Consider the following 55,449-nt stretch of genomic DNA (forward strand, 5'->3'; position numbering starts at 1 on the left):
CAATCAATTCCAGCAAAAGTGTTCAGCGGTTTTGCGTTCGGAATTGCGTAGAATAAAGAGTCACTCAGCTTGCAATATAAGCCTTGATCTCTTCGGCTTCTCGCTCGACCTCGGCGATGCGCGACTTCACGACGTCACCGATCGAAATGATGCCGGCAAGCTTGCCGTTGGCTTCCACGGGAACGTGGCGGAAACGCTTGCTGGTCATCAGCTGCATAAGCTCGTTGACCGAGGTCTGCTCGTTGCAGCGGAGGACCTTCGAGGTCATGACGGAAGAAAGCGTCTGATCGAGCCCGTCCTTGCCGGCCTTGGCGATGACATGCACGAGATCGCGCTCAGTGAACATGCCCGAAATCTTGTTTTCCATGCCGACGACGACGATCGCGCCGATCTTCTTTTTGCTCAGAATCGCAGCCGCTTCCGCAACCGTGGTATTCGGTCCGGTGGTGACGACGTCACGACCCTTCAGATCGAGTATTGCCTTGACGGAACTGGCCATTTGTACCTCCCATGGCGAAAGTGAAACACTTGTCGGGAACACAGGCTCCGCGGTGGTTTCTCCTCCCATCGCGGATTGATCAATGGTGCACTGCTTGGGTCAGGATTGCAACTCGTCGTCAGGGTGGGGCACGGGTTCTTCAGGCAGTTTCCGGTCGAAGAGCGCGAAAAGGAAGAAGCCGAAGACGAAACCGCCGATATGCGCATCCCAGGCAATCTCCTGGCTGCCGTCGCCGACGAGCGGGATGCCGACGGCGATCAGCGCGTTGCCGACCAGCCATAACAGCGTGAAGATGATCACCGTACGGCTCTGCATCGCCTGCAGCACCGACAGTCGCGGATTGAGGTGCGCGGGGCGGACCATCTGCCGCCCGGAGGGGAAGGCAAAGCGGCAGGCGGCGCCCATGAGGCCCGAGACCACACCCGATGCACCGATGAGCAGCCCTTCGCTGCCCCAGTTCAGGGCCGCATGCAGGGCCGCCGAGGCGACAGAGGAAAGAATCCAGAAGATGATGAAGCGGAACGTGCCGATGCGGCGCACGACCGGCGCGCCGAAGGCCATCAGCCACAGGCCGTTGAAGACGATATGCTCGATGCTTCCGTGCAGCAGCGAATAGGTGACCGGCGTCCAGTAGAGCTGCGGCCCCTGCTCTGCAAGCGAAACGGCATAGCGCAGCGGAATGAAGCCGAAGTTGAACAGGAACCAGGAAAGCCCGTCGGGAGACAGTACCGACTGCCCGGCGTAGATCAGGATCAGAAGCAGGAGCGTGGCAAACAGCGCGGGCGGAAGATTGAAAACCGGCTGGCGTGGCGGCCTGGCCGGCGGTTCGGGCTGCATAGGCTGGAATGCCTGGTCAGGCCCGGACGTCTGTTCGTTCATGCTCATCTCGCCTCGTTGGAGGTCACAGCCATACAGGAGCCAGCTTCAAAAAAAAAGCCGTCCGGAACTGGCCGGACGGCTCGCCTGGGTTCCCCGAAGGATGCCCCTCCCCCTGGCAGTCTTGTGCAGAACTTCACTGTTCGAAGTGATGGAGAGACGGTCTCATGACAGGCCTCGGCGCTCAAGCGAAACCCTTTCTTAACCTTAACTCGCCGGATTTGGCATGAAATCCGCAAGGTAGAAGGTGAAGGGGCGAAAACCGCGCCCCAATGAACCGAAATGAGACACTGCCATGCGCCTTCAGATCACGATCGACATATTCGACTACTGGAATGCACTGCGCGGCGGGCGGGATGCACCGCTGAAATCGCAGATCGAGCCCGGCGCGATCCCTCATCTCCTGTCGAGCCTCTTCATCTTGGAGACGGCGGCAGACCGGCATATCCGCTTCCGCCTCGCCGGCACCAAGATCTGCGATCTCTTCGGTCGCGATCTGCGCGGCGAGCGTTTCTCCGCCCTTTGGGCCAACGGCCAACACGAGGATATCGAAAGGACGGCACAGGGCGTCATGGCTCACGCCATTCCAACGCTTTTCAACGCGACGGGCTACAGCACCGCCGGCCATCATGCGGCCTTTGAGATCATCATGATGCCGCTGCGTTCGCCCGAAGGCGGCTGCGACCGGCTGCTCGGCGCCATCGCGCCTGCCGCTGCTGCGAGCTGGCTGGAGATAGTGCCGCTGGAGCTCCTCGCCCTCGATCGCAGCCGGTTGCTGCATGACAAGTTTGGCCGCACGGCCGAGGCCGAACCGCGTCGCCCTGTCGAGGTCGCCGCCGAAAAACAGGCCACGTTCGGCCGGGCCATGCTGCGCGCCATGTCGCATTTCCTGCATGGGGCAGCCGCTCGCTGACCGTTCCATTTTGGGTCGCCGCCTATAGTACTTTAGGGTTATGCGGCGGCTCGTTCCACAACCTTCTGTTAAGGGATTGCAGGTAAGGATTGGGCTCAGCGATTTCATAAAGAAGCCCTTTGATGCACTCGTTCCAGCCCGCTCAGACGCACCGACCTGCGCCGCGCCCAGAACAGGGAGTGTTCCAGCGCGTGCCCATCAATATGCAGGGCCGGCTGATGCTTGCGAACTACGAGGAATTCGAGTGCATGGTGATCGATATGTCGCCCGGCGACATGTATGTCACCTGCGCCGGCCGCCCGCGCGCCAATGAACGCATCGTCGCCTACATCGACCATCTCGGCCGCGTCGAAGGTCATGTACAGACCGTCGATATGCGCGGCTTCACCATGTCGATCAACGCCACCGAGCGCAAGCGCGAGAAGCTCGCGGCCCAGCTCACCTGGCTTGCCAACAAACACGAGCTCGGCCTGCCGGAAGATCGCCGTCATGATCGTCTGACCCCGCGCGAGACGAAGACCGACTTCACGCTCGAAGACGGCACGCGCTACACCTGCCGCATCATGGACCTTTCGCTCTCGGGCGCCGCCGTCGATTGCGAAGTGCGCCCGCCACTCGGCACGCCTGTTCGCCTCGGCAACATGCGCGGCCGCGTCGTTCGCCACTTCTCGGAGGGTGTTGCGATCGAATTCCTGTCGGTCCAGTCGCGCGAGACGTTGCGCGAATTTCTCTAAAGCAATTCCAGCAAAAGTGCGCTGCGGTTTTACGCCCGTTTTTCTGTCCTAAACTGCGAGAGGTAGGACTGACAATTTCCGTGTTGGGTTGAATAATCTCCTGCATCTTGTGTGGCAGATGCCATAGAATGCCGCCACTCTTGTCATTTATCCGTCACAGACTTGAAGGATACAGCGCACCTCAACAAGCGGTACGGTCATGTCGGTCCTGTTTCCGGAAATCGAACCCTATGAACACGGCCTGCTCGATACAGGCGACGGCAACCTGATCTATTGGGAGGCCTGCGGCAATCCGGCAGGCAAGCCGGCGCTTGTCCTGCACGGCGGACCAGGCTCCGGCTGTTCCACCGCTGCGCGCCGCTATTTCGACCCGTCCGTGTACCGCATCATCCTTTTCGATCAGCGCAATTGCGGGCGCAGCCTGCCGAATGCCGCCGACGCCGCGACCGACCTCTCCCGCAACACGACCGCTCATCTCATCGAGGATATAGAGAGGCTGCGCAGCCTCTTTAGCGTGGAAAAGTGGATCATCTTTGGCAATTCCTGGGGTTCGACGCTGGCGCTCGCCTATGCGCAATCCCATCCGGATCATGTCAGCGGCATAGTTATTGCAGGAGTCACCACGACACGGCGTTCCGAAATCGACTGGCTCTATCGCGGCATGGCGCCGCTCTTTCCCGAGGAATGGCACCGTTTCGGCAAGGCGCTGCCACCGGAGCTCCGTGGCATCGACAGGGTGAGCGCCTATCATCAACTCCTCAACGATCCCGAAGAGCAGGTACGGCTGAAAGCGGCGCGCGACTGGCATGAATGGGAAGCGGCGACAATCCTTCTTGCCGATCCCGCCGGTCTGCCCGGGCGCTGGTCCGATCCGCGCTACTTTCTGACGCGCGCCCGCATCATCACCCACTATTTCCGCGAGGGCGCGTGGCTCGAAGACGGCATCCTACTGAAGAATGCTGATCGCCTCGCCGGCATCCCCGGCTTTCTCATCCACGGACGCTTCGACATAGAAGCACCGCTTGTCACCGCCTGGGAACTTGCCCGCGCATGGCCGGGCGCCGAGTTCATCGTGCTGCCAAAGGCGGCCCATTCGACTGCAAATGCGGATATTGCCGCCGCAATCGTCGCTGCGACGAACAGATTCCGCGATCTCTGACGAAATTATTTTTACGGCGGAAAATCGGGACGTAAGGCGAAATCGGCTTTCTGCACGGCGATCCCGCCTGTTTGTACGCTTCAATCGGATCTCCGCCGGCCGCCATCCCCACTGCAGCTTGTTGCAGAAATTTATCCGGCTTATCGAAAATCGTTAACAGCCTGTCCGTTTTTCGGCCATTTCCGGCCCGAAAGCCTTTTTCCCAATCCTTCAATTTTAATCGAATTCGAGACGAATGCGCTTTTAATTTTAAGCGTATTCGATGTGGATTTGAATCAAGTTCGATGCGCTTTTGAATCAACTAAGCCATTAATTTGATTGCGTAATTTTGCGTGAGATAAAAACGTCCGTGTCATTGTCGTCCTCATAACGGGGAGACGATAATGTCAATTCGAAATCTACTGAAGAGCGGCCTTCTGGCCGTTAGCGTAACGGTGGCAATGGCGGGCGCAGGACAGGCATCACCCGCCAGCATGACACTTGCAGGCAATGCGAGCCCGCCGATCGGGCACTATGAATTCTGTCAGGCCAATCCGAGTGAATGCGCTTATGCCGGCGGTGATGCCGGCCCGGCGATCCTGACCGAGGATCGCTGGAAGGAGATCCTCAAGGTCAACTACACCGTCAACTCGACCATCCAGCCGATGACGGACATGGAGATCTATGGTGTCGAGGAGCGCTGGGCCTATCCGCGCACTGTCGGCGACTGCGAGGATTTCGCGCTGCTGAAGCGCAAGATGCTGATCGATGCCGGCTTCTCTCCATCAGATACGCTGATGACTGTCGTGCTGCAGCCGAATGGCGAGGGCCATGCGGTGCTGACCGTGCGTACGGATCACGGCGACTTCATTCTCGACAATATGCGCAACAAGGTGCTGCTGTGGTCGGATACCGAATACACCTACCTGAAGCGCCAGTCCGCCGATGATCCGGCCCGCTGGACGAAGCTGCAGGACGGCCGCGCCGTCGCTGTCGGTAGCGTGAAGTAACAGGCATACCGGCCCCGGTCAGTCCCCGCATCCCCGTCCCGACCGGCGCCCAGAGCCGTTCCCGCTGTCCCGGGAACGGCTCGCTTCTTTTGTGGCACTTCCTTTTGGTTGAGTTAACGGCCCATTAACTCCCGCCGCTCCATCCTCATCAGGAGATTCTTCACCGGCACCGACGACTCGCGTTTTTCTTACGGCGGCCCGATATCCGAGGACGACGATGAGCAATTCCGCCGTGGGCCACCCTGGTGAGCAGCCCCTTCTTTCGACCCGCTTCCTGGTTCGCGTCACGGCGACGATTGCGGTCTTGGCGCTGCTGACGGTTGCGATCAGCGTTGCCGGCCGCTGGTTCGGCCGTCACATCTCGCTTGCGGGCAATACTGAAAGCAATGCCGGGATCACGCTCACCATCGGCCTCGACACGGTCGGCCTGCCTGCCAACACGATTCGCTTCCCCAGCGAACGTCATGACGGCACGGCCGAACGGGTCGATCTCTATCTCACCTGGCCGGAAATGCAGGGCTACAGCAAGGAAACGCGCCAGCGTTTCGACGACGTTGCCCAATCGTCAGGCCTGATTTTCCTGCAGATCACCCAAGGCACGATGTCGCGGGACATGTCGGGCCGGCTGGAGCCGATCTATTCGCACCTGATGGATGGTGCCTCGGAAACCTCCCATGGCCTGACGCTGCACCGCCTGCGAGCCGATGCCGGCTACAACGGCGAGGTGCTGCTGACCGCGCCGCGCGAAGGAAGCGCCGATTACGTCGTGCGCTGCGTCCTGCCCTCGTCTGCGGAAATGGCAACCAGCGGCGATTGCCAGCGCGATATCAAGGTCGGCAAGGATTTAAGTGTGCTCTACCGGTTCTCGAGCCGTCATTTGGCCGACTGGGACCATATTGATGCCGCGATCAGGACTTTTGTGGAAAGCCGGCTTGTGAGCCGGTCTGCAACACTCCGCTAAAATCCCCGCAAATGTCTGAAGAAACGATTCATCATAAACGGATTGGTAACGCTGAACCGGTAGTTTTCCAAGACAGCCGGTTACGCAGTAGGGGGCGCGTGACCCGCCGGACATCCAAAATGCAAGCGAAGAGTGGAATAGTGTCAAGGTCAATTTCCTCCGTATCATCGCCGCGGTCTGCCGGTTTCCTCACAAAGGTGCTGACGATCCTTTCGATGGCTATCGCGATCGTCGCGGTCGACTCGGTCAATGCCGAAGCGGAAGCTGCAAATCCGAAATATGCCGGTATCGTCGTTGATGCCCGGACGGGGAATGTTCTCTACAGCGAGAATGCCGACCGTCTGCAATATCCGGCGTCGCTCACGAAGATGATGACGCTTTACATGACATTCGAGGCGCTCGAGCAGGGTCGCATCCGCCTCGATACGCCTGTCCCCTTCTCCGCTCACGCCGCCGCCCAGGCGCCGACCAAGCTTGGTGTGCGCGCCGGCGGCACGATCACCGTTGAACAGGGTATTCTCGGCCTTGTGACGCTGTCTGCCAATGATGCTGCGACCGCCCTCGGCGAAATGCTCGGCGGTTCGGAAGATCGTTTCGCCCAGATGATGACAGCCAAGGCCCACGCGCTCGGCATGACACGCACGACCTATCGCAATGCCAACGGCCTGCCGAACACCGCGCAGATGACGACGGCCCGCGATCAGGCCCGCCTCGGCATCGCCCTTCGCCAGCATTTCCCGCAATATTACGGCTATTTCAACACGCGCGCCTTCAAGTTCGGCAATCGCGTGATCCGCAGCCATAACCGCCTCGTCGGCTCCGTGCGTGGCGTCGATGGCATCAAGACCGGCTACACCCGCGCCGCCGGCTTCAATCTTGTCAGTTCCCTGCAGGCTGATGGCAAGTCGATCGTCGGTGTGGTTCTCGGCGGTGCATCCACCCCTGCCCGCGACTCGCAGATGCGCAATCTGCTCGCGACCTACATGCCGAAGGCTTCCAGCAGCGGCGGCGCGCTTGTCGCCCAGTCGAAGCCGATGCCCGAGATGATCGAAACACCCGCTCCGGTTTCCCCTGCCAAGGTTGCCCAGGTGGCTGAAAAGAAAGCGATCACGGCCAATCAGCCGCCGGTCACGGCAGCCGCTGCCGATCTCGGCCTGCCGCACAAGGGTCCGCTTCCGGACAGCCGTTATCAGACGGCAAGCACCGAAGTTGCGTACGCGGAAACCGCCGCACCCAAGACAGATAATCCCCTGCTGACGCAGCCGATGCCGTCTCCGACCAAGGTCAAGACCGTGCCGATCAAGCAGCAGCAGGAACAGGCTTCCGTCGCCGTGCCGACGCCGGCACCTGCCTATATACCGCCGGAACAGGGCGACACTTCCGTCGACGAGTTGACGACAGCCTCCACCAAGGTTGCCCCGGCAAAGGAAGTTGCCGCCAAGGAAGTGCCGCAGCCATCCGGCTGGGTCGTCCAGATCGGCGTCTCCTCTAGCCGTGAAATGGCGATGGATCTTCTGGCAAACGCCAAGGCCAAGGGCGGTAAGGCGCTGAGTTCCGCCAAGCCCTTCGCCGTCGCCTATGCCAATGACGGCGATCAAATCTACCGCGCCCGCTTCGGCGGCTTTGATGGCCAGCGTGATGCGGTCAACGCCTGCAAGGCCCTCAAGAAGGCCGGCGTCAAGTGCTGGGCGGCTGCTCAATGAGATATCCGGCGCCGCCTATGACTGATTTGGCGGCGCTCCTGCCTGCCGGCTGCGGTGTTCGCGCCGCCGGCAGTCGATCCTAGTTCGATTTGTATTGCGTACGAGGAAGATGATGTCGATCAACGAGAATATTCCAAATGCGCCTGCGGGGCGCCGGGCGGTCAACAAGGGCCGTTCCGGCCTGCATCCGCTGCACGAAGCAGCGCTGCGTCTTGCCGAAATCGGCCTGCAGCGCCCAAGAGCGAAGTCGCCGAAGACCCGTGATCTCATCAACCTGCTGCTGTGCCACGGTGCGCGCGCCTGGCGCTACTCGCAGCCGGAGGCGCATATCCACCTGCACATCACGTCGCCCGATGGCAATTCGCCGGTCGTGCTGCGTTTGCGCTGAGGCGTCAAAGCAATTCCAGCAGTGCGCAGCGGTTTTGCGTAAAAACAAACGGCTTTAAAGCAGTCCGAGTTCCGACAGCTCGCGGCGAAGATCTGCTGGCATTTCGGCAATACCGGCGCCGAGACTGTGGAGATCGCGCGGCACATCCTCATCAGGATAATAACGCCAGCCCTGGAAGGCCCGCTTTGGCTGCACCGAGGTTTCGATCACCTCAGGACCGAGCACCAGATGGCAGCGGCCGATCCCCTCACCGTCGGTGAATGTCTGGATATCGAGGATCTTCTGGCGGGCTTGTACCTGCCCCTTGATCACCCAATAGAGCGAGCCACCGTCGAGCAGTTCTTCCACCCGCTTCGGTACCATGCGGGTCGTATGGACCGAATGCGGTTCCAGTCCAGCGGCGATGGCGCGCAACGACCGTTCGGCCACCCATTCGCGCAGGTCTTCGATCGAGTCGCAGCCGACGCAGAGCTTGATGAGATTTAGTGCCATGCTGCCGTTGAAATCCTTTTGACCGGCAGCGTCAAGAAGGAAGCAACGGGCGTCCACAAACTCAGCATTCTACGACGTTGACGGCAAGGCCCCCAGTCGAGGTTTCCTTGTACTTCTCGCTCATATCGTAACCCGTCTGGCGCATCGTCTCGATGCAGGCGTCGAGCGGCACGAAATGCTGGCCATCGCCCTTCACTGCGAGGGATGCGGCCGTGACCGCCTTCACCGCACCCAGCGCATTGCGCTCGATGCAGGGAACCTGCACCAGACCGGCAATCGGATCGCAGGTCATGCCGAGATGGTGTTCGAGCGCGATTTCCGCGGCATTTTCGATCTGGGCCGGCGTGCCGCCCATGACAGCTGCGAGGCCGGCTGCTGCCATGGCGGCAGCCGAGCCGACCTCGCCCTGACAGCCCACTTCCGCGCCCGAGATCGACGCATTGTGCTTGATGATGCCGCCGATCGCCGCTGCGGTCAGCAGATAGTCGTGGATGCCGTTCCGGTCCCAGTCCTCATGGAAATGCTCGTAGTAGCGGATCGTCGCGGGAATGACGCCTGCCGCGCCATTGGTCGGCGCGGTCACGACGCGTCCGCCGGCAGCATTCTCCTCGTTGACCGCCATCGCGTACACGCTCAGCCAGTCGTTGGCGAGCAGCGGGTTGACGCGGTTGCTGCGCCATTCTTCCTGCAGCTTGTCGTGAATATGCTTGGCCCGGCGTTTGACGTTCAGGCCGCCGGGCATAATACCCTCGACCTTGAGCCCGCGCTCGATACAGGAGCGCATTGCTTCCCAGATGCGGTCGAGGCCGGAATCCAGCTCCTCGCGGCTGCGCTGGCTTTCCTCATTGGCGCGCTTCATCTGCGCAATCGACAGGCCGGAACGTTCTGCCATTTCCAGCATCTGCTTGGCACTGGCGAAGGGGTAAGGCACCTTGTAATTGCCTTGCGAGGCCTTCTTGCGCGCCCGCATCTGCTCCAGCTCCGTATCAGTAACGACGAAGCCGCCGCCGACGGAATAATAGATGCGCTTGACGAGAAGCCGACCGTCTTTGTCATAGGCGGAGAAGCTCATGCCGTTGGCGTGACCTGGCAGCGGCTGCTTCTTGTCGAAGATCAGGTCCGTTTTCGGCTGGAACTGGTAGGCTGGATGCCCCTCGGGCGTGATCCGGCCACTCTTTTCCACCCCATTGATGATCGCATCCATGCGGTCGGGGTCAACCTTGTCGGGCGCCTCGCCCATCAGGCCCAAAATGACCGCCCTGCCCGTTCCATGGCCGATCCCTGTGTGGGCGAGCGAACCGTGCAGGCTCACCTTGATGGCGGCCACCTGCGCGCCGGTGGAAGGGCGCGGCCATTCGTTGGACAGGATGAGCTCAAGGAACCGGTTGGCAGCCGTCATCGGCCCCATCGTATGCGAGCTCGACGGCCCGACACCGATCTTGAACACATCGAATACCGAAAGAAACATGGAAGCGCCTTTTAAATTTCACGATGCAGACTATGCGAGCCCGGTTCCGCATCCGCGTGGCGGACCGACATCGCCTTGAACCGGTGCGACATCCGGCCGGACACTAGAGCTTTTCCCGGTCAGATTGAAGCATTCTGTTGGCTCAAACGGAGTCGGATGATCGACCGGCCGGCGCGCGTCGTAGCCCAGATCTACGGCCAAGCCGGCCGGTCGATCAGGCGGCCCGTTTCAGCCAACCCGAAGGGCCGGGCATCTTTCCGCCAGGATCAGAAGCGATCGGCTCGGACATACCCCAGAGGTATGCCCTTCGCCAATCGCTTCTGCCCTGACGAAAACCTGCTCCGGCAGCATGCTTCAAGCTGACCGGGAAAGGCTCTCGTTCGAAGCGGCCCATCTTGCTAGTCATTCTCATCTTTGCCGGTCATTGCAGCAATCGCATGCATATGTAGAGTGGCCACGTTTGATGCGGGAAATGAATCACTGATGATGACGACGGCGGATTATATCGCGCTTGCCTTCTTTATCTTTATCTGGATGGGCTATTCGTGGCTGTTGCACGGCCAGACCTTCTTCGGGCGCACCAGCCTGACCCATGCCATGGCAGAGCGGCGGCGTGAATGGATATATAATTCCCTGCGCCGCGATTTGAAGATGATCGACACCCAGATCATGGCCGGGCTGCAAAATGGCACTGCCTTTTTTGCTTCCACATCCATTTTCGCGATCGGCAGCTGCTTCGCCTTGCTCGGCGCCACGGAAAAGGTGGATGCGGTCTTCGCCGACCTGCCTTTCGTCTTCCACAGCGGCCACGCCGTCTTCGAAATGAAGGTCGGCGGCCTTGCAGCCCTTTTCGGCTACGCTTTCTTCAAGTTCGGCTGGTCCTACCGCCTCTTCAACTATTGCACCATTCTCTTCGGCGGCATTCCGATGGTGCATGATACGGAGAAGGATATCATTGCCGCCGAGCGGGCGGCGGAGCGTGTCATCCGCATGAACGTCATCGCCGGCAGCCATTTCAACGAGGGTCTCAGGGCGATCTTCCTGTCGATCGGCTATCTCGGCTGGTTCATTAATCCCTATGTTTTTATGGGTACGACATCAATGGTGGTTTTCGTCCTCACCCGCCGGCAATTCTTTTCGGAAGCGCGCCTCGCCATCATGGACGCAAACTCGCCACCAAATCTCCACCTTTCTCCTGTTCAGCGCACGAAGCCGTCAGCGAGTGACGGTGATGAGCTGTCCGAGGGATTGTGAATGATAGTGCCGGCAACGGAGGCAGCGGCTGACGCAAAACCGCCACGTATAGGCCTTGTGGATACAGCGCGGGGCGCGGCGCTCATTGCCATGGCCACTTACCATTTCAGCTGGGATCTGGAGTTCATGGGCTACCTTACGCCCGGAACGGCCGAGAGCGGCTGGCTGAAGATCTATGCCCGGGCGATCGCCACCACCTTCCTCTTCATTGTCGGTGTCAGCCTTGTGCTTTCCAGCCGGCCGGACATCCGCTGGCCTTCCTTCTGGAAACGTTTCGCCATGATCGCCGGCGCGGCCGTGGTGATATCGGCAGCGACAGCCTATTTCGTGCCCGGCGGATGGATCTATTTCGGCATCCTGCATTCCATCGCGGTTTTGAGCCTGATCGGCGTGGTCTTCCTGCGCCTGCCCTTGCCCGTGACCCTGCTCGTCTCGCTGGCGCTGTTCGTCGCCTGGATCGCCGATGCCTTCGTCATGCCCGGCGTGCTGGATTCGCACCTGTTCGACCCGAAATATCTGGCCTGGATCGGCTTTGCGGCCACGCCAGACCGGTCGAACGATTTTGTGCCACTCTTCCCCTGGGCAACGCCCTTCTTCCTCGGCATGGGCCTCGTGCGTCTTTCCTTCCGTACGAACCTGCCGCAGAAGCTGGCATCATTGGGCACGGGTGGAACATGGCTCGCGCGCCTCGGTCGCCACAGCCTCGCCTTCTACCTCATCCACCAACCGGTGCTGATCGCCATCGCCTATGGCCTGACCTTCATCGTCGCGCCGCCAAAGCCCGATCCGGCCGCGACCTATCTGCGCCAATGCAACACGTCCTGCACGGTCGAGCAGGGCGAAGCGCTCTGCCGCGGCTTCTGCCAGTGCACGCTCGATCAGCTGCAGGCGCATCAACTCTTCGCGCCGTTCCAGGCCGGCGAGGTCAAGGCGGATGATGAGCGGATTATGGCGCTTGCAAGCCAGTGCAGCGCCGAAATAGAGCCTGCGCCGCAGTCACAGCCCGAGCCTCAACAGTGATCAAGCCCCAGGCATGATCAGGCAATGATCAGGTGGTAACGCCGATCTCGGCGAGACGGCCGAGGCAGGCCTCCTCGATATTGTCGAGCTCGGTAATCGTCTCGTCGATATCCTTGCGCTTCTGGCGCAGGTCCTCGCGCTTTTCGTCGACGCGCTTCATGAGCAGCTTGATCTGGCCAAGTTCGCCCGGCGGCTCCTTGTAGACCTGAATGATTTCGCGGATTTCAGCAATGGTGAAGCCGATGCGCCGGCCGCGCAGGATTTCCTGAATGAGGCGCCGGTCGGCAGGCCGGAACAACCGCGTGCGTCCGCGGCGCTCAGGATGGATCAAACCTTCGTCTTCATAGAAGCGAAGCGTGCGCGTCGACACTCCGAATTCGCGCGTCAGTTCCGTTATGGTATAATACTTGTTCACTAACATCTCATCCCCGTCATCGACCCGGCATAATATTGACTTTTACGTAATAGTCAATTTCGGCATCTGCTCAGATACCGAACCACCATGTCGCGAGGCCGAGAAAGGCGAAGAAGCCGGTGCAGTCGGTGACGGTCGTGACGAACACGGACGAGGCGATCGCAGGGTCCGCTCCCATCTTGTCCAGCAGCAGCGGCAGCAGGATGCCGGCAAGCGCCGCTGCAATCAGATTGATGATCATTGCCGCTCCGATGACGGCGCCGAGCTGGTAATTGTGGAACCATGTGCCGGCGATCACGCCCAGCAGCAAGGCGAAGAGCATTCCGTTCAGGATGCCGACCCCCGCCTCTCTGCGGATGATGCGGCCGGCATTGTAGATATCGAGGTCGCGGGTCGCGAGCGCACGCACCGTCACAGTCATGGTCTGCGTGCCCGCATTGCCGCCCATGGAGGCGACGATCGGCATCAGCACCGCAAGCGCGATCATCTTCTCGATCGAGCCGTCGAACAGGCCGATGACGCTGGCAGACAGCATCGCTGTGCCGAGATTGATCAGCAGCCACAGGAAGCGCGAACGCACGGTCGAGATGACGTTGTCTGACAGTTCTTCGTCGCCGACACCGCCGAGGCGCTTGATGTCTTCGTCCGCCTCTTCGTGGATCACGTCGACCACGTCGTCGATGGTGAGCACGCCGACGAGCCGTTCGTTTTCGTCGACGACGGCTGCGGAAAGAAGGTCATACTGCTCGAAGAGCTGGGCAGCCTCTTCCTGGTCCATCTCGGCGGGGATCGGATGGTTCGTTTCCCGCATGATGGTTTCGATCTTCATCTGCCGCTTGGTGCGCAGGATCTGGTCGAGATCGACCGCGCCGAGCAGCTTGAAGGTCGGATCGATGACGAAGATCTGCGAGAAGGAGTAAGGCAGATCCTCTTCGTCGCGCATGTAATCGATCGTCTGGCCGACCGTCCAGAATGGCGGCACGGCGACGAATTCCGTCTGCATGCGGCGGCCGGCGGAGCTTTCGGGATAATCGAGCGCGCGGCGAAGGCGGACCCGCTCCGTGAACGGCAGCTGTGCGAGAATCTCTTCCCGGTCTTCCTGGTCGAGATCTTCGAGAATGTAGACGGCGTCGTCCGAATCCAGTTCGCCGATGGCAGCCGCAATCTGCTCGTTCGGCAACTGGTCGACGATCTCGCGGCGGATCGTCTCGTCCACTTCGGTCAGCGCCGTCATGTCGAAATCGTCGCCGAGCAGGCGCACCAGCGCCAGGCGCTGATCCGGCTGCAGCGATTCCAACAGATCGCCTATTTCCGATTCGTGCAGGCGCGCGACATTCTGGCGAAGAAACAGCGTGTCGCGGTCGGCGATGGCCGCACCCAGGCGCGCCAGGAAGTCGCTGCGCACATTGCCGTCTTCGTTATAGATGTCGACGTCTTCGTCGGCCGGACGTTTGCGATTGCGGTCTTCCGTGTCGGTCGTCGTCATGTGCCGCCCTCGCATCTCAATTTGATTTCAAAGACTAACGAGCCGCATTCGAGAATGTCGGCTGAAAATGCATGGTCAACAAGCGGATAAGCGAATTCCGCCCTGCCCTTGCGCCGCCGGAATTCGTGATCAATCTGCTAACCGAAAGCATTTCTGGCGTAAAGCGCAAACCCGTGCTTTCTGATGACAATGCCCGTGGTCGGCTATAGTTTCCGCCGCCATTTGTCGAAAGGAAGTCTGACCGTGCCGATCCGCCCGATTCTCCGCTATCCGCATCCCGGCCTGAAGACCGTCTGTGCGCCCGTGACGGTGTTCGATGCGGCCCTGTCGCAGCTGGCCGACGATCTGCTGCTGACGATGCGCGCAGCCCCCGGCGTCGGCATCACTGCCGCCCATATCGGCGTCTTCCAGCGGCTGACGGTGCTGGAGCTCGACAAGGCGGACCGCGTGCGCATCTACGCCAATCCCGAGATCATGTGGTTTACGGATGAGACGATGGCTCATATGGAAGGCAGCGTCTCCATGCCCGGCGCGACGGACGAGGTCACGCGCCCGAAGGCAATAAGGTTCCGCTATCAGGATCTGGATGGCCATCAGCACGAAGAAGAGGCATCGGACTTCCTCGCCATCTGTATCCAGCATGAAGTCGACCAGCTCGACGGCATTTTCTGGCTGCAGCGCCTGTCACGGCTGAAGCGTGATCGGCTGATCAGGAAATGGGAAAAGACGAAAAGCTGAGGGCCGCGCCACTATCGGGCGAACCAATGGCACCCTTCCGGCGTTTGCCTTGCAGAATCAAAACCGGAAGGAGACGGAAATGCCTGGTATCAATGACAAGTCCTCGCTTTCCCGCGAAGAGGATTACCGTGACTTCGAAGAGCGAAATCTGGACGACGGCTGGCCCTATGCCGACGGCAGTGGCGCCAAGGCTGCCGGCAGCGAAAACCGCGCCTATGGCGAAACCTCGGCCAATTTCGACCGTGACCGCAACAGCGGCTTCCGCATCGATGGCGCGGACGAGGACGGCAATGAAAACCGCCTGAAAGATTCGCTCGAGCCTGATACAATCGACCGCGACGAGAGTGATGACCTCGAAGCCCGCGTGACCGAGACTCTGGAGAACATCCCTGACGTGGATATCGACAGCGTGGAAGTTCACGCCGACGGCCATACCGTGACGCTGGAGGGTTCCGTCGAAACAATCGGCATCGCCCGCAAGGTTGAGCTCGGCGCCCTGTCGGTGGATGGTGTTCGCCGCGTGCGCAACCGGCTGCAGATGACAGGTGTCGATGCCCACATCCCGAACGAGGATTAAGGCCGAAAAACACAAAGTTGCCGCATTTCAGAACCGGAAAGCGACCTGCTTTCCGGTTCTTATGTCTCTAAAATTACAAATAGTTAATCAATTAAAGATTGCAGGATTGTCATGTTGGCGAAAGCGCTGACATCTCAGGCTATTAACTGTGCCGACTAAGGTAACGCGACCCTCAAGAACATTGACAAATATGTGATTTCATTTGGACAAAAGGTCGCAAGATGGCTGTCATCTTTCCCACAAAATTGCCCGAATTGGGGAGCGGACTCGACCTTGCCGAGGGTTGGTTTTGCGTTGTTGAATTCAACAACAGATTGAGGAGATAGACCCATGCGCATGAAATTCGCCGTCGCCGCCACCCTGTTTGCCGTCAGCATGGCAAGTGCCGCTTTCGCGCAGCCGAAATACATGGATGATTATTCCAACGATGGTGATGGCCTCTACCCGACGCCGGTCGCGCCGGCAAAGCCCGTGCACTACCCGACGCATGTGGCGCCCCCGGCCTATTCCAGCGACTATACGAATGACAGCGACGGCTTCGCACCTGCCGCGATGTCCAAGCCCGCGAAAGTCGACAACACCGCGACGGCCAGCATCAAGCCGCTTCCGGATTGCCACAGCATGATCGGCCCGAAAGGCTCGCACCAGAAAGGTGCCGATAGCGGTGCAAGCCGCACAGAGGCATGCCGCGCAATGCATTGACATGATCTAAGAAAGGGCCGGTTTCCGGCCCTTTTCTCTTGTAAATTCAATGTCCCGCGCGGCACAATCCACACCTCCGACAAGCTTTTTAAAAAAACTGTCACATCGCGCTTGTGTCCGTCTGAGGCTTTTGCTACATGCTGCCTCGCCGACGCAAATCGGCTCTACCACGATGCGGTCGTGGCGGAATTGGTAGACGCGCAGCGTTGAGGTCGCTGTGGGGCAACCCGTGGAAGTTCGAGTCTTCTCGACCGCACCAAAGAAACCCGCTTCGGCGGGTTTTTCTTTTTTGGCCATAGGCTTAGTTCTCCGGTGCTGATGTCCTTGCCGCAAGACGAGCGCGCGGCAGCCCTTTCCCGCCGATACCGCCCCTCGTGGATATCACAGCAACGCCTGCTGGCACCGGCTGATTGCATCTGTGAGACGGCTGCCCGCCGCAAAGAGCGATTGAATCGCTCTGCGCCTGCGTCCATATAGAAGCCGCGCCCGCCCTCTTCTTTTGCGGATAGCGTCAAGGACTGCCATGCTACGCACCGATCTCGACTTCTCCATGCTCCCGAAACTTGGTTCGCGCCCCGTTCGCTGGCGCATCGCCGATGGGCTCGTTCCCTATCAGGAGGCGGTGGAGACGATGGAACGGGAAGTGGCTGATATTGCAGATGGCGGCGACGAGCTTGTCTGGCTGCTGGAACATCCGCCGCTCTATACGGCGGGTACCAGCGCCGATGCTAAAGATCTCGTCCAACCGGATCGTTTTCCGGTCTTCGCCACCGGACGCGGCGGTGAATACACCTATCATGGCCCCGGCCAGCGCGTCGCCTATGTCATGCTCGATCTCAAGCGCCGCAGGCAGGATGTGCGTGCCTTCGTCGCTGCACTGGAAGAGGTCATTATCCGCACGCTCGATTCGATGAATGTGCGCGGTGAACGCCGCGAAGATCGCGTCGGCGTCTGGGTCCGCCGGCCGGAGAGACCCCTGCTGCCCGACGGCACCATGGCGGAGGACAAGATTGCGGCACTCGGCATCCGCCTGCGCAAATGGGTGACCTTCCACGGCCTGTCGCTCAACGTCGATCCCGATCTCGATCATTTCAGTGGCATCGTACCGTGCGGTATCTCGGCCTACGGCGTCACCAGCCTCGTCGATCTTGGCTTGCCGCTCATGATGACCGATGCCGATATCCGCTTGCGCGCCGCCTTCGAAGAAATCTTCGGCGAAACCGTCAACGATACCGCACACTGTCCCTGATTGCCGTCCTTGATTGCCCAGGCTTCCTGTGGTTCATGACACCATCCGCAAGAAGCAGCCATCATGTCCGAATCTCCCTCCGCACAGAATCCGCTCCAGGGCATGGCCATCATGGCCGGTGCCATGGCCATCCTGCCGACGATGGATGCGATCGCCAAATATATGGCGACCTTCGAGGGCATGTCTCCTGGACAGGTAACTTTCTACCGCTTCTTCTTCCAACTCATCTGCACCCTGCCGATCCTGTTTGCCATGTTCGGCATGCGGGCCCTGTCGGCCAAACGCCCGTGGATGAACCTGCTGCGTGGCGCGCTGCATGGTGCGGCGAGCCTGCTCTTCTTCGTCGCGGTCAAATACATGCCGCTCGCAGATGTCTTCGCCATCTATTTCGTCGAGCCTTTCATGCTGACGGCGCTTTCCGCGCTCTTCCTGGGAGATAAGGTCGGCTGGCGGCGCTGGATGGCAATTGTCGTCGGTTTCGGCGGCGCCATGATCGTCATCCAGCCGAGCTATGAGATCTTCGGCCTGAAGGCATTGCTGCCGGTCTTCTGCGCCTTTCTCTTCTCGCTCTATCTCTTCCTCAACCGCGCCATCGGCGAGGCGGATTCGCCGCTGACGATGCAGACCATGTCCGGCATCGGCGGCACGATCTTCATGGCCACGGCACTTTTCGTCGGAAACAGCATCGGCAATGCCGACTTCACGCCCTCCCTGCCCGCCTCTTGGCTCGGCCTCGTGCTGCTGCTTATTCTCGGCACGATCTCGGGCTACGCGCACATGCTGGTTGTTAAGGCTTTCCGGCTGGCGCCGCTCTCGCTGCTCGCTCCGTTCCAGTATTTCGAGATCATTTCGGCGACCGTGCTCGGCTACGCCATCTTCGGCGATTTTCCGAATGTTTCCAAATGGATAGGCATCGCCATCATCGTTGCATCGGGGCTTTTTATCATCTGGCGCGAGCGTCTCCAGGCGCGATCACTAAAATCCGCACGAAATGCGACATCGAAGGTTAACCCTGCTTCTTGAGGGATCTTCAATTCGAGATCGCTAAAACCATTTCCGACTTCATGATGAAGTCTGGAGATAAAACATGAGTGAGTTCCGTCTCGCTTTTCCGGCGTGTGTCATCGCCGGGAAGCATCGGCTGACGGCCGAAGACATAGTGCTGCTGCGCAAACACACCTTTCCGGAGGGAATCCGGACATCAGATCATGTCGTGGTGATGTTGGCGCTCAATAATTCCTGCCCCGAAAAATGCGCCGAATGGAACACGTTCTTCGTTGAACAGCTGGCAGGCTTCATCGTCGATTATACCTATCCGCAGGGCTCGCTGGACGAGATCAACGTCGCATGGATCATGCGCATGTTCACGACCGACGGCGTCGTGAATTCCGCGCTCGAGCTTGAGCTCATCCTGCACGTCATGGAACTCAGCGCTCACGTGCCCGATGAGCTGCGCGCCCTGGCGCTGGACCAGCTCCGCCTGGCGCTCGGCGAGGATATCGGCGGTTACAAGCTGACCCGTGCCACCGACCGCAGGAGCATCACACGGCAGGACGTGGATTACGTCATGCGCGTTTTGCGAAGCGTCAGCGAAGGCGGCGTCATCGGCGTTTCGTCGATCGAATATGGCGTCCTGCAGCGCATCGAGACGACAACGCTATCAGGCGCCAATCATCAGCGCTGGGGCGAGATCATGGCTTCGGTCGAACTCAGGGATTATGCCCAGCCGAGACGCAGCCGCTGGCTGCGCATCATCGACGAAGAGCCTGTCGCCGCTGCCGCAGTTGCCTGATCTCCCAAATCTTCAGACTGCCTCTGATTCTTCAGCCCAATTGTGCGTTCCGGCTTTTTATGCGTAAAACTCCGGAACGCATTTCCTGGGTGGAGACTCGATGTTCAAGAAAATCCTGATCGCGAATCGCGGCGAGATTGCCTGCCGCGTGATCAAAACCGCGCGCCGTATGGGCATTGCCACCGTTGCGGTCTATTCGGATGCGGATCGGGATGCCCTGCATGTCGAAATGGCCGATGAGGCCGTCCATATCGGCCCTGCCCCGGCAGCCGAAAGCTATCTCGTCGCAGACAAGATCATCGCCGCCTGCAAGGAGACGGGTGCTGAAGCCGTGCATCCCGGCTACGGCTTCCTGTCGGAACGCGCCTCCTTCTGCGAGGCGCTGGAAAAACAAGGCATCATCTTCATCGGCCCGAAGCCTAAGGCCATCATGGCGATGGGCGACAAGATCGAATCGAAGAAATTCGCCAATGCCGCCAAGGTCTCGACCGTGCCGGGCTATCTCGGCGTCATCGAGGATGCACCTCACGCCGAAAAGATCGCGGCCGAGATCGGTTATCCCGTGATGATCAAGGCGTCGGCAGGCGGCGGCGGCAAGGGCATGCGCATTGCCTGGAACGAAGCGGAAGTGCGCGACGGTTTCGACCGCGCCCGCTCCGAAGCCAAAAGCTCCTTTGGCGACGACCGCGTCTTCATCGAGAAATACGTCGTCGATCCGCGCCATATCGAAATCCAGGTTCTGGCGGATGCCCACGGCAATGTCGTCTATCTCGGCGAGCGCGAATGCTCCATCCAGCGCCGGAACCAGAAAGTCGCCGAAGAAGCGCCCTCGCCTTTCCTTGATGAAAAAACGCGAGCAGCCATGGGCGCACAGTCGGTGGCGCTGGCAAAGGCCGTCGACTACCAGAGCGCCGGCACGGTGGAATTCATCGTTGATCGCGACCGCAATTTCTATTTCCTCGAAATGAACACTCGCCTGCAGGTCGAGCACCCGGTGACGGAACTGGTGACCGGCATCGATCTCGTCGAGCAGATGATCCGCGTAGCCGCCGGCGAAAAGCTGCCCTTCGCCCAGAAGGATATCAAGCTGAAGGGCTGGGCGGTCGAAAGCCGCCTCTATGCGGAAGATCCCTACCGCAACTTCCTGCCCTCGATCGGCCGCCTGACGCGCTACCGCCCGCCGGCCGAAGGCCGCAACGGCGATGTGATCATCCGCAACGATACCGGCGTCTTCGAAGGCGCTGAAATCTCCATGTATTACGACCCGATGATTGCCAAGCTCTGCACATGGGCGCCGAGCCGTCTGCAGGCGGTGGAAGCGATGGGACAGGCACTCGACGCCTTCGTGGTCGATGGCATCGAGCACAACGTTCCCTTCCTCTCGGCGCTGATGAAACATCCGCGCTGGCGCGAAGGGCGTCTTTCCACCGGCTTCATATCAGAGGAATATCCTGAGGGCTTTGCGCCGATCGCGCCGGATGCTTCGGAGGAGGCAGCCCTTGCCGCCATCGCGCTGTCGGCGACCCTGGTCGACGCCATCAGGCGCGAAGGCTTCGCCGATCGCCTGCGCCACCCGAGCGGCCCGCTGCGCGAAGAATGGGTCGTCAAGCTCGGCGGCAATTATGTGCCGATAAGACTGGTCGATGGCCTCGTCACCATCCCTTTCGAAATGGAAATGGAAGTCGGCGGCCACACCGAAACCGTTGTCACCGATTGGAGACCGGGCAATCCGGTCTGGCACGGCAGGGTCGCCAGCCGGCAGGTGACGGCGCAGATCCGCCCGATTCTCAACGGCCTGCGCATCGACTGGCAGGGCCTGTCGGTCAAGGCGCGTGTCTTTACGCCCCGCCATGCCGAGCTTGACCGTCTGATGCCCGTCAAGCTGCCGCCGGATACGTCCAAGCTTCTGCTTTGCCCCATGCCCGGCCTCGTCGTTTCCATTGCCGTTTCCGAAGGCCAGGAGATCAAGGCGGGCGAAACGCTTGCCGTGGTGGAAGCCATGAAGATGGAAAACGTGCTGCGTGCCGAGCGCGACCTCGTTGTCGGCAAGATCAAGGCCGCTCCCGGCGAGAGCCTCGCGGTCGATGCCGTCATCATGGAATTCGCCTAAAGCCTGATGCATAAATTCAAAGAGGAGGAGCGGCCGGCATCCGGATGGATCCACGGCTCTCTCGATCTTTTTCCGCTTGAGCCGTCCTTGCCGGGCGTGCAAGAGTCCGACACGCAAATCACGAGGAGATCGAAGATGGATGTTCGCGCCGCCGTTGCCGTTCAGGCAGGAAAACCGCTTGAGGTAATGACCGTTCAGCTGGAAGGTCCGAAGGCCGGCGAAGTGCTGGTCGAGGTCAAGGCGACGGGCATCTGCCACACCGACGATTTCACGCTGTCGGGCGCCGATCCCGAAGGTCTGTTTCCGGCGATTCTCGGCCACGAAGGTGCCGGCATCGTCGTCGATGTCGGCCCGGGTGTCACCTCCGTGAAAAAGGGCGACCACGTGATTCCGCTCTACACGCCGGAATGCCGCGAGTGCTATTCCTGCACCTCGCGCAAGACCAATCTCTGCACCTCGATCCGCGCGACCCAGGGCCAGGGCGTGATGCCTGATGGCACCTCCCGCTTCTCGATCGGCAAGGACAAGATCCACCACTATATGGGCTGCTCGACCTTCTCCAACTTCACGGTTCTGCCGGAGATCGCCGTTGCCAAGGTCAATCCGGACGCGCCCTTCGACAAAATCTGCTACATCGGCTGCGGTGTGACGACCGGCATCGGTGCCGTCATCAACACGGCCAAGGTCGAGATGGGCGCGACGGCCATCGTCTTCGGTCTCGGCGGTATCGGCCTCAACGTTCTGCAGGGTCTGCGTCTTGCCGGTGCCGATATGATCATCGGTGTCGATATCAACCCGGACCGCAAGGCATGGGGCGAGAAGTTCGGCATGACGCATTTCGTCAACCCGAAGGAAGTCGGTGACGACATCGTGCCCTATCTCGTCAACATGACGAAGCGCCACGGCGACCTGATCGGCGGCGCCGATTACACGTTCGATTGCACCGGCAACACCAAGGTCATGCGCCAAGCGCTGGAAGCGAGCCACCGCGGCTGGGGCAAGTCCATCATCATCGGCGTCGCAGGCGCCGGCCAGGAGATTTCAACGCGCCCCTTCCAACTCGTCACCGGCCGCAACTGGATGGGTACGGCCTTCGGCGGTGCCCGCGGCCGCACGGACGTCCCGAAGATCGTCGACTGGTACATGGAAGGCAAGATCCAGATCGACCCGATGATCACCCACACAATGCCGCTCGAAGACATCAACAAGGGCTTCGATCTCATGCATAAGGGTGAAAGCATCCGCGGCGTCGTGGTCTATTGATGGCCGCTATTGCCTACAAGGTCGATCTCAAGGGTCTCGATGAGCTTTCCGCGCGGGAGCTCTACGATCTCTTGAGGATGCGCGTCGACGTCTTCGTCGTCGAGCAGAGCTGCCCCTATCCGGAACTGGACGGCAAGGATATCGACGCCCTGCATCTGCGACTGCTGGATGACGGCGAACTGCTCGGCTCGACGCGGCTACTGAAGCCACACGGTGCGCAGGATCTCGTGAAGATCGGCCGCGTCGTCGTCTCGCCCGGCCATCGCGGCAAGCGGCTTGGCGATGCGCTGATGACCGAATCGATCGCTGCCTGCGAGCGGCTTTATCCGGAAAATCCCATCGCGCTTTCGGCGCAGGCGCATCTGCGCCGCTTCTACGAATCCTTCGGCTTCGTGAAAACCTCGGAGGAATATCTGGAAGACGGAATTCCCCATCTCGACATGGTCCGCGAGCCGGCCACCCAGCCGGCGTGAGGATATCGCCATGATCTATGTCGATGCGGATGCCTGCCCCGTTAAACCCGAAATCCTGAAAGTGGCCGAACGCCTCGGCATGGAAGTGACCTTCGTCGCCAATTCGGGCCTCCGCCCATCGCGCGATCCGATGGTGCGCAACGTCATCGTCTCCAACGCCTTCGACGCTGCCGACAACTGGATTGCCGACAATACCGGCCCGACAGATGTGGTGGTCACCGCCGATGTGCCGCTTGCGGTCCGTTGCGTTGCCAAGGGCTCCTTTGTCACAGGCCCGACCGGTCGCGTCTTTGATGAAACCAATATCGGCATGGCAAGTGCCATGCGCGATCTCGGCGCGCATCTGCGTGAAACCGGCGAGAGCAAGGGCTACAACGCTTCCTTCAGCCCGAAGGACCGTTCGCGTTTCCTGGAAACCTTCGACCGTCTCTGCCGCCGGGCAAAGAATGCATGATCATCGCCTTGCGCGCTGAAATCGGGTGGCATGGCAGCTATGCCAATTCCTAGCTTGAACTCGGCCGTTCCCTCGCACATATGGGATGTGACGCAGACGACTGCGGCGCTTGGATCAGTCCGGGCGCAAAGTCGCGGGGACGGCCTCGCTCTTGACAAGGAGAGTATGATGGCTTGGTTCCTACTTTTTCTCGCTGGCCTTTTTGAATGCGGTTGGGCAATCGGTCTGAAATATACCGATGGCTTCACCCGTCCGATGCCGACGATCCTCACGGTCATTTCCATGGTGGTGAGTATCATCCTGCTCGGTCTTGCCGTCAAAAGCCTGCCCATTGGCACCGCGTATGCGATCTGGACTGGTATCGGCACGGTCGGCACTGTGCTGCTCGGCATCTGGCTTCTGGGGGACGCGGCAAGCGCCTCTCGTCTGATCTGCATCGCGCTGATCGTCGCCGGCATCGCCGGCCTCAAAATGACCGCCTGAAAAGGAAATATCTGAAATGAAGAAGGGGCTGCGGGCGTTGAAGCACCCGCAGCCCCTTCTGTTAAAGCATGTCGCGCAAAAGTGTGCCGCGGTTTTGCGACAACGACACGCGTAAAAACAAAGACCTAAAGCGCAGCAAGCCGATCTGAAAGATCGCGACGCGCTTTAGGCTGATGCGTTTCTGTTATCGATGGACCATGCACCGGCACCGGCGAAGAACAGGTAGAGGAAGATGAAGCAGAACAGGATCGCGCCGTCGCCCTGGTTGAGAGCCGGGAAAAAGCTGTGCGGCATATGGGCCATGAAATAGGCGATCGCCATTTCACCCGCCAGCAGGAAGGCCACCGGCCGTGTTGCGAAGCCGATGAGAATGAGGATACCGCCAAAGGTTTCCAGCAGTGCCGCGATCAGGAACAAAGTGGACAGCGGGCCGTCGCCCTGCGCTGCCGGGAAGCCGAAAAGCTTCATCGTCCCGTGCTCGATGAACAGAAGCGCGGTCATGATTCTGAGAGCGGCCAGACCATAGGGGCGGTAGGCGGATAGACGCTCGAAAGTTGACATAAAGACTCTCCTTAAGGGTGTGCTGCCGAGCGTTACCGTGTCTCTAACAGGGATTGAAGACACAGTTTGCTGACAGGCGTTCACAACTTCGACAGTGGATAAACACCTGAAGAACCTCCTTTATTCGTTCACAACGGGATGTTGTCGTGCTTCTTCCAGGGATTGCTGAGATCCTTGTTCCGCAGCATCTTCAAGCCGCGAGCCAGCCGGCGCCGTGTCGAATGCGGCATAATCACCTCGTCGACATAGCCCCGCTCGGCCGCCACGAAAGGCGACAGGAAGCGATCCTCATACATTTTCGTATGCGCCGCGATCTTTTCGGGATCGGCGATATCCTTGCGGAAGATGATTTCGACGGCGCCCTTTGCGCCCATGACGGCGATCTGCGCCGTCGGCCAGGCATAGTTGAGATCGCCCCGCAGATGTTTCGACGCCATCACGTCATAGGCGCCGCCGAAGGCCTTGCGGGTAATGACGGTCAGCTTCGGCACGGTCGCCTCCGCATAGGCGAAAAGCAGCTTGGCGCCATGCTTGATGAGCCCGCCATATTCCTGCGCCGTGCCCGGCAGGAAGCCCGGCACATCGACGAAGGTGACGATCGGAATGTTGAAGCAGTCGCAGAAGCGCACGAAGCGCGCCGCCTTGCGCGAGGCGTCGCTGTCGAGCACGCCGGCAAGCACCATCGGCTGATTGGCGACAAAGCCGACAGTCGAGCCTTCGATGCGCCCGAAGCCGCAGACGATGTTCTTGGCGAAGCTCGCCTGGATCTCGAAGAAATCCCCCTCGTCCGCCACCTTCTGGATCAGTTCCTTGATGTCGTAGGGCTTGTTGGCATTGGCCGGGATCAACGTATCCAGCGAATTGTCGGCATCGGTCACCGACTGGTAACATTCGATCTCAGGCACCGGCGACGTGTTCGACTGCGGCAGGAAATCGATAAGCCGGCGCACCTGCAGGAGCGTATCGACATCATTGTCATAGGCGCCGTCAGCAATCGAAGAGCGCGTCGTATGCACACTCGCGCCGCCGAGTTCTTCGGCCGTAACAGTCTCGTTGGTGACGGTCTTCACCACATCCGGACCGGTCACGAACATGTAGGACGTATCGCGCACCATGAAGATGAAATCCGTCATGGCAGGCGAATAGACGTCGCCGCCGGCGCACGGCCCCATGATGACGGAGATCTGCGGAATGACGCCCGAGGCCAGCACATTTCGCTGGAAGACCTCGGCATAACCGCCAAGGGCCGCGACACCTTCCTGAATGCGCGCGCCACCCGCATCATAGATGCCAATGATCGGCGCGCGGTTCTTCAGCGCCATATCCTGCACCTTGATGATCTTCTCGGCATGGGCTTCCGAGAGTGAGCCGCCGAAGACGGTGAAATCCTTGGCGAAGACGAAGACGGTACGGCCGTTGACCGTGCCCCAGCCGGTCACCACGCCGTCGCCGGCAATGCGGCTCTTGTCCATGCCGAAATCGGTGGAGCGGTGCTCCACGAACATGTCGAACTCTTCAAAGGAATCCTCGTCGAGAAAGAGATCGATGCGTTCGCGTGCCGTCAGTTTGCCGCGCTGGTGCTGCGCGTCGATGCGCGCCTGTCCGCCGCCGAGACGAGCGATACCACGGCGTCGTTCGAGCTCTTCCAGAATATCCTTCATGATCTCCCCTCGCCGCCGTTGACGGCCGATTTTACAGCTAGAGCAATTCCAGCAAAAGTGTGCAGCGGTTTTGCGTCCGGAATTGCGTTAAAACAAAGAGATAGATCATTTCCGGGTTTCGAAGAAAAACGAAATGATCTAGCGTCCGCTGAGTGCGAAGGCGGAGCGCACGCGCGCCGCGATATCTTCTGCCAGAATGTCGTCGGCCAGATCAGGATCGGCAGTCAAGCTTGTGACTTCGAAGGAGGTCACGGCGATCACAGATCCGTCTTCCACGGAGGCGGCATCGATGCTCACCTTCGCGACATTGCGGTCCTTCTGGAACCCGAGGCCCTTTGCGATGGAAACGATGCGGATTGTCAGCACCACGCGCGGCAATTCGCTGGTATGGACCGTCGCGCGAATCGCGGCATTGACACGGTCGCTGATGCCGGAAAGCAGTTCCGCCGACATAGTCGTGCTCGAGAGCACGACGGCGCTGCGCACGTCATAGACAGGCTTTTCCTGCTTCTTCGGCATGAGGCTGGCGCAGGCCGTTAGCGCCACGCAAACAAGCGCTATCAGGCAAAATCTCGACCTCGGCCAATTCATTCCAAATTCCCGCACATCCCCGTCTGGAGTCGCAGATTTGGTCATAAAGCCCATCAACGCAATATGATTCAGGCCCTTAGCGCGAAAAAAACATCCGTTGCGGCTTTAAAATCCTCAAAACGCTTGGCCCGGCGCTGCTCGGCTTCTTCGTCGCTTCCCCAGTGTTCGATGGTCCAGTCCTCATCGAGATGGCCGAGCGACCAGGCTTCGTCAGGCGTGATCTCGCCTTCGGCAATGGCAAGCGCCAGCAGCGCCGAACCGGTGATCGTCGTCACCGTGTGGAGCGCTGCCAGCTTCAGTGCGCTGTCGTGCCGGCGCAGTGCCGAGCCGAAGGCGGCGATTGCCTCGCGTGGCTGCTCATGATGCATCACGCCCTCGACGAGGATGAAGCGCGCGCCGAGATCGGCGGCTGCCCAGTCGAGCACCGGATCCCAGCGCTCCGTCTGCCGCTCGACAAGCTTTTCCGGGCCATCGGCGCGGTAGCAGAGCAGGTCGCTCGATGAAAAGCGCAGGATATCCTCGAAGACCGCCTGCGTGTCGGTCGCGACACCATCGATTGCCGTGTTGACGAGGCGCGTCACCGGCATCAGCGACGGATCGATCACCTCGGCCTGCGCATCCCATTCGGCGGCAACGAGCTTTGCCAGCGTCTCGCTTGGCACGGCCAGGATCTGACGGGCGGGCGTGCGCACCATCTTGCCATCGAGTTCGATCGCAAAACCATCCTCGTGGGGCGCCACGGCAACCGCCTGATAGAAGCGCTTCGGTAGTGGCTTCTTCATCTGGATCTGCGCGCGGCGGATCGGATCGGGATGGCTCAGGCCTTCGGAAAGGTCGTTCAGCAGGTCGCGCATGGGCTCACCTCAGGAAAAATGGCGCAATATCTCGTTCGGATGATAGGCAATCGCATCGGCGCCGTTGGCGATCAGCTCATCCACGCTGGCATAGCCCCAGGCAACGCCGATCGCCTTGGCACCGGCAGCCTTTGCCATCTGCATATCGTAAATCGCGTCACCGATGACAATGGCATCAGCGGCATTCATTCCGGTTTCGTCGCAGCACTCCGTCACCATGGCCGGATGCGGTTTGGAGGGGCAATCGTCGGCGGTGCGCGCGACGGTGAAATGCTTGTCGAAGCCGTGCGTCTCCATGACGAGGTTCAGCCCGCGCCGGGACTTGCCGGTCACCGCGCCGATCAGCAGATCCTCGCGCCCACTGATTGCGTCGATCATCTCACGAATGCCGGGAAAGAGCGGCTCCCGGTAATCGAGATCCTGCCGCACGACCGAAAACAGCGATTTGTAATGCGCCGTCATGTCGATATCCTCCTGCTCGACATGCGGCTTGCCCTGCATGCGGGCAATGGCGATATCGAGCGTCAGACCGATAATGGCCTTGGTGTCTTCAAACCGAGGCTCTGGCTTGCCGAATTTCTCGAAGGTGCGGCGCATCGTTTCGTGGATCAGCCCGGCACTGTCGACCAGCGTGCCGTCGCAATCAAAAAGCGCGAGCTTCATTCGCTGTCCCTTTCGGCGCCTGCAAGGTCGAGACCGAGGAGGTTCCAGGTCTGCACCATATGCGGTGGCAGTGGCGCGCTGATGCGCAGACGCCCGCCCGAAGGGTGCGGGATGTCGATATTACGCGCGTGCAGATGCAGCTTCTTCTGGATGCCGCCGGGGAAATCCCAGTTGGGATCCTCGTCGTAATATTTCGGATCGCCGATGATCGGGTGGCCGATATGCAGCGCATGGACGCGCAGCTGGTGGGTGCGGCCGGTATAGGGCTCCATCTCCAGCCATGCGAGGTTCTGTGCCGCCGTCTCCAGCACGCGGTAGAAGGAAACCGCGTGGTCGGCGCCGTCCTCCCCATGCTTTGCGATGCGCATCCGGTCACCGTCGGCCGTCGGCTCCTTGACGAGCCAGGTCGAGATCTTGTCCTCGTGCTTGCGCGGCACGCCCTTGACCAGCGCCCAATAGGTCTTTTTGGTGTCGCGCTCGCGGAAGGCAGCCGTCAGCTTCTGGGCGGCGCCACGCGTGCGGGCAATGACGAGTACGCCTGATGTATCGCGATCAAGGCGGTGAACGAGGCGTGGCTTCTCGCCCTTCGGGCTGGTCCAGGCTTCCAGCATCTGGTCGATATGCCTGGCGACACCGGAGCCGCCCTGCACCGCAAGTCCGGGCGGCTTGTTGAGCACGATGACTTTTTCGTCTTCATGCAGCACCATGCGGGAGAGAAGCTCGAAATCACTCGAATGCTTGAGGTCCTTGCCGGCGATCGGCCCGGACTTCGCCTTGGCATCGACATCGAGTGGCGGTATGCGCACCATCTGGCCGGGCTGCACACGCGCATCCGATTTGACGCGGCCGCCATCGACACGCACCTGGCCGGAGCGCAGCAGCTTCTGCAGCGGGCCGAAGCCGAGCCCCGGATAGTGGATCTTGAACCAGCGGTCGAGCCGCATGCCCGCTTCATCGGGCTCCACCTTGATGTGTTCTATACCTGCCATGGAATTCTTTCGGAAAATATGGGCGCGGTCGGAGCCGGCGCCTCTCTTGCCGCTGCCTTTAGAGCATTTTTCACAAAACGGAAATCGGAATCGAAATCAGAGCAACACGCGCATCAGGCCGAGGCCAGCCATGACGGCAACCATCGAAAGCCCGACGCTTGCTGCGATATAGATGCCGCCGGCAAATACATCTCCGCGCTCGAACAATGTGATCGCATCCAGAGAGAAGGCGGAGAAGGTGGTGAAGCCGCCGAGGAAGCCAGTGATCAGCAGCAGTCGCAGCTCCACCGATGCATTGAAACGGCGCATGATCATCTCGGCAAAGACACCGATGATGAAGCAGCCGACGACATTGACGATAAGCGTGCCCCAGGGAAAGCCAGGCCCCATGAGCCGCAACGAACCCAGGCCGACATAATATCTCAGAAGCGAACCGATTGCGCCGCCGACCGCGACGAGCAGAGCCTGGAACATGCCTCCGGTTTATTGCGATTCCATGCTGATTCCAATCGCATCTGCGGAATTCTTACCATCCGGTAAAATGCGAATGATTTTCTTAAGCCGGACGCGAAGATCGTACCGGTATGACAGGCGCATGACACAGCTTGTTTCCATATCGGCAAGTACAGCTGCCCTCGCCTTCGAATCCCTGCGCATTCCTCAGCGCGTGGCGACGGGCACGGCCGCGCGGGAGGCCCGAAAGATTGCGGAACGCCAGCTCAATCAAAGCGCCGAAGATCCGGAAGAATCGACCAATATCATCCAGAATACCGAAGTTGCGCTTGATCTCATGACCAAGGGTTATCGGCAGCCACAGGCCGGCTTGCAGCAGGCCTTGCAGTCCTATGAGGATGTCTGAGATTAAACATTGCTGGGAGGAGCAAGGCCCGCGACTTTAGTCGCGGGCTTTTGTTTTTCAGCGCTTATTTGCCCTGCGCCGACAACACGTTCAGCACCAGATCGACCTTGCCGGCCTTTTCGAAAGTCAGTGTGACCGGTACTTTGTCGCCCTGTTTGAAGGGCGTCTTCACCTTCTGGAACATCAGATGCAGGTTGCCGGGCGAAAGCTCCACTGTCTGGCCTGCGGGAACCGCAACGCCATCCTTCAGCTCGCGCATCTTCATGACATTGTCCTTCATGGCCATCTCGTGAAGCTGCACCGCGCCGGCATTGGGCGAAGTGACCGACACCAGGCGGTCATCGGTCGAGCCATTGTTCTTCACTGTGAAGAAGCCGCCGCCGACGGGTTGGCCGGGCAGCATCGCCTTGGCAAAACCGCCGGAGACTTCGAGATCGCCGACTTTCACGACGTCGCCACCAGCGGCCATGCTCATGGAACCCATGTTGCCCATGTCCATGCCCCGCATGTGCTGATGGTCCTGACCGACAGCGGATCCGGCAAAGCCGCAAGCGCAAAGCAGCGCCGCCAAAGCTGATGTCCTGACAATCTTCATCGAATATCTCCTCGCTCTCAGAGCCTTTCCTGATCAGAATGTTTCAATCTGATCAGGAAAGGCTCTCGGCTGCCGATAGCCAATTTCGCCTGCGAATGCAAAAGCCCATTTGCCGCGGACCGCAACCGGCTTTTTAAAGCCGCGACAAAAATTTGTGCGGTCGCGACATTTTGCTTGCCAAGGCCTGCCACCCCCGGATAATTGCCGCAACCTTGTTGGGAGAATCCGGCGCGAGATGCCGGTGCCGAAGGAGCAACCGCCCCGGAAACTCTCAGGCAAAAGGACCACAAGGGGCAGACGGAACTCTGGAGAGTGGCGTTCTCGAAACGCCCGCCGAAGGGATAACAATCTCAGGCACAGGGACAGAGGGGGCTCAAGGAGACAAGGCGCAACCGCGCCTTCAGTTTTGAGCCCGCGCCCGGAATATCCGGCGCAAACCCCGGAGGCGTCGTTTGGACGATACTGCTGCCCTCAAGAAAACCCCGCTACACGCGCTGCACCTGTCGCTCGGCGCCCGCATGGTGCCTTTCGCAGGCTATGACATGCCGGTGCAATATCCGGCCGGTGTCATGAAGGAACACCTGCAGACCCGCAACGCTGCCGGCGTGTTCGATGTCTCCCATATGGGCCAGGTCATCATCAAGGCGAAGTCCGGCAAGTATGAGGATGTGGCGCTTGCGCTCGAAAGCCTCGTGCCCGTCGATATTCTCGGTCTTGCCGAAGGACGCCAGCGCTACGGTTTTTTCACGGATGAGAATGGCGGTATCCTCGACGACCTGATGATCGCCCATCTCGACGACCACCTCTTCGTCGTCGTCAACGCTGCCTGCAAGGAGCAAGACATCGCGCACCTGCAGAAGCATCTTTCCGACACCTGCGAGATCACCGTCCTCGACCGCGCCCTGATCGCACTGCAGGGCCCGCGCGCCGTTGAAGCGCTGGCTGAACTCTGGGCAGATGTCGCCGCCATGAAGTTCATGGACGTGCGCCACTGCCGCCTGCATGACGTTTCCTGTCTCGTCTCGCGCTCGGGCTATTCCGGCGAAGACGGTTTCGAAATCTCCATTCCCGCCGACAAGGCCGTGGATGTCACCAACCGGTTGCTCGAGCATCCGGATGTCGAGCCGATCGGCCTTGGCGCCCGTGACTCGCTGCGCCTCGAAGCCGGCCTCTGCCTCTATGGCAACGATATCGATACGACCACTTCGCCGGTCGAAGCGGCCATCGAATGGGGCATGCAGAAGGCCCGCCGCACCGGCGGTGCGCGCGCCGGCGGTTTCCCGGGTGCAGATCGCATTCTCGGCGAGCTGGAGAAGGGGGTGGCCCGCAAGCGCGTCGGCCTGAAGCCTGAGGGCAAGGCGCCGGTGCGTAGCCATGCCAAGCTCTATGCCGATGCCGAGGGCAAGACCGAGATCGGCGAAGTCACCTCGGGTGGTTTCGGCCCCTCCGTCGAAGGCCCTGTCGCCATGGGCTATGTTCCGGTCTCCCATGCCGCAGCCGGCACGCAAGTCTATGCCGAAGTGCGTGGCAAGTATCTGCCTGTCACCGTTTCCGCCCTTCCCTTCATCACGCCGACCTACAAACGCTGACTCCTATTGCGAGAGGATTTTTCCATGCTGAAATTTACTGCTGAACATGAATGGCTGAAGCTCGAAGGCGATGTCGCGACCGTCGGCATCACCACCTACGCTGTCGAGCAGCTCGGCGACCTCGTTTTCGTGGAATTGCCTGAAGTCGGCGCTACCTTCTCCAAGGATGGCAATGCTGCGACAGTCGAATCCGTCAAGGCGGCTTCGGATGTCTACTGCCCGCTCGATGGCGAGATCGTCGAGGTTAATCCGGCCATCGTTGCCGACCCGTCGCTCGTCAATTCCGATCCGCAGGGTGCTGGCTGGTTCTTCAAGCTCAAGCTCACGAACCTTGCCGATGCCGATGGCCTGCTCGATGAAGCGGCCTATAAGGAGCTGACTGCGTAATGACGACGCCTACCGAATTCCAGTTCACCGACTATCAGCCCTATGACTTCGCCAACCGTCGTCATATCGGCCCCTCGCCGTCTGAAATGTCGGATATGCTCGGCACCATCGGCTACAAGAGCCTCGATGCGCTGATCGACGCCACCGTGCCGCCATCGATCCGCCAGAAGGTGCCGCTCGTCTGGGGCGCGCCGATGACGGAGCGTGAAGCGCTCGACAAGCTGCGCGAAACCGCCAACAAGAACAAGGTTCTGACCTCGCTGATTGGTCAGGGCTATTACGGCACGATCACGCCGCCGGTCATCCAGCGCAACATCCTGGAAAACCCGGCCTGGTACACCGCCTATACGCCTTACCAGCCGGAAATCTCGCAAGGGCGCCTCGAAGCGCTCCTGAACTACCAGACGATGATCTGCGACCTGACCGGCCTCGACGTCGCCAATGCCTCGCTGCTGGATGAAGCAACGGCTGCTGCCGAAGGCATGGCCATGGCCGAGCGCGTCTCCAAGTCCAAGGCCAAGTCCTTCTTCGTCGATGCCGACTGCCATCCACAGACGATCGAACTGATCAAGACCCGTGCCGAACCGCTCGGCTGGTCTGTTATCGTCGGCAACCCCTTCACCGATCTCGACCCGGTCGATGTCTTCGGCGCGATCTTCCAGTATCCGGGCACGCACGGCCATGTGCGCGATTTCACCGGCCTGATCTCCCGCCTGCACCAGACGGGCGCCATCGCCGTCGTTGCCGCTGATATCCTGTCGCTGACGCTTCTGAAGTCGCCGGGCGAAATGGGTGCCGATATCGCGATCGGTTCCTCGCAACGCTTCGGCGTTCCCGTCGGTTACGGTGGCCCGCATGCGGCCTATATGTCGGTCAAGGATGCCATCAAGCGCTCCATGCCCGGCCGTCTCGTCGGCGTGTCCGTCGATGCCCGTGGCAACCGCGCCTATCGCCTGTCGCTGCAGACACGCGAACAGCATATCCGCCGCGAAAAGGCGACGTCGAACATCTGCACCGCGCAGGTCCTGCTCGCCGTCATGGCCTCCATGTATGCCGTCTTCCATGGTCCCAAGGGTATCAAGGCGATTGCCCAGCAGGTCCACCAAAAGGCCGTGCTGATGGCCAAGGGCCTGGAAAAGCTCGGCTACAAGGTCGAGCCGGATACCTTCTTCGACACGATCACCGTCGATGTCGGCCACATGCAGGGCCTCATCCTGCGCGCAGCCGTCGCCGAAGGCGTCAACCTTCGCAAGGTCGGTCAGACGAAGATCGGCATGTCACTCGACGAACGCACCCGCCCGGCAACGCTGGAAGCCGTCTGGCGCGCCTTCGGCGGCAATTTTCAGATTGCCGATTTCGAGCCGTCCTATCGCCTGCCGAAGGATTTGCTGCGCACCAGCGAATACCTGACACACCCGATCTTCCACATGAACCGCGCCGAAAGCGAAATGACCCGCTACATCCGCCGGCTCTCGGACCGCGATCTGGCGCTCGACCGCTCGATGATCCCGCTCGGCTCCTGCACGATGAAGCTGAACGCCACGGCCGAAATGCTGCCGATCACCTGGCCGGAATTTTCCGACATCCATCCTTTCGTGCCGGCCGACCAGGCGCTCGGCTATCGCGAAATGATCGATGACCTGACGGCAAAGCTCTGCGCCGTCACCGGCTACGACGCCTTCTCCATGCAGCCGAATTCCGGCGCGCAGGGCGAATATGCGGGTCTTCTGACTATTCGCAATTACCACATTGCGAACGGCCAAGGTCACCGCGACGTCTGCCTGATCCCGACCTCGGCGCATGGCACCAACCCGGCTTCGGCCCAGATGGTCGGCATGAAGGTCGTGGTCGTCAAGGTCCGTGAAAACGGCGATATCGACCTCGACGATTTCCGCGCCAAGGCGGAGCAGTATGCGGATAATCTCTCCTGCTGCATGATCACCTACCCCTCGACGCATGGCGTGTTCGAGGAAACCGTCAAGGAAATCTGCGACCTCGTGCATCAGCACGGCGGCCAGGTCTATCTCGACGGCGCCAACATGAACGCCATGGTCGGTCTGTCTCGCCCTGGTGACATCGGCTCCGACGTCTCGCACCTCAACCTGCACAAGACCTTCTGCATCCCGCATGGCGGCGGCGGTCCCGGCATGGGCCCGATTGGCGTCAAGTCGCATCTGGCGCCTCACCTGCCCGGCCATCCGGAAACGGACGGTCGTTCGGGCGCGGTTTCGGCAGCAGCCTTCGGTTCGGCGTCCATCCTGCCGATCTCCTGGAGCTACTGCCTGATGATGGGCGGCGAAGGCCTGACGCAGGCAACGAAGGTTGCGATCCTCAACGCCAACTACATCGCGGCTCGTCTGAAGGGCGCTTACGACGTGCTCTACAAGTCGGCTGCGGGCCGTGTGGCGCATGAATGCATCATCGACACGCGCCCGCTGGTCGATAGCTGCGGCGTCACCGTCGACGACGTTGCCAAGCGCCTGATCGATTGCGGCTTCCACGCACCGACCATGAGCTGGCCGGTTGCCGGTACGCTGATGATCGAGCCGACGGAATCCGAAACCAAGGCCGAACTCGACCGCTTCTGCGAAGCGATGCTGGCGATCCGTCAGGAAGCCCGCGACATCGAGGAAGGCCGTTCGGACAAGCTGAACAACCCGCTGAAGAACGCCCCGCATACGGTGGAAGACCTTGTTGGCGAATGGGATCGCCCCTATTCGCGCGAACAGGCCTGCTTCCCGCCCGGCGCCTTCCGTGTGGACAAGTACTGGTCTCCGGTCAACCGCGTCGACAACGTCTACGGCGACCGCAACCTGATCTGCACCTGCCCGCCGGTCGAGGCTTACGCAGAGGCAGCTGAATAGCAGTCAGGCCAGACGCCCTGCGTTGAGCAATCCAAGCCCCTTCCATCATGGGAGGGGCTTTCCTAATTCTGGTAGAGAATGCGCGAAGAAAGGCCACAACAAATGCCCCAGGATCAAAGCGAAGCAAGAATGCAGGCGCCATGGTCGAAGCCTGTACTCCTCGCCCTCGAAGAGCCCGGCCAATACGTGACCATCGACAATACCCAGGCCGCCTCCTGGGCGATGATTGAGGACTGGCCGACGGAAGATGGCGCCGCACTCGACCAGGCGTTGCTGATCTGCGCTGATGTCATCAAGGGCAAGCGCACCGGCGAGGATGCACGCAAGGCATTCATCGCCGCCGCAATCGAAGCAGGCCTCGATATCAAGGCCTGAACGGCGGCGGCAAGAAGCTGCAGAGACCGATGATACGCGGCTATGCATTCCTGACGATAAAGGACAGCCGCCAGACTTTTTCGGGACTTTCATCCGCGCTAGTGAACCATTTTTCGGTTCTCTGCGTAATTATCGTTGCTGGACGCTGTAAAACCAGCAGGGAGAAGGGTCGCCTGCCCCTGTACCGGGCACCCTTCTCCTGTATCGCCTTATGCGGCAGGTTAACCTTACCCTCTAACCGTCCATCGAAGCTCCGTTCGCCTGCGAACGTCATGTCTGGCATAAAGACACTATGCCCCTCGTAGCTCAACGTAAGAGCAGCTGTCTGGTTTGCAGCCGATCCAGGTTCAATTCCTCGGCAGGGGCACCAGTTTCCCAGTCCCCTGCTTTCTATCAGCGTCAAAGCGGGATGGTTTGCGGTTTAGAAGCGCTCGCCGACCAGCTCTTCGCTCCTGGCCCACAATGCCTTGGCCGTCTCGGAATTTAGCGCATAGGAACGCACCCCCTCGGAAATCGGGCTGATCTCCGCATCCGTCACTTCGGAGACGTGGCAATTCTCGCAATATCTGCCGCCGACCGCGTCTGCCGGGGCGACGAAACCTGCCCATACCGAGGTAGCCGCACCCTGAGGAATCGTCTTCCACTGGAAGGGCGACTTGCCCTCGGCGGCGAGTGCTGCGTTGATCTGCGCCAACATGCTTTCGATCATGCTAGGGTCGAGGTGGCGCCCGAGCTCGGTGTTGATGCCGCCGGGATGCAGTGCCGTTGCGCGGATGCCGCGCTCCCTCAGGCGCCGGTCGAGTTCCACCGCGAACAGGATATTTGCGGTCTTCGACTGGGCATAGGCCGCCCAGGGCTCATAGGTCTTGCTTTCGAAATTCAGGTCGTCGAGGCTGAAAGGTGCCATGCGATGGCCCGAGGATGCGACGATCACCACGCGGCCGCCCGATTTCACAAGCGGTGCAATGCGGTTGACCAGTACGAAATGACCGAGATGGTTGGTGCCGAACTGCGTTTCGAAACCATCGGCGGTGCGGCCGAAGGGAGCGGCCATGACGCCGGCATTGGCAATGACGACATCGAAGGGGCGGCCATCTGCAATGAGCGCATCGGCGCAGGCGCGCACGCTTGCCAGAGAGGCAAGATCGAGCTCGGCGATATCAAGGCTGCCGCCATTGGCAGCACCGGCGCGCACGACTTCCGTTGCCGCCCTCGCCTTTGCAAGGTCACGTGCCGTGCCCACGACCTGCGCTCCGTGGGCTGCCAGCACGCGCGCGGTTTCCACGCCGAGGCCGGCCGAAACACCCGTCACCAGCACGCGCTTGCCCTTGAGATCGACGCCGGCGAGCACTTCGTCGGTGGTCGATGTCGCGCCAAAAAGTCCACTCATGATTATCTCCTTGATCATGGACGCACCTCTCCGGACTGGTGAACCATTGCCCACCGGCCTCAAATGGAATAAAAGGAGGATGCCTCCAGATAAATACGGAGGGCGCCTCCGCTTATCAAGGGGACTTCTCGTAAATGGCCGAAAAAAGTGACGGGTCCACCGTCCGAAAGCCGCGTGCGGATGCCGAACGCAACCGCCTTCTGTTGATGGAAACGGCAAAGACAGTATTTGCCGAAAAGGGTTCCAGCGCCAGCCTGGAGGAAATCGCCCGCATTGCCGGCGTCGGCATCGGTACGCTCTATCGTCATTTCCCGACGCGCGATGCACTGGTTTCCGCCATCTACCGCAATGAGACGGCGCAGCTTGCCGCTGCCGCCAAGAGCCTCGCTGAAACGCATCCGCCTGTCGAAGCGCTCCGCCTGTGGCTGGTCCAGTTCGTCGACTATGTGGTGACGAAACATGGCATGTCCGAAGTGCTGGATTCGCTTGTTGGCGGCACCTCCGAGCTTTATGCGGATTCTGCCGATTTGATTATCGGTGCCGTCAATCTGCTGGTGGATCGCGCAGTCGCCACCGGAGAAATCCGTCTGGCGATGGACCCTCTCGACATTTTGCGCGCGCTGGCGGGCGGCGCGAGCATCAGCTGCGGCCCGGCCTGGCGGAATGCAGCAAGGCAACTCATCGACATCCTGATTGCGGGTATGAGAGCCGGTCGCTGAGGCTGTCGTGCCATTCCGGCACAGCCGTCCCAGATCCCCTCGCCTTTCGCTAACCGAAGCCGTTCAACATTCCCTAAATCCTTGTCGGTAAAACGCTGGATGTCCGGAAATAGGGAAACGGTCGATGAGCATTTCTGCAATTACGCATACGGCTCTCTCGGGAATGCTGGCACAGTCGACGCGTGCAAGTGCGATCGCCAACAATGTCGCCAATGCGAGTACGCCGGGTTATGGCCGCCTGAACACCAGCTTCCAGTCCGTCGAACCTTCAGGCGTGCAGGCAAGCGTCACCGAGACGGATCAGGGCGTGGATTTCGCGACCGAGTTGACCGACCTCGTCGGGACCGAACAGAGCTACAAGGCAAACGCATCAGTCTTCGAGACCGGGGCCGATCTCTGGGATGTGCTGATGAGCATCAAGCGCGATTAAAGCGCCCTTCGCTATACGATCGAATAAGCCACCGAACCGAGCGCCACCGCGCCGAAGGCGATCAGCATATAGCTCGTCGCTCGGCCGACTTTCGCCGTGAAATCGGCCGAGAGCCGGTCTCTTGCAAGGCTGACCGCGCCACTGAGGCAAAACCACCAGAGGAGCGACCCCAGGAAGACGCCCGAGACGATCATCGCCGAGCTGAAGCGGCGCGTCTCTTCGGTCAGGCCGAGGCCGGCAAACAGCGCTCCGAAGGAGAGGATCGTCGCCGGATTGGAGATGGTCAGCAGGAAGGTCGAGATAGTCGTGTGCAGGAAGTCGGCCGCATCGATCTTCGCAGCCTTTATCTTTCCTTTGTTCTTCAGTCCCCGCCAGCCGAGCCAGAGCAGCATCAGCCCGCCGCCGAGTGCCAGCGGAATAGTGGCTGTCGACATGGCCTCGGAGAAAACAGCAATCCCGGTCACCGCGACCAGCGCGTAGCTCGCGTCACCCAGCGCCGTCCCCAGCCCGCCGGAAAAACCGTACCAGAACCCCTTCTCGAGGCTTCTGTTGATGCAGAGCGTTCCGATCGGCCCGAGCGGCGCGGTGATGATGACGCCCAGCAGGGCGCCCTTCAGGAACAGAAAGAGCATTGTCCGCTTCGTTTCTTCTTGGTCGCTTGTCGGTCTCGGACAGGCTCATAAAAATCAAAAGGCCGCCAATTATGGCGGCCTTCAGGCAATTTCAATGAAAAATTGCTTAGCATGTCGCGCAAAAGTGTGCAGCGGTTTCGCGATAACGATATGCGCAAAACAAAGACTTAAAGCGCGTCAAGCGATCTGAAAGATCGCGACACGCTTTAATGCTGAGCCGGAACCACGGCATCGCCGCGTGCGGCAAGCGCTGCCAGGTCGGCGGGCCTCAGCTCGACGGACTCACCGCAGCCGCAGGCCGATGTCTGGTTCGGATTGGTGAAGATGAAGCCGGAACGTAGCGTCGTCGTCTCGAAGCCGAGTTCGGTGCCGAGCAGATAAAGAACGGCCGACGGCTCGATCCAGACCTTGGCGCCGTCGCGCTCGATCAGGTCGTCCTTGGCATTGGGTTCCGTCACCAGGTTGATGGTATATTCCATCCCGGCGCAGCCACCCTTCTTGATGCCGACGCGAATGCCCTTGGCATCCGGTCCGCCGTTCCCGACGATCGCCTTCACGCGGTCTGCGGCAGCTTCCGTCATGCTCATTACTGCAAAGCCCATGGGCTCAATCTCCTTCCACAACCGGGGTCAAGATCCGGTGCTTGGTGATTCAATGTAGTCGCCGCGAGTAAACGGATCAATACCGGCCGGTCAATACCAGCCAACGGCGACCTGCGCCTCCTCGGACATACGGTCCGGCGTCCACGGCGGATCGAAGGTCATGGCGACCTCGACGCCCGACACGCCCTCGACGGCGCCGACGGCATTTTCCACCCAGCCCGGCATTTCACCGGCAACCGGGCAACCGGGTGCGGTCAGCGTCATCATGATCTTCACCATGCGGTCGTCTTCGATGTCGATCTTGTAGATGAGGCCGAGCTCGAAGATGTCTGCTGGAATTTCCGGGTCGTAGACGGTCTTGAGAGCGCCGATCACGTCGTCGCTGAGACGCGCCAGCTCCGCTTCGGGAATGCTGGAATGCACGATGCCTTCGCGCACGTCGATCTTCTCTTCATTCAGGCTCATGGCTTCTTCCTCAAGCAAAGAACTTGCGCGCATAGTCGAGCGCATCTGCAAGCGCATCCACCTCGGCGCGGGTATTATACATGCCGAAGGATGCACGGCATGTGGAGGTCACGCCGAAGCGTTTCAAGAGCGGCATGGCACAATGCGTGCCAGCGCGAACGGCAACACCCTGGCGGTCGATCACCATCGAGACGTCATGGGCATGAATGCCCGCCAACTCGAAGGAGAAGATGGCGCCCTTGCCGGGCGCATTGCCGAAGACGCGCAGCGAATTGACCGCCTTGAGCCGCTCCTCGGCATAGGCAGTCAGATCCGCCTCGTGGGCCGCGATATTCTCGCGGCCGATCTTGTCCATATAGTCGAGCGCATAACCAAGCCCGATCGCCTGCACGATCGGCGGCGTGCCAGCCTCGAAACGGTGCGGCGGATCATTATAGGTGACGATATCCTCGCTCACCTCGAAGATCATCTCGCCACCGCCCTGGAAGGGCCGCATCTCCTTCAGCCGGTCCTTCTTGCCGTAGAGCACGCCGATGCCCGACGGGCCATAGAGCTTGTGACCGGTCATGACGTACCAGTCGCAATCGATATCCTGCACGTCGACAGGCAGATGCACGGCACCCTGCGAACCGTCGATCAGCACCGGAATGCCGCGCTCATGGGCAATGCGGCAGACTTCCTTGACCGGAACGATGGTGCCGAGCGCATTCGACATATGGGTGATTGCGACGAGCTTGGTCTTGTCGGTCAAGCTCTTCTCGAAATCCTCGATATGGAAGGCGCCCTCGTCATCGACAGGCACCCAGACGAGCTTCGCGCCCTGCCGTTCGCGGATGAAATGCCAGGGCACGATGTTGGAGTGGTGCTCCATGATCGTCAGCACGATCTCATCGCCCTCGCCGATCTTGGGCATGCCCCAACCGTAGGCGACGGTGTTGATCGCCTCGGTCGAGTTCTTGGTGAAGACGATGTCATCAACCGAAGGCGCGTTCAGGAAGCGGCGAACCTTTTCGCGCGCCGCTTCATAGGCTTCAGTTGCGGCATTCGACAGGTAGTGAAGGCCGCGATGCACATTGGCGTATTCGTGGCTGTAGGCATGCGAGATCGCATCGATCACCGCCTGCGGCTTCTGTGCGGAGGCGCCGTTGTCCAGATAGACCAGCGGCTTGCCATGCACCTTCTCCGCGAGGATCGGGAAATCCCTGCGGATGGCTTCGACATCATAGGCGGTTGCCGGCACGATCTTGTCCATGGCGATATCCGATCAGGCGTGCTTTTCCAGCCAGGCCGAAATGACGCCTTCCAGCGCCTCGACCAGGGCTTCGTCTTCCAATTCCTCGACGATCTCGGCAACGAAGGCGTTGACGAGCATCGCGCGCGCCTTGTTCTCCGGAATGCCGCGGGCCATCAGGTAGTAGAGATGGTTGTGGTCGATATCGGCAACCGTCGCACCATGGCCGCACTGCACGTCGTCGGCGAAGATTTCGAGCTCGGGCTTGACTGAGAATTCGGCATCGTCGGACATCAGCAGCGTGTTGCAGGCCATCTTGGCGTCGGTCTTCTGGGCATCGGGCGCGACCCGGATCATGCCCTGGAAGACGCCCTTGGCGCGATCGAAGACGACGTTGCGGATCACTTCCGTCGAGCCGGTGTGCGGCACGTCGTGGCCAAGCACCATCGTTACGTCGGTGTGCGTCTCGGCGCCGAGCAGATTGATGCCGCGCAGCGTCAGATCGGCGCCCTCACCCGTCACCTTGATATTCAGCTCCTGGCGCACCAGCTTGCCGCCGGCATTGATGACGAAGAGCTTCACCTTGGCGTCAGCGCCGAGATCGACGCGGATCTGGCCGAGATGCGTATCCTCAGCCCCCTGCTGCTGGAGGATGATCCAGGTCAGTTCCGTGCCCTGCCCGACCGTGATGTCACTGACATGCGACACGAGCGCGGCATTGTCGGTCACCGATTGGTGACGCTCGATGACGACACCCTTCACATTGGCGCCGAAGCTGACCGGCAGGCGGGTGTGAATCTCACCGCCGGCATGCACGAACTGGATTTCCAGCGGCTCTTCGAACTCGGTGCCATCAGGCACGTCGATCACATAGCCATCCTTGACGAAGCTGCCGTTGATGCGGCCGACCGCATCGTCGCGGCCGAGCGCGTCGAGATTGGCGGCGGCCGAACCGTCGGTCAGCTTTTCGGAATAGACCGAAACCGAGAGATCGCCGGCAGAAGCCTTGTGGACAGGCTTGCCCTGGATCACGGCAAGAACCGGAGAGCCGTCAACCAGCGGCTCCAGCGCTTCCGAGCCGGCGTCACCCGCCTGGGCCGGAATGTTGCGCAGCAGGTTCTTCAGGTCCGTATAGTGCCAGGCTTCGACGCGGCGCGTCGGCAGGCCTTCCCTCTTCAGGTCGTCGAGCAGCCGGTCGCGGAGCGCAGTGACCGCGCCATTGCCCGGCAGTTCGCCGATCTGCTGGTTGAACGCTTCGATCAGCGCAGCTTCGGCCGCGGTCAGGCGGCTCGTCGTTTGCATGTTCATGGACGTCGTCCTTTCCGCCACGCTCAGGCTGCGGCGCCGATGATGTCGGCGTAACCGTTGGCTTCCAGCTCATGGGCCAGCGTCTTGTCGCCGGACTTGATGACCTGGCCCTTGTAGAGAACGTGCACGGTATCCGGCACGATATAGTCGAGCAGGCGCTGGTAGTGGGTAATGACGATAACGGCGCGATCTGGCGAACGCAGCGCGTTGACCCCATCGGCCACGACCTTCAGGGCGTCGATGTCGAGGCCGGAGTCGGTTTCGTCGAGCACGCAAAGCTTCGGCTCAAGCAGCGCCATCTGCAGGATTTCGGCGCGCTTCTTTTCGCCGCCGGAGAAGCCGACGTTCAGCGGGCGCTTCAGCATCTCGGTGTTGATCTGCAGCTTGGCCGCAGCGTCCTTGACACGGCGCATGAAGTCCGGCGTCGTCAGCTCGTCTTCGCCGCGTGCCTTGCGCTGCTCGTTCATCGCCACCTTCAGGAACTGCATGGTGGCGACACCAGGAATTTCGACAGGATACTGGAAGGCCAGGAAGATGCCCTTGGAGGCGCGCTCGGCGGCATCGAGCTCGAGGATGCTCTCGCCGTTGTAGAGAATGTCACCTTCGGTCACTTCATAGTCTTCGCGGCCGGAGAGGATGTAGGAGAGCGTCGACTTGCCGGAGCCGTTCGGGCCCATGATGGCGGCAACTTCGCCGGCCTTCACGGTGAGGTTCAGACCACGGATGATTTCGGTGCCGTCTTCGGCGATGCGGGCATGAAGGTTCTTGATTTCAAGCATCTTTGGTTCCTGCGGTTTGTCTGCGCAGCTCACTCAGAGCCTCGCGTAATTTCTAAGATGTCGACTTGTTGCGTTAGCCGCTATCGCCCAAAACGGATTGCGGCGAGAAGCAATTCGACCAGACTCGGGAAGCTCAGAATGACCTCTCCCGACTTTTCTACGCGCTGCCGGAGAAACACATAAGGCTGCTCCGGCGGCGTTTCTGTCTCGTACCTATGCTCGCGGGGACCTATCTTCGACAGGATCTCCCCGCGCATACTCGTCAGGCGTTCAAGAATGCGCTTCTTGTCCGCCTCGCTCATGTCAGCCGACGCTGCCTTCGAGCGAGATGCTGATCAGCTTCTGTGCTTCGACGGCGAATTCCATCGGCAGTTCCTGCAGAACTTCCTTGACGAAGCCGTTGACGATCAGCGCGATTGCAGCCTCCGTCGGAATACCGCGCTGCAGGCAGTAGAACAGCTGGTCTTCAGAGATCTTCGAGGTGGTCGCCTCGTGCTCGAACTGCGCCGTCGAATTCTTCGCCTCGATATAGGGCACCGTATGGGCACCGCACTTGTCGCCGATCAGCAGCGAGTCGCACTGGGTGAAGTTGCGTGCGTTCGAGGCCTTGCGGTGGGCGGAGACCTGGCCGCGATAGGTGTTCTGCGAAACGCCGGCGGCGATGCCCTTGGAGACGATGCGGCTCGACGTGTTCTTGCCGAGATGGATCATCTTGGTACCGCTGTCGATCTGCTGATGGCCGTTGGACACGGCGATCGAGTAGAACTCGCCTCTGGAGTCATCGCCGCGCAGGATGCAGGACGGATACTTCCAGGTGATGGCGGAACCGGTCTCGACCTGCGTCCAGGAGATCTTCGAACGGTCGCCGCGGCAATCGCCACGCTTGGTGACGAAGTTGTAGATGCCGCCCTTGCCGTTCTTGTCGCCCGGATACCAGTTCTGGACGGTGGAATACTTGATCTCGGCATCGTCGAGCGCGATGAGCTCGACCACGGCGGCATGCAACTGGTTTTCATCGCGCTGCGGCGCGGTGCAGCCTTCGAGGTAGGAGACGTAAGCGCCTTCCTCGGCGATGATCAGCGTGCGCTCGAACTGGCCGGTGTTCTTCTCGTTGATGCGGAAGTAGGTGGAAAGCTCCATTGGGCAACGCACGCCCTTCGGCACGAAGACGAAGGAACCGTCGGTGAAGACGGCCGAGTTCAGCGTCGCATAGTAGTTATCGGTCGTCGGGACGACGGAGCCGAGGTACTTGCGCACGAGATCCGGCTGCTCGCGGATGGCTTCCGAGATCGACATGAAGATCACGCCGGCCTTCTTCAGCTCCTCCTTGAAGGTCGTTACGACCGACACGGAATCGAACACTGCATCGACTGCGATCTTCGGCTTCTGCACGCCGGCCAGGATTTCCTGTTCCTTCAGTGGAATGCCGAGCTTCTCGTAGACCTTGAGGATTTCAGGATCGACGTCTTCGATCGACTTCGGACCCGGCGTGCTCTTCGGCGCCGCGTAATAGTGGATCTCGTTGAAATCGATCTTCGGGTAGTCGACGCGCGCCCAGGTGGGCTCGTCCATCGTCAGCCAGCGCTTGTAGGCTTCAAGGCGCCATTCGAGCATCCATTCCGGCTCCTGCTTCTTGGTGGAAATCAGGCGGATGATGTCTTCGGAAAGGCCCTTGGGTGCCTTGTCCATTTCGATGACGGTTTCGAAGCCGTATTTATACTGGTCCACGTCGATTTCGCGGACGCGATCGACTGTTTCCTGGACAGCAGGCATGTCACTCTCCAATCTCGCCGGATAAAAGGTCCGGCAGCTTGTCAGTGGGGCAATTACTTACCCCTGATGTAAGTGGCCAAAAGGGACTTTTCAGCCCTGTTGGCAAGTAGAAATTTGCGTTTCCGCAAGTTTGTGAGGCGTTCAGGCCGCCTCGCCCGCCAGCTTTCGCCGGGAGGCAATCTTGGCGAAGGCTGCAATCGCCCTGTCCACGTCTTCTTTCGTCGTCGAAAAGCCGAGCGACATGCGCAGAGCCCCGAGCTTCGGATCACGGCCCATCGCCGTCAGCACATGGCTTTCGCCTACCCTGCCGGAGGAGCAGGCCGAACCCGCTGAAAGTGCCACGCCTTCAAGATCGAAGGCGATCTGACCGGTCTCCGCCTTCATGCAGGGAAGCGTGAAGAAAATGGTGTTGGCGACGCGCGGGCCGCCGGCGCCGTAAATGATGACGTCGGGTGCTGCCGCGCGCATGCCGGCTTCCAGCCGGTCGCGCAGCACGGCAATCGCAGCATTGCGCTCCTCAAGGTTCTGCAGCACGGCTTCCGCCGCAGCCCCGAAACCGATCAGCGCCAGAGAATTCTGTGTCCCTGACCGGTGACCCTTCTCCTGCCCGCCGCCGCGGATCAGCGCCTTCGGCATCAGCGCTTCGCCGCGGGTGACGAGTGCGCCGGCGCCCTTCGGGCCGCCGATCTTGTGGGAGGAAATGATCATGAAATCCGCGCCGATCTGCCCGATCTCGATCGGCAGACGGCCGGCCGCCTGCACCGCATCGACCACGAAGAGCCCGCCATGCGCGCGCACGATGCTGCCTGCCTCTTCAACCGGCTGGACGATGCCAGTCTCGTTGTTGACGAACATGATCGCCACCATGGGCAGACCCGTCGTCTTGTCGTGAGCATCGAGCAGGTCGGAAAGCGCTTTCAGATCGACGACGCCGGCATCCGTCACCGGAATCTCGGTCGTCCTGTCCTTCGGGAAACGGCCACCTTCGCGGACTGCCAAATGCTCGACGGCGGAATGATAGAGACGACCGAGCTTCAGCGGCGTGCGGCCCATGCTGAATTCTGGTGTCAGCACCATGTTGGCCGCTTCGGTCGCACCACTGGTGAAGATCACATTGGCGGGGTCGGACCCCGTCAGCAGCGCAATCTTGCGGCGCGCGCTCTCGATGGCGGCGCGGGCGGCACGGCCCTCGCCATGCACGGAATTTGGATTGCCGAACACGTCTATGGCGCGCATGATCGCGTCACGCGCTGCAGGGTGCATCGGCGATGTTGCGTTCCAATCGAGATAAAGGCGTGGCGGCGCCATTGTCTTCGGTCCTGCGCTTGACGAGCTTGCTTCGGGCGCGGCGGTGCATTTTTCTTGAAATTTCCGCCGGGCTTGCCTTATGACACGTTCCACGCTGCGTGGATCGCCATGCAAGTTTCGAATTGTTCTAAACTGCGTTTTAGAAAAGCTGACAACTGTCGTCAAGTCATGTTGTCGCCAAACGTGGCGTGAACGCGAAATAAAACCCGGAGTACCGATGCCCGAAGTTATTTTCAACGGCCCAGCCGGCCGTCTCGAAGGCCGCTACCAGCCCTCCAAGGAAAAAAGCGCACCGATCGCCGTCATTCTGCACCCGCATCCGCAGTTTGGTGGCACGATGAACAACCAGATCGTCTACCAGCTCTTCTACATGTTCCAGAAGCGCGGTTTTACGACATTGCGCTTCAATTTCCGGGGCATCGGCCGCAGCCAGGGCGAATTCGACCATGGTGCGGGCGAGCTTTCGGATGCCGCCTCCGCGCTCGACTGGGTGCAGAGCCTGCATCCCGATTCGAAGACCTGTTGGGTCGCCGGCTACTCCTTCGGCTCCTGGATCGGCATGCAGCTTCTGATGCGCCGTCCGGAAATCGAAGGTTTCATGTCGATTGCCCCGCAGCCGAATACCTATGACTTCTCGTTCCTGGCGCCCTGCCCGTCCTCCGGCCTGATCATCAATGGCGAATCGGACAAGGTAGCCCCCGAAAAGGACGTCAACGGCCTCGTTGAGAAGCTGAAGACGCAGAAGGGCATCCTCATCACCCACCGCACGGTGCCTGGCGCCAACCACTTCTTCAACGGCCAGGTCGACACGCTGATGGCCGAGTGCGAGGATTATCTCGACCGCCGCCTGAATGGCGAACTGGTGCCGGAACCGGCAGCCAAGCGCATCAGGTAACGGCCTGCCGCATGGCGGCCGTCATCGCGAATTCCACGCCCTCAACACCTTCGATAAAGATCGGCCCGCGCTCTCGCATGCCGATCTTTTTTAAGACGTGCTGCGAGGTGAGATTGTCGGGGTGCGTAAAAGCGATGAAATGCGGCGCAAGATCTCTCGCGAAGAACCAGTCGGCAAGGCTTGCCGCGATTTCCGTCGCATAGCCTTTGCCCCATTCTCGGGCGTAGAAAGCATAACCCATCTCATACTCGCCGGTGTGGTAGATCGAGATCCCGGCACGTCCGATGAAGTGGCCGTCCTGTCGGCTGACGATCTTGTATTTCGTCGTGCCGTCGCGCGCCTGCTCGGCAAGATATGTTCGCAGCCGCTCCTCGCACTTTTCGCGTGACCAGGGCGCTCCGCCAGACATGTAGCGTGTCGTCTCGATTGTCGAATGCAGGTCGTGGATCAGGTCGGCATCGCCGTCTTCCCACATCCGAGCGACAAGGCGCGGCGTTTCGAAAATGACTTCCCCGCTCATCTGGCCGGCTCCGCCAGGACACCACCGCTTACTGACTGGTTGACGCCCGTCGTGCCGGGATAGGTGAGCGGCAGTCCCTCCAGCGAGCGCACGGCCAGATAGGCCCAGGCTTCCGCCTCCATCGCATCTCCGTCGAAACCGGCCTCTTCTGCACTCATGACACGAGAGCCGTTCTTCCAGGCCATATCGGCAAACTCCGCCATGATCGTCCCATTCAGCCGTCCACCGCCGCAGACGATGTAGACGGAGGGGCTCTCGGGCAGATAGGAGGCGCATTTGACGATCGAGGCGGCAGCTACATGCGCAAGCGTGCGCGCGCCATCCTCCAGGCTCGCCTCGCCATCTGCCAGCGGCTTGAAATCGCCACGGTCGAGCGAGCGCCGGATATTGCCCAGGAAGAAGGGGCTACCGAGATAACGGGCGGCAATATCGGGCACCACCTGTCCGCGCCCGGCGATCTCGCCGCCGGGGTCGTAGGTCTTCCCGGTCTGCATCTCCACCCACTGGTCGATCAGCGTATTGCCGGGGCCACTGTCGAAGGCGGCGATGCGGCCTTCTGCGCCGATATAGGTGAGGTTCGAAATACCACCGATATTGACGAAGCAGACGGTCTGCCCTTCCTTCTGAAACCTGCCGGCAAGGGCGGCGTGATAGGCCGGCACCAGCGGTGCGCCCTGCCCGCCATGCACCATGTCGTTGGCGCGCATGTCATAGACGACGGGAATGCCTGATTGTTCGGCCAGAAGCTGCCCGTCGCCGATCTGGATTGTCAGCGCATCGTCCGGCCGGTGCAGCACGGTCTGGCCGTGAAAGCCGAGAACATCGACATCACCTCTGCTGAGTCCAAATTTACCGAGAAATGCCGTAACGGCATCTGCATGACGCGCGGTCAGTTCAAGCTCGATCTCGCGAAGCTCGTCCCCCCGAGCGCTGCGGTCCGTCAGCGGCAGCGCCAGATCCAGCGCGCGCTTCAACCTCTCGCGAAAACCGCCATCGTAGGCCACGCCCAGGAACGGTCCGCGCTCGATGAAGCCTCGCCCGTCTGTCCTGAGCAACGCCACATCGATGCCGTCCATCGAGGTGCCGCTCATCAAGCCGATCGCAGTCCTGACGATATCCATTGCGCCGCGAGCCTTTCATGCGATTCCCGGATGCACTTTTGGAAAAACAGTGCTAAACGCGCCGCGACGGTTCAACAAGCGTCAATCCCAAATCCCGTTCGACGTTCAAGAGACGAAGCCCATGTCCGAGTTCAAGTCCGATTTCCTCCGCACGCTGCAAGAGCGCGGCTTCATTCATCAAATTTCCGATGAAAGCGGCCTCGACGATCTCTTCGCCAAGGAAACCGTGACGGCCTATATCGGCTTCGATCCGACCGCACCCAGCCTGCACGCCGGATCGCTGATCCAGATCATGATGCTGCACTGGATGCAGAAGACCGGCCATCGCGCCATCTCGCTGATGGGCGGCGGCACCGGCATGGTCGGCGATCCCTCCTTCAAGGAGGAAGCCCGCCAGCTGATGACCGTCGATACGATCGAAGGCAACATTGCCTCCATCAAGCGCGTCTTCTCGAACTACCTGAACTATGGCGACGGTCCGAAGGACGCGCTGATGATCAACAATGCCGAATGGCTGCGCTCGCTGAACTATCTCGAGTTCCTGCGCGATGTCGGCAAGCATTTCTCGGTCAACCGCATGCTGTCCTTCGACAGCGTCAAGACGCGCCTCGACCGTGAGCAGTCGCTGTCCTTCCTGGAATTCAACTACATGATCCTGCAGGCCTATGACTTCGTCGAGCTTGCCAAGCGCTACGACTGCCGCCTGCAGATGGGCGGCTCGGACCAGTGGGGCAACATCGTCAACGGCATCGACCTCGGTCACCGCATGGGGACGAAGCAGCTCTACGCGCTGACCTCGCCGCTGCTGACCACTTCCTCCGGCGCCAAGATGGGCAAGTCGGCCACGGGCGCCATCTGGCTGAATGCCGACATGCTCTCGGCCTATGATTTTTGGCAGTACTGGCGCAACACCGAGGATGCCGACGTTTCTCGCTTCCTGAAGCTCTACACCACCTTGCCGATGGACGAGATCGCCCGCCTCTCGGCACTTGGCGGTTCCGAAATCAACGAGGTCAAGAAGATCCTGGCGACCGAGGTCGCCGCGATCTTGCATGGCCGCGAAGCCGCGGAACAGGCAGCCGAGACGGCCCGCAAGACGTTTGAAGAAGGCGGTCTCTCCGACAACCTACCGTCTGTCGAGGTTCCGGCCTCCGAGCTCGACGCCGGCATCGGCCTCCTGTCGCTGATTGTCCGCGCCGGTCTTGCCGCCTCGAACGGCGAAGCCCGCCGTCACGTCCAGGGCGGCGCCGTGCGCATCAACGACCAGGCTGTCAGCGACGAGCGCAAGATGATCGGCAGCGGCGAAATCACCGCCGATGGCGTCATCAAGCTGTCGCTCGGCAAGAAGAAGCACATCCTTATCCGCCGCGCAGCGTAAACCGCGCCAGCGATGCCAAGAGAAAAGCCGGCCTTCCCGCCGGCTTTTTCTTTGCCTGTTTCAGGATAATGGCGGGGAAAACTTCTCCATCACGAAATTGTCGAGCTTCTGCCCGCGCTTTTCGACGGTCTGTCGCGTGACCACAACGAACCCCTTGCGCTCGAAGAATGGTCGCGCCGTCAGGCTCGCATGTGTGTAGATCCGCTCCATGCCTGATGCCAGCGCCTCCTGCTCGACGCGCGCCAGCAGCCGGCTCGCCACACCGAGCCTCTGAAATTCGGGATGCACGAACATCATGTCCAGGCAGCCATCGGCGACGAGATCGGAGAAGCCGACCGGCTTGCCGTCAATGTCAGCGATCCAGGCCGGGCGGCTTATCCGGCGCTCGGCCCACTTGGCGGGATCTTCCACCTGCGCCCAGGCATTAATCTGCGCAGTCGAATAATCGCGCGACGAGACTTCGCGGATGGCGCGCAGGAAGATCTCGATCGTCGCGTCGCTATCCCCGGGCGTATAAGGCCGGATCAGTATGGAGTTCTGCACCGATAACCCCCAGCGATTTACTGGAACTAGCGATTTACTGGAATTCGAAGATCTGGCGGAACACGCCGGGCGCGATCACCGAGAGCGGGTTGATCTGCAGGTTCGGCTGGTCGAACTTGCCTGTCAGCTTGAAGGTGATGCCGATTAGGCCTCGGTCTGAACCATTGCCGAGGATGACGCCGATCAGCGGCAGCTCGGCAAACAGCCGGTTGAGGCCATAGGCCGGCATGAAGGTGCCGGTCATGTCCATGTTGCCCTTCGCATTGCGCACCACACCCTGGAAAGTGGCGCCGATCTGGTCGCCGCGCAGCACGCCGTTTTCGATGGAGATTGCCCCACCGCGCGAAACGACACGGGCAAAGCCGCGCTGGAAGCGCTGCGAGGAGGTATCGATATCGCGTTTGACGGCTTCGTTCAGCGTGCGCTGGTCTGAACCGACAGGTGTGGAAACGATCGAGCGCAGGCGCTGCTCGTTGACGATCGAGAAGCGGCGCACGTCGAGCGAGCCATCCCAGCCGCCGCCCGCATTGAGACGGATAGCCAGATTGAGAAGGCCGCCCTGCATATGCTGGTAAAGATCGGCAAAGCGCGAGACGGAGCCGGCATCGCCGCTGGTAATGTTGATGACACCGCCGCCCTGCATCTGGCTGACGACCGCCTCACCGCTATCCGTGATGCCGGAGAAATTCAGCGATTGCAGCCGGCTGCCACTCATGGCGATCTGCGCCTGGAAATTACCGATCTTCTCGTCATTGAAGCCGATAATGTTCTGCAGCTTCGCCCGCACGCTCACGCTGCTGCTGTCGCTGCCGTCGCCATCGCTGTCCGAATCCGATTTCAGCCGGGCGATGATCGGTCGCGCATCGGCGCTGGCGCCGGATACGGAAATATCGAAGCCGCCCTTGCTGCGCTTCAGCGACAACCCGAAATCATCGACGGAAGACAGCTTCACGCTATCGAAATCCGCCGATATCAGGCCGCTCTTGCCGATCACGAGCGCCCCGGTCGCTCCGAAGCCATCCCCCTTCAGACGGAAATTCTTGACCTGCGTATTGTCAGGCGGGCCGGAAACCTCGAATTCGGCATTGGCGGGAATACCGCTGCCCTTCGACCAGCCGATCCAGGGGAGATCGAGCGATGCCTTACCGAGATCGAGCAGCACGTCCTGCCGGTCTTCATCGAGGCGCGTCAGTACCAGCTTGACGCTGCCGCCGAGGATGCCGGACAGGCCGGGCAGCAGCCTGTCGCGCTGATCGCCGTTTAGCGTTGCCGTGATCACGCGCTGCGGCTCGATGCCGGAAGATTTGTCGACGGGCTCCAACATATCGATATCGGCGGAGACGCCATCAATGTCGGCCTTGCCCTTGACCTTCACCTGCTGCGGATCGGCATCGAGCGTGCCGTCGAGATTGGTGATGACGCGCCCCGAGAACGGCTTGGCAAGCGCGACATCCGTGAGCTTCATCTGCGCCTCCCATTCGGGCGGCGGCGGGTTCTGCGAGGACAGAAGTCCGAAATGCGCCTGCACATGCGCGTCGATAGTGCCCTTAAGGTCGTCAGGCACAAAGCCTGCGCGCTGCAACACCTTGATCGGCTTGTAGGTCAGAAGCTCGCCCACCGCATCCGCCGAGCCTGAAACGGAAATGTCGGCATCGGCCATCAGCGGCTTGTCGTAGACTGACGGCATCACGAAGGTGCCCGGCTGCACCGCTACAGAACGCCCGGATGGGAAATAGGAGGTGCCGCTCTTGAGCGAGATCGTCGCCTTTCCGCCCGTCAGGTCGAAATGCGCCGCGGTGTCGCGGACAGGCGGGATCTCGCCGGCAACATTCAAGCGCGTTCCGTCGATGTCGAAGGCAATGCGGAGCTGGTTTTCGTCGAGCCGCAGGCCGCGTCCTCCTGCCGCCTCATCCAGACGCCCTGGCGGAATGTAGACGGAAATGGAAGCATCGGTCACCACGCCGCCAAACAGGTTTGCCAGCACCCAGACCCGCGCTTTGGACGCCATCCAGAAAGGCCAGAGCTGCTTGACCGCCGTCGTCTGCATCTGCTGCGACTGGCCGGCAAAACTGATCTCCGGTGATTTCTCGTTCAGCCGGATGTGCAGCGCCCCATAGAGGGAGCCGAGCGGCGAGGAAGCCACCATATTCGTGAACTGGAATTCGCGGCCGGCGACGAGATAGCGTCCGGTCGCCTGCAGATCGAAGGACAGCGGCTGCTCGCCGGAATTGGGTGCGGCCGTGCCGCCGCTGATCAGCGCATCGATGCCGAACCCCTTGCCCGCATTCGGATCGAGCTTGTCGAGGTCGATCAGCGCGCCGCTGATCGGCAGAATGGTCGCGCCGAGATGCAGCTGCGATTTGGCGATCTCCAGCGTCTGCTTGTCGAAGTCATAGGCCAGATTGAGTTGCCCGTCCGTCAGCTCCTGAGAATCGCCGTCGACATAGATAAGGCCTGGATCGAGTTTGAGAGCCGCATTGAGCGATGGCTTAACGCCGTCGGCAGCTCTGACCGCGGAAATGGTGAGATCGCCGAAGGTGTTGACGCCCTGGCGGATCTCGCCCTGTTCGTTGCGCTTCAGTGTAAAGGGCGTCAGGTCGGCATGTGACAATGTGGCGACGAGCCGGGATGCGTGCCCGCCCGCCTGTTCGGTGATCACATTGAGATCGGCTGCCTCGCCGTTGATGGAAATCTGGCCGCTCAGCTGCAGCGAGTTCGGCCCGGCATGTTCGAAGGCGAGACTGTCGACGACGAGCGAAACCGGCCCATTTGCCGTATCCGCGAGCTTGATATCGATGCCGGAGATGCGCACGGAGTCGGTAGCGCCGCGTTCGACGAAGCTTTCGAACAGGTCGAGATGCGAGAAGATCATCTCCATCGCCGCTGGAATGGCATCGACGCGCAGGTCGTCAAGCTTGATGGGAGCGCTTGATGGAAGCAGCGACGTGTCGAGGGCAATGTCGTCAGCTTCGACCGATGATACGGCGATGCGGCCGCGGAAGAGCTGCAGCGGATTGAGCGCCATGCGCATGGAGGATGCGGTGGAAAGATGCTGGCCGCTCTGCTGGTCGATCATGTTGACGTCGCGCGCTTCGAGCGCCAGCCGCAGGCCGGAGGTGAAGCGGATGACGGTAGAGCCGACCTCGGATCGGTAGCGCGGCCCCAGCGCGCTGTTCAGCGCCGACTGCGCCTGCTGCGACAGCGGCGCGTCGATAACCCCGCTTTCGATCGTGAAGACGATCGCCGCCAGGATGAACAGGATGACCGCGCAGAATCCGCCCGTGGCCTTCGCCGTGCCGCGCATGCGGGAACGCGGTGGCGGGCAATGCACGATAAGAGGGTCCTCCACCTGCGCTGAAGGCAGGCTGTGCAAGGCGACGATGTCCTTCTTGCGGAACGTGACCTTTTCGCCGCGGATGGCTGACATGCGCCTTGGGAAACTCCTGAATCTGATTTGAATGGCTCTGGGCGGGACGCCGTTTCATCCACTATATAACCCGTCTGATATAGTATCTCTCCTAAACCCGGCAAAAGAAAGTTTTGAGATGTCCGCACCCGGTATTGGCTCCCGTGCTCCTGATTTCAGCCTCCCGCGCGACGGTGGCGGGCGCATTTCGCTCTCTGATTATCACGGCAAGCCGGTGGTCCTGTTCTTCTATCCCAAGGATGACACGACGGGCTGCACGACCGAATCGCTGGATTTCACGGCACTTGCCGGTGAGTTTGCAGCCGCCGGTGCCGCCGTCGTCGGAATGTCGCCCGATTCGGCCACCTGCCACGACCGCTTCATCAAGAAACACAAGCTGACGGTGGCACTCGCCTCGGACGAGGAGAAGACCGTGCTGCAGGCCTATGGTGTCTGGAAGGAAAAGAAGATGTACGGCCGCACCTTCATGGGCGTCGAGCGCACCACCTTCCTGATCCGCAGGGACGGCACGATTGCCACCATCTGGCAGAAGGTGAAGGTTGCCGGCCATGCCGAAACGGTGCTGGCAGCCGTCAGGAACCTCGCTGCGTGACGACTATCACCTCGCTGCGTGGCGGCGCGATCGATGCGATCTGCTCCGCCGATCTCGACCGCAAGACGGAGCTCGCGCAGGAAAGCGCTACCAGATGGTTCGCCCGGCGCATCTCGCTGCGCTCGCCGCTGGATGCGCCCCTGCCCGAGC

At 60.6% G+C, this 55,449-nt stretch carries 58 protein-coding genes, 2 tRNA genes, 1 pseudogene and 1 riboswitch (1 of these 62 running past the window's edge); of the genes and pseudogenes, 33 read left to right on the forward strand and 28 right to left on the reverse strand.

Annotation, left to right across the window (positions count from 1 at the left end):
- Positions 1-64: 64 nt before the first annotated feature.
- A complete protein-coding gene (locus J2X71_RS30260) occupies positions 65-499 on the reverse strand; it encodes a CBS domain-containing protein (protein ID WP_310388128.1) in 435 nt (144 codons plus the stop codon).
- A 99-nt stretch (positions 500-598) separates the two neighbouring features.
- Positions 599-1,378, reverse strand: coding sequence for a rhomboid family intramembrane serine protease (locus tag J2X71_RS30265; protein WP_310388130.1), 780 nt, complete (start codon positions 1,376-1,378; stop codon positions 599-601).
- Between the two features lie 292 nt (positions 1,379-1,670).
- Here J2X71_RS30265 and J2X71_RS30270 point away from each other — a divergent pair, with 292 nt between their 5' ends.
- From J2X71_RS30270 to J2X71_RS30300, 7 genes are all read left to right on the forward strand, one after another.
- The gene (locus J2X71_RS30270) at positions 1,671-2,288 is read left to right on the forward strand and encodes a PAS domain-containing protein (RefSeq protein ID WP_310388132.1); all 618 of its coding nucleotides are present in this window, start codon (positions 1,671-1,673) and stop codon (positions 2,286-2,288) included.
- 122 nt (positions 2,289-2,410) lie between these two features.
- Complete coding sequence (locus J2X71_RS30275; RefSeq protein WP_310388133.1) at positions 2,411-3,022, forward strand: PilZ domain-containing protein; 612 nt, start codon at positions 2,411-2,413, stop codon at positions 3,020-3,022.
- Positions 3,023-3,221: 199 nt separating this feature from the next.
- On the forward strand, positions 3,222-4,181 hold the full coding sequence (pip, locus tag J2X71_RS30280; RefSeq protein ID WP_310388135.1) for a prolyl aminopeptidase: 960 nt from the start codon (positions 3,222-3,224) through the stop codon (positions 4,179-4,181).
- A 383-nt stretch (positions 4,182-4,564) separates the two neighbouring features.
- Positions 4,565-5,170 carry a transglutaminase-like cysteine peptidase gene (locus J2X71_RS30285; protein WP_025668657.1) on the forward strand — a complete coding sequence of 202 codons (606 nt, stop codon included), beginning with the start codon at positions 4,565-4,567 and terminating at the stop codon, positions 5,168-5,170.
- A 217-nt stretch (positions 5,171-5,387) separates the two neighbouring features.
- Positions 5,388-6,131: a hypothetical protein gene (locus J2X71_RS30290; RefSeq protein WP_310388137.1), complete on the forward strand. Its 744-nt coding sequence runs from the start codon at positions 5,388-5,390 to the stop codon at positions 6,129-6,131.
- A 119-nt stretch (positions 6,132-6,250) separates the two neighbouring features.
- Positions 6,251-7,834, forward strand: coding sequence for a serine hydrolase (locus J2X71_RS30295; RefSeq protein WP_310388141.1), 1,584 nt, complete (start codon positions 6,251-6,253; stop codon positions 7,832-7,834).
- Positions 7,835-7,946: 112 nt separating this feature from the next.
- Positions 7,947-8,222, forward strand: coding sequence for a hypothetical protein (locus J2X71_RS30300; RefSeq protein WP_310388317.1), 276 nt, complete (start codon positions 7,947-7,949; stop codon positions 8,220-8,222).
- 54 nt (positions 8,223-8,276) lie between these two features.
- Here the strand turns inward: J2X71_RS30300 and J2X71_RS30305 are convergent, their stop codons facing one another.
- Both J2X71_RS30305 and J2X71_RS30310 read right to left on the reverse strand, forming a co-directional pair.
- Positions 8,277-8,714 carry a DUF1489 family protein gene (locus tag J2X71_RS30305; RefSeq protein ID WP_310388143.1) on the reverse strand — a complete coding sequence of 146 codons (438 nt, stop codon included), beginning with the start codon at positions 8,712-8,714 and terminating at the stop codon, positions 8,277-8,279.
- Between the two features lie 61 nt (positions 8,715-8,775).
- A complete protein-coding gene (locus J2X71_RS30310; RefSeq protein ID WP_113323429.1) occupies positions 8,776-10,182 on the reverse strand; it encodes an L-serine ammonia-lyase in 1,407 nt (468 codons plus the stop codon).
- A 486-nt stretch (positions 10,183-10,668) separates the two neighbouring features.
- Here J2X71_RS30310 and J2X71_RS30315 point away from each other — a divergent pair, with 486 nt between their 5' ends.
- Positions 10,669-11,436, forward strand: a complete 768-nt coding sequence (locus J2X71_RS30315) for a DUF599 domain-containing protein (RefSeq protein WP_310388319.1) — start codon at positions 10,669-10,671, stop codon at positions 11,434-11,436.
- Positions 11,437-12,456 carry a heparan-alpha-glucosaminide N-acetyltransferase gene (locus J2X71_RS30320; RefSeq protein ID WP_310388145.1) on the forward strand — a complete coding sequence of 340 codons (1,020 nt, stop codon included), beginning with the start codon at positions 11,437-11,439 and terminating at the stop codon, positions 12,454-12,456.
- Between the two features lie 28 nt (positions 12,457-12,484).
- Here J2X71_RS30320 and J2X71_RS30325 read toward each other — a convergent pair whose 3' ends face one another.
- Together J2X71_RS30325 and mgtE are read right to left on the reverse strand one after the other, a co-directional pair.
- Positions 12,485-12,877, reverse strand: a complete 393-nt coding sequence (locus tag J2X71_RS30325) for a MerR family DNA-binding transcriptional regulator (protein WP_037102513.1) — start codon at positions 12,875-12,877, stop codon at positions 12,485-12,487.
- 64 nt (positions 12,878-12,941) lie between these two features.
- Entirely contained in the window at positions 12,942-14,357 is a 1,416-nt protein-coding gene (gene mgtE / locus J2X71_RS30330; protein ID WP_310388148.1) for a magnesium transporter, read from the reverse strand.
- Between the two features lie 243 nt (positions 14,358-14,600).
- On the opposite strand from mgtE, the gene J2X71_RS30335 reads away from it, so the two are divergent.
- From J2X71_RS30335 to sugE, 12 genes are all read left to right on the forward strand, one after another.
- Complete coding sequence (locus J2X71_RS30335) at positions 14,601-15,095, forward strand: peptide deformylase (protein WP_310388149.1); 495 nt, start codon at positions 14,601-14,603, stop codon at positions 15,093-15,095.
- A gap of 79 nt (positions 15,096-15,174) precedes the next feature.
- Positions 15,175-15,672, forward strand: coding sequence for a BON domain-containing protein (locus J2X71_RS30340; protein WP_310388151.1), 498 nt, complete (start codon positions 15,175-15,177; stop codon positions 15,670-15,672).
- 330 nt (positions 15,673-16,002) lie between these two features.
- On the forward strand, positions 16,003-16,374 hold the full coding sequence (locus tag J2X71_RS30345) for a hypothetical protein (protein ID WP_310388153.1): 372 nt from the start codon (positions 16,003-16,005) through the stop codon (positions 16,372-16,374).
- Between the two features lie 174 nt (positions 16,375-16,548).
- Positions 16,549-16,633, forward strand: a tRNA-Leu gene (locus J2X71_RS30350).
- Between the two features lie 264 nt (positions 16,634-16,897).
- Positions 16,898-17,623 (forward strand): lipoyl(octanoyl) transferase LipB, encoded by a 726-nt coding sequence (gene lipB / locus J2X71_RS30355; RefSeq protein ID WP_310388154.1) that lies wholly within the window; start codon positions 16,898-16,900, stop codon positions 17,621-17,623.
- A gap of 63 nt (positions 17,624-17,686) precedes the next feature.
- Positions 17,687-18,646, forward strand: a complete 960-nt coding sequence (locus tag J2X71_RS30360; protein ID WP_310388156.1) for a DMT family transporter — start codon at positions 17,687-17,689, stop codon at positions 18,644-18,646.
- A gap of 64 nt (positions 18,647-18,710) precedes the next feature.
- Complete coding sequence (locus J2X71_RS30365; RefSeq protein ID WP_113323420.1) at positions 18,711-19,415, forward strand: hypothetical protein; 705 nt, start codon at positions 18,711-18,713, stop codon at positions 19,413-19,415.
- 100 nt (positions 19,416-19,515) lie between these two features.
- On the forward strand, positions 19,516-21,525 hold the full coding sequence (locus J2X71_RS30370; RefSeq protein WP_113323419.1) for an acetyl/propionyl/methylcrotonyl-CoA carboxylase subunit alpha: 2,010 nt from the start codon (positions 19,516-19,518) through the stop codon (positions 21,523-21,525).
- A gap of 135 nt (positions 21,526-21,660) precedes the next feature.
- On the forward strand, positions 21,661-22,788 hold the full coding sequence (locus J2X71_RS30375; RefSeq protein ID WP_007826120.1) for an S-(hydroxymethyl)glutathione dehydrogenase/class III alcohol dehydrogenase: 1,128 nt from the start codon (positions 21,661-21,663) through the stop codon (positions 22,786-22,788).
- Positions 22,788-23,261, forward strand: coding sequence for a GNAT family N-acetyltransferase (locus J2X71_RS30380; protein WP_310388161.1), 474 nt, complete (start codon positions 22,788-22,790; stop codon positions 23,259-23,261). Before J2X71_RS30375 ends, J2X71_RS30380 begins: the two co-directional genes overlap by 1 nt.
- Positions 23,262-23,271: 10 nt before the next feature.
- Positions 23,272-23,715 (forward strand): YaiI/YqxD family protein, encoded by a 444-nt coding sequence (locus J2X71_RS30385; RefSeq protein WP_007826122.1) that lies wholly within the window; start codon positions 23,272-23,274, stop codon positions 23,713-23,715.
- A gap of 168 nt (positions 23,716-23,883) precedes the next feature.
- Positions 23,884-24,198, forward strand: coding sequence for a quaternary ammonium compound efflux SMR transporter SugE (gene sugE, locus J2X71_RS30390; RefSeq protein ID WP_113325762.1), 315 nt, complete (start codon positions 23,884-23,886; stop codon positions 24,196-24,198).
- Between the two features lie 165 nt (positions 24,199-24,363).
- Here the strand turns inward: sugE and J2X71_RS30395 are convergent, their stop codons facing one another.
- The 7 genes from J2X71_RS30395 to crcB form a co-directional block, all read right to left on the reverse strand.
- On the reverse strand, positions 24,364-24,759 hold the full coding sequence (locus J2X71_RS30395; RefSeq protein WP_310388163.1) for a DoxX family protein: 396 nt from the start codon (positions 24,757-24,759) through the stop codon (positions 24,364-24,366).
- 128 nt (positions 24,760-24,887) lie between these two features.
- Entirely contained in the window at positions 24,888-26,420 is a 1,533-nt protein-coding gene (locus tag J2X71_RS30400) for an acyl-CoA carboxylase subunit beta (RefSeq protein ID WP_310388164.1), read from the reverse strand.
- A gap of 138 nt (positions 26,421-26,558) precedes the next feature.
- Positions 26,559-27,011 (reverse strand): hypothetical protein, encoded by a 453-nt coding sequence (locus tag J2X71_RS30405; protein WP_310388165.1) that lies wholly within the window; start codon positions 27,009-27,011, stop codon positions 26,559-26,561.
- A gap of 68 nt (positions 27,012-27,079) precedes the next feature.
- On the reverse strand, positions 27,080-27,865 hold the full coding sequence (locus J2X71_RS30410; RefSeq protein WP_310388166.1) for an ATP12 family chaperone protein: 786 nt from the start codon (positions 27,863-27,865) through the stop codon (positions 27,080-27,082).
- A gap of 9 nt (positions 27,866-27,874) precedes the next feature.
- The gene (locus J2X71_RS30415; RefSeq protein ID WP_310388168.1) at positions 27,875-28,528 is read right to left on the reverse strand and encodes an HAD-IA family hydrolase; all 654 of its coding nucleotides are present in this window, start codon (positions 28,526-28,528) and stop codon (positions 27,875-27,877) included.
- Positions 28,525-29,517 carry an RluA family pseudouridine synthase gene (locus J2X71_RS30420; RefSeq protein ID WP_310388169.1) on the reverse strand — a complete coding sequence of 331 codons (993 nt, stop codon included), beginning with the start codon at positions 29,515-29,517 and terminating at the stop codon, positions 28,525-28,527. The genes J2X71_RS30415 and J2X71_RS30420 overlap by 4 nt, the downstream gene beginning before the upstream one ends.
- Positions 29,518-29,613: 96 nt before the next feature.
- Positions 29,614-29,991: a fluoride efflux transporter CrcB gene (gene crcB, locus J2X71_RS30425; RefSeq protein ID WP_113325595.1), complete on the reverse strand. Its 378-nt coding sequence runs from the start codon at positions 29,989-29,991 to the stop codon at positions 29,614-29,616.
- A 121-nt stretch (positions 29,992-30,112) separates the two neighbouring features.
- On the opposite strand from crcB, the gene J2X71_RS30430 reads away from it, so the two are divergent.
- Positions 30,113-30,376: a hypothetical protein gene (locus J2X71_RS30430; protein ID WP_310388172.1), complete on the forward strand. Its 264-nt coding sequence runs from the start codon at positions 30,113-30,115 to the stop codon at positions 30,374-30,376.
- Positions 30,377-30,440: 64 nt separating this feature from the next.
- On the opposite strand, the pseudogene J2X71_RS30435 reads toward J2X71_RS30430, so the two are convergent.
- Positions 30,441-30,917 (reverse strand): annotated as a pseudogene (locus J2X71_RS30435) (copper chaperone PCu(A)C); the annotation flags it as partial.
- Between the two features lie 259 nt (positions 30,918-31,176).
- Positions 31,177-31,268: riboswitch (glycine riboswitch) on the forward strand.
- A gap of 155 nt (positions 31,269-31,423) precedes the next feature.
- Between J2X71_RS30435 and gcvT the strand changes: the two are divergent.
- The 5 genes from gcvT (at position 31,424) to J2X71_RS30460 (ending at position 36,556) form a co-directional block, all read left to right on the forward strand.
- A complete protein-coding gene (gene gcvT / locus J2X71_RS30440; RefSeq protein WP_310388173.1) occupies positions 31,424-32,560 on the forward strand; it encodes a glycine cleavage system aminomethyltransferase GcvT in 1,137 nt (378 codons plus the stop codon).
- A 24-nt stretch (positions 32,561-32,584) separates the two neighbouring features.
- Complete coding sequence (gcvH, locus tag J2X71_RS30445; RefSeq protein ID WP_113325599.1) at positions 32,585-32,947, forward strand: glycine cleavage system protein GcvH; 363 nt, start codon at positions 32,585-32,587, stop codon at positions 32,945-32,947.
- A complete protein-coding gene (gcvP, locus tag J2X71_RS30450; RefSeq protein ID WP_310388174.1) occupies positions 32,947-35,811 on the forward strand; it encodes an aminomethyl-transferring glycine dehydrogenase in 2,865 nt (954 codons plus the stop codon). The genes gcvH and gcvP overlap by 1 nt, the downstream gene beginning before the upstream one ends.
- A gap of 129 nt (positions 35,812-35,940) precedes the next feature.
- Positions 35,941-36,186, forward strand: a complete 246-nt coding sequence (locus J2X71_RS30455) for a DUF982 domain-containing protein (RefSeq protein WP_310388321.1) — start codon at positions 35,941-35,943, stop codon at positions 36,184-36,186.
- Positions 36,187-36,480: 294 nt separating this feature from the next.
- A tRNA-Thr gene (locus J2X71_RS30460) sits at positions 36,481-36,556 on the forward strand.
- A gap of 51 nt (positions 36,557-36,607) precedes the next feature.
- Here J2X71_RS30460 and J2X71_RS30465 read toward each other — a convergent pair.
- A complete protein-coding gene (locus J2X71_RS30465) occupies positions 36,608-37,576 on the reverse strand; it encodes an SDR family NAD(P)-dependent oxidoreductase (protein ID WP_310388176.1) in 969 nt (322 codons plus the stop codon).
- A gap of 134 nt (positions 37,577-37,710) precedes the next feature.
- Here J2X71_RS30465 and J2X71_RS30470 point away from each other — a divergent pair, with 134 nt between their 5' ends.
- Both J2X71_RS30470 and J2X71_RS30475 read left to right on the forward strand, forming a co-directional pair.
- The gene (locus J2X71_RS30470) at positions 37,711-38,295 is read left to right on the forward strand and encodes a TetR/AcrR family transcriptional regulator (protein WP_310388177.1); all 585 of its coding nucleotides are present in this window, start codon (positions 37,711-37,713) and stop codon (positions 38,293-38,295) included.
- Between the two features lie 124 nt (positions 38,296-38,419).
- Positions 38,420-38,725 (forward strand): flagellar basal body protein, encoded by a 306-nt coding sequence (locus J2X71_RS30475; protein ID WP_310388179.1) that lies wholly within the window; start codon positions 38,420-38,422, stop codon positions 38,723-38,725.
- An 11-nt stretch (positions 38,726-38,736) separates the two neighbouring features.
- Here J2X71_RS30475 and J2X71_RS30480 read toward each other — a convergent pair whose 3' ends face one another.
- The 9 genes from J2X71_RS30480 to J2X71_RS30520 form a co-directional block, all read right to left on the reverse strand.
- Complete coding sequence (locus J2X71_RS30480; RefSeq protein WP_113325604.1) at positions 38,737-39,357, reverse strand: LysE family transporter; 621 nt, start codon at positions 39,355-39,357, stop codon at positions 38,737-38,739.
- Positions 39,358-39,563: 206 nt separating this feature from the next.
- On the reverse strand, positions 39,564-39,959 hold the full coding sequence (sufA, locus tag J2X71_RS30485) for a Fe-S cluster assembly scaffold SufA (RefSeq protein WP_310388183.1): 396 nt from the start codon (positions 39,957-39,959) through the stop codon (positions 39,564-39,566).
- 90 nt (positions 39,960-40,049) lie between these two features.
- Positions 40,050-40,424, reverse strand: coding sequence for an SUF system Fe-S cluster assembly protein (locus J2X71_RS30490; RefSeq protein ID WP_007826160.1), 375 nt, complete (start codon positions 40,422-40,424; stop codon positions 40,050-40,052).
- 10 nt (positions 40,425-40,434) lie between these two features.
- On the reverse strand, positions 40,435-41,676 hold the full coding sequence (locus J2X71_RS30495; RefSeq protein WP_112968179.1) for a cysteine desulfurase: 1,242 nt from the start codon (positions 41,674-41,676) through the stop codon (positions 40,435-40,437).
- Positions 41,677-41,688: 12 nt separating this feature from the next.
- Positions 41,689-42,963, reverse strand: a complete 1,275-nt coding sequence (sufD, locus tag J2X71_RS30500; RefSeq protein ID WP_310388185.1) for a Fe-S cluster assembly protein SufD — start codon at positions 42,961-42,963, stop codon at positions 41,689-41,691.
- A gap of 23 nt (positions 42,964-42,986) precedes the next feature.
- On the reverse strand, positions 42,987-43,742 hold the full coding sequence (gene sufC / locus J2X71_RS30505) for a Fe-S cluster assembly ATPase SufC (protein ID WP_007826163.1): 756 nt from the start codon (positions 43,740-43,742) through the stop codon (positions 42,987-42,989).
- Between the two features lie 80 nt (positions 43,743-43,822).
- Positions 43,823-44,044, reverse strand: a complete 222-nt coding sequence (locus tag J2X71_RS30510; protein ID WP_310388188.1) for a hypothetical protein — start codon at positions 44,042-44,044, stop codon at positions 43,823-43,825.
- A 1-nt stretch (position 44,045) separates the two neighbouring features.
- Positions 44,046-45,515: a Fe-S cluster assembly protein SufB gene (gene sufB / locus J2X71_RS30515; protein WP_310388190.1), complete on the reverse strand. Its 1,470-nt coding sequence runs from the start codon at positions 45,513-45,515 to the stop codon at positions 44,046-44,048.
- Positions 45,516-45,656: 141 nt separating this feature from the next.
- Positions 45,657-46,823 (reverse strand): cysteine desulfurase family protein, encoded by a 1,167-nt coding sequence (locus tag J2X71_RS30520; RefSeq protein WP_310388192.1) that lies wholly within the window; start codon positions 46,821-46,823, stop codon positions 45,657-45,659.
- Between the two features lie 217 nt (positions 46,824-47,040).
- On the opposite strand from J2X71_RS30520, the gene J2X71_RS30525 reads away from it, so the two are divergent.
- The gene (locus J2X71_RS30525) at positions 47,041-47,718 is read left to right on the forward strand and encodes an alpha/beta hydrolase (protein WP_113325620.1); all 678 of its coding nucleotides are present in this window, start codon (positions 47,041-47,043) and stop codon (positions 47,716-47,718) included.
- On the opposite strand, the gene J2X71_RS30530 is transcribed toward J2X71_RS30525, so the two are convergent.
- Together J2X71_RS30530 and J2X71_RS30535 are read right to left on the reverse strand one after the other, a co-directional pair.
- Positions 47,711-48,238, reverse strand: coding sequence for a GNAT family N-acetyltransferase (locus J2X71_RS30530; protein WP_310388194.1), 528 nt, complete (start codon positions 48,236-48,238; stop codon positions 47,711-47,713). The two genes, J2X71_RS30525 and J2X71_RS30530, sit on opposite strands and share 8 nt — an antisense overlap.
- Complete coding sequence (locus J2X71_RS30535) at positions 48,235-49,359, reverse strand: anhydro-N-acetylmuramic acid kinase (RefSeq protein WP_310388196.1); 1,125 nt, start codon at positions 49,357-49,359, stop codon at positions 48,235-48,237. The genes J2X71_RS30530 and J2X71_RS30535 overlap by 4 nt, the downstream gene beginning before the upstream one ends.
- A 121-nt stretch (positions 49,360-49,480) precedes the next feature.
- On the opposite strand from J2X71_RS30535, the gene tyrS reads away from it, so the two are divergent.
- Positions 49,481-50,737, forward strand: a complete 1,257-nt coding sequence (gene tyrS, locus J2X71_RS30540) for a tyrosine--tRNA ligase (RefSeq protein ID WP_310388198.1) — start codon at positions 49,481-49,483, stop codon at positions 50,735-50,737.
- A gap of 60 nt (positions 50,738-50,797) precedes the next feature.
- On the opposite strand, the gene J2X71_RS30545 is transcribed toward tyrS, so the two are convergent.
- Together J2X71_RS30545 and J2X71_RS30550 are read right to left on the reverse strand one after the other, a co-directional pair.
- A complete protein-coding gene (locus J2X71_RS30545; RefSeq protein WP_310388200.1) occupies positions 50,798-51,280 on the reverse strand; it encodes a GNAT family N-acetyltransferase in 483 nt (160 codons plus the stop codon).
- A gap of 34 nt (positions 51,281-51,314) precedes the next feature.
- A complete protein-coding gene (locus tag J2X71_RS30550) occupies positions 51,315-54,707 on the reverse strand; it encodes a DUF3971 domain-containing protein (protein WP_310388202.1) in 3,393 nt (1,130 codons plus the stop codon).
- Between the two features lie 118 nt (positions 54,708-54,825).
- Here J2X71_RS30550 and J2X71_RS30555 point away from each other — a divergent pair, with 118 nt between their 5' ends.
- Both J2X71_RS30555 and J2X71_RS30560 read left to right on the forward strand, forming a co-directional pair.
- The gene (locus J2X71_RS30555) at positions 54,826-55,299 is read left to right on the forward strand and encodes a peroxiredoxin (protein WP_310388204.1); all 474 of its coding nucleotides are present in this window, start codon (positions 54,826-54,828) and stop codon (positions 55,297-55,299) included.
- Positions 55,296-55,449, forward strand: partial view of a ferritin-like domain-containing protein gene (locus J2X71_RS30560; protein WP_310388206.1) — the start only. It continues 665 nt past the right edge of the window; 154 of the gene's 819 nt are visible here — the first part of the coding sequence; its start codon is at positions 55,296-55,298; its stop codon lies off the right edge, out of view. The genes J2X71_RS30555 and J2X71_RS30560 overlap by 4 nt, the downstream gene beginning before the upstream one ends.

It is taken from the genome of Rhizobium sp. 1399, from assembly GCF_031455475.1.
Classification (GTDB): domain Bacteria; phylum Pseudomonadota; class Alphaproteobacteria; order Rhizobiales; family Rhizobiaceae; genus Rhizobium.

Coding starts and splice junctions, on each gene's coding strand:
- J2X71_RS30430 (WP_310388172.1), top strand. CDS start 30,113: ATGACACAGCTTGTTTCCATATCGGCAAGTACAGCTGCCCTCGCCTTC.
- J2X71_RS30270 (WP_310388132.1), top strand. CDS start 1,671: ATGCGCCTTCAGATCACGATCGACATATTCGACTACTGGAATGCACTG.
- J2X71_RS30420 (WP_310388169.1), bottom strand. CDS start 29,517: ATGGCAGGTATAGAACACATCAAGGTGGAGCCCGATGAAGCGGGCATG.
- sufB (WP_310388190.1), bottom strand. CDS start 45,515: ATGCCTGCTGTCCAGGAAACAGTCGATCGCGTCCGCGAAATCGACGTG.
- lipB (WP_310388154.1), top strand. CDS start 16,898: ATGCTACGCACCGATCTCGACTTCTCCATGCTCCCGAAACTTGGTTCG.
- J2X71_RS30370 (WP_113323419.1), top strand. CDS start 19,516: ATGTTCAAGAAAATCCTGATCGCGAATCGCGGCGAGATTGCCTGCCGC.
- J2X71_RS30290 (WP_310388137.1), top strand. CDS start 5,388: ATGAGCAATTCCGCCGTGGGCCACCCTGGTGAGCAGCCCCTTCTTTCG.
- J2X71_RS30465 (WP_310388176.1), bottom strand. CDS start 37,576: ATGAGTGGACTTTTTGGCGCGACATCGACCACCGACGAAGTGCTCGCC.
- J2X71_RS30470 (WP_310388177.1), top strand. CDS start 37,711: ATGGCCGAAAAAAGTGACGGGTCCACCGTCCGAAAGCCGCGTGCGGAT.
- J2X71_RS30320 (WP_310388145.1), top strand. CDS start 11,437: ATGATAGTGCCGGCAACGGAGGCAGCGGCTGACGCAAAACCGCCACGT.
- J2X71_RS30385 (WP_007826122.1), top strand. CDS start 23,272: ATGATCTATGTCGATGCGGATGCCTGCCCCGTTAAACCCGAAATCCTG.
- J2X71_RS30345 (WP_310388153.1), top strand. CDS start 16,003: ATGCGCATGAAATTCGCCGTCGCCGCCACCCTGTTTGCCGTCAGCATG.
- J2X71_RS30275 (WP_310388133.1), top strand. CDS start 2,411: ATGCACTCGTTCCAGCCCGCTCAGACGCACCGACCTGCGCCGCGCCCA.
- tyrS (WP_310388198.1), top strand. CDS start 49,481: ATGTCCGAGTTCAAGTCCGATTTCCTCCGCACGCTGCAAGAGCGCGGC.
- sugE (WP_113325762.1), top strand. CDS start 23,884: ATGGCTTGGTTCCTACTTTTTCTCGCTGGCCTTTTTGAATGCGGTTGG.
- J2X71_RS30480 (WP_113325604.1), bottom strand. CDS start 39,357: ATGCTCTTTCTGTTCCTGAAGGGCGCCCTGCTGGGCGTCATCATCACC.
- J2X71_RS30405 (WP_310388165.1), bottom strand. CDS start 27,011: ATGAATTGGCCGAGGTCGAGATTTTGCCTGATAGCGCTTGTTTGCGTG.
- sufC (WP_007826163.1), bottom strand. CDS start 43,742: ATGCTTGAAATCAAGAACCTTCATGCCCGCATCGCCGAAGACGGCACC.
- J2X71_RS30315 (WP_310388319.1), top strand. CDS start 10,669: ATGACGACGGCGGATTATATCGCGCTTGCCTTCTTTATCTTTATCTGG.
- mgtE (WP_310388148.1), bottom strand. CDS start 14,357: ATGACGACGACCGACACGGAAGACCGCAATCGCAAACGTCCGGCCGAC.
- J2X71_RS30510 (WP_310388188.1), bottom strand. CDS start 44,044: ATGAGCGAGGCGGACAAGAAGCGCATTCTTGAACGCCTGACGAGTATG.
- J2X71_RS30260 (WP_310388128.1), bottom strand. CDS start 499: ATGGCCAGTTCCGTCAAGGCAATACTCGATCTGAAGGGTCGTGACGTC.
- J2X71_RS30535 (WP_310388196.1), bottom strand. CDS start 49,359: ATGGATATCGTCAGGACTGCGATCGGCTTGATGAGCGGCACCTCGATG.
- J2X71_RS30360 (WP_310388156.1), top strand. CDS start 17,687: ATGTCCGAATCTCCCTCCGCACAGAATCCGCTCCAGGGCATGGCCATC.
- J2X71_RS30550 (WP_310388202.1), bottom strand. CDS start 54,707: ATGTCAGCCATCCGCGGCGAAAAGGTCACGTTCCGCAAGAAGGACATC.
- J2X71_RS30490 (WP_007826160.1), bottom strand. CDS start 40,424: ATGAGCCTGAATGAAGAGAAGATCGACGTGCGCGAAGGCATCGTGCAT.
- J2X71_RS30295 (WP_310388141.1), top strand. CDS start 6,251: ATGCAAGCGAAGAGTGGAATAGTGTCAAGGTCAATTTCCTCCGTATCA.
- J2X71_RS30265 (WP_310388130.1), bottom strand. CDS start 1,378: ATGAACGAACAGACGTCCGGGCCTGACCAGGCATTCCAGCCTATGCAG.
- sufA (WP_310388183.1), bottom strand. CDS start 39,959: ATGGGCTTTGCAGTAATGAGCATGACGGAAGCTGCCGCAGACCGCGTG.
- J2X71_RS30495 (WP_112968179.1), bottom strand. CDS start 41,676: ATGGACAAGATCGTGCCGGCAACCGCCTATGATGTCGAAGCCATCCGC.
- J2X71_RS30410 (WP_310388166.1), bottom strand. CDS start 27,865: ATGCGCGACCTGCTGAACGACCTTTCCGAAGGCCTGAGCCATCCCGAT.
- J2X71_RS30380 (WP_310388161.1), top strand. CDS start 22,788: ATGGCCGCTATTGCCTACAAGGTCGATCTCAAGGGTCTCGATGAGCTT.
- J2X71_RS30415 (WP_310388168.1), bottom strand. CDS start 28,528: ATGAAGCTCGCGCTTTTTGATTGCGACGGCACGCTGGTCGACAGTGCC.
- J2X71_RS30520 (WP_310388192.1), bottom strand. CDS start 46,823: ATGGCGCCGCCACGCCTTTATCTCGATTGGAACGCAACATCGCCGATG.
- J2X71_RS30365 (WP_113323420.1), top strand. CDS start 18,711: ATGAGTGAGTTCCGTCTCGCTTTTCCGGCGTGTGTCATCGCCGGGAAG.
- crcB (WP_113325595.1), bottom strand. CDS start 29,991: ATGTTCCAGGCTCTGCTCGTCGCGGTCGGCGGCGCAATCGGTTCGCTT.
- J2X71_RS30395 (WP_310388163.1), bottom strand. CDS start 24,759: ATGTCAACTTTCGAGCGTCTATCCGCCTACCGCCCCTATGGTCTGGCC.
- J2X71_RS30305 (WP_310388143.1), bottom strand. CDS start 8,714: ATGGCACTAAATCTCATCAAGCTCTGCGTCGGCTGCGACTCGATCGAA.
- J2X71_RS30300 (WP_310388317.1), top strand. CDS start 7,947: ATGTCGATCAACGAGAATATTCCAAATGCGCCTGCGGGGCGCCGGGCG.
- J2X71_RS30475 (WP_310388179.1), top strand. CDS start 38,420: ATGAGCATTTCTGCAATTACGCATACGGCTCTCTCGGGAATGCTGGCA.
- J2X71_RS30530 (WP_310388194.1), bottom strand. CDS start 48,238: ATGAGCGGGGAAGTCATTTTCGAAACGCCGCGCCTTGTCGCTCGGATG.
- J2X71_RS30455 (WP_310388321.1), top strand. CDS start 35,941: ATGCAGGCGCCATGGTCGAAGCCTGTACTCCTCGCCCTCGAAGAGCCC.
- sufD (WP_310388185.1), bottom strand. CDS start 42,963: ATGAACATGCAAACGACGAGCCGCCTGACCGCGGCCGAAGCTGCGCTG.
- gcvP (WP_310388174.1), top strand. CDS start 32,947: ATGACGACGCCTACCGAATTCCAGTTCACCGACTATCAGCCCTATGAC.
- J2X71_RS30555 (WP_310388204.1), top strand. CDS start 54,826: ATGTCCGCACCCGGTATTGGCTCCCGTGCTCCTGATTTCAGCCTCCCG.
- pip (WP_310388135.1), top strand. CDS start 3,222: ATGTCGGTCCTGTTTCCGGAAATCGAACCCTATGAACACGGCCTGCTC.
- J2X71_RS30310 (WP_113323429.1), bottom strand. CDS start 10,182: ATGTTTCTTTCGGTATTCGATGTGTTCAAGATCGGTGTCGGGCCGTCG.
- J2X71_RS30525 (WP_113325620.1), top strand. CDS start 47,041: ATGCCCGAAGTTATTTTCAACGGCCCAGCCGGCCGTCTCGAAGGCCGC.
- J2X71_RS30340 (WP_310388151.1), top strand. CDS start 15,175: ATGCCTGGTATCAATGACAAGTCCTCGCTTTCCCGCGAAGAGGATTAC.
- gcvH (WP_113325599.1), top strand. CDS start 32,585: ATGCTGAAATTTACTGCTGAACATGAATGGCTGAAGCTCGAAGGCGAT.
- J2X71_RS30375 (WP_007826120.1), top strand. CDS start 21,661: ATGGATGTTCGCGCCGCCGTTGCCGTTCAGGCAGGAAAACCGCTTGAG.
- J2X71_RS30400 (WP_310388164.1), bottom strand. CDS start 26,420: ATGAAGGATATTCTGGAAGAGCTCGAACGACGCCGTGGTATCGCTCGT.
- J2X71_RS30325 (WP_037102513.1), bottom strand. CDS start 12,877: ATGTTAGTGAACAAGTATTATACCATAACGGAACTGACGCGCGAATTC.
- J2X71_RS30285 (WP_025668657.1), top strand. CDS start 4,565: ATGTCAATTCGAAATCTACTGAAGAGCGGCCTTCTGGCCGTTAGCGTA.